The sequence below is a fragment of the Bacillus sp. FSL R7-0672 genome (assembly GCF_038601465.1).
Lineage (GTDB): Bacteria > Bacillota > Bacilli > Bacillales > Bacillaceae > Bacillus > Bacillus pumilus.
In genome coordinates this window covers 1-57,671 of sequence record NZ_CP152010.1, presented here as the reverse complement: position 1 = coordinate 57,671, position 57,671 = coordinate 1, and the positions used below count along the sequence as shown (strand labels likewise).

Sequence of the window (57,671 nt, the reverse complement as noted above, 5' to 3'; positions counted from 1 at the left end):
TTGATGAGTTTGTTCTTTAATATCTCCATTTACAAAGTCTCCAGCTGCTGTTAATGGAATCTGCCCGGAGCTGCAAAACATGTTATTGACAATAATCCCTTGAGAGTAAGGTCCAATGGCTGCTGGTGCATGTTTGGTTTGAACAACTTTTGTCATATCAATCTCTCCCATTCAACTACATGTTTATCAACGCTTAAGCTTTCGAATGAAAAAACTCGTGGAAATTGCCTTCATTGATCTCAATGATCTTCTGCTTCATATCAATGGTTGAAAGCTTTAAAAGCGATACATATTCATCAACGAGACGTTCATCTACGCCTTCATCTTCTAAAAGAACACCGATCCCTGCAACATTTGCATTAAATTCCTCAAGCAAATTCACCATGCCGTTAATGGTTCCGCCCGCTTTCATAAAGTCATCAATGATCAGGACATTGGATCCTTTATCTAAGCTTCGCTTTGCAAGTGACATGGTTTGAATTCGATTAGACGAACCTGACGCGTAGTTAATACTTACAGTTGATCCCTCAGTTACTTTATTATCTTTTCTAACGATCACAACCGGCACATTTAAATAACCAGCAACAGAATAGGCAATAGGGATACCCTTTGTCGCAACAGTCATGACGACATCAATCGCACGGTCTGCAAAGATGGTCGCAAATAGCTTACCGATTTTCGCAAGGATTGATGGATTCCCTAAAACATCGGTTAAATATAAATAACCGCCAGGAAGTACACGTTCAGGAGTCGATAGAGCTTCTCCGATATCGTTTACCACGTCGTCTGCTTCTTTTAGGTGAATCTTCGGAATATATTTCACTCCGCCAGCAGCACCAGGTACAGTAAGCAATGTGCCTATTCCCTGCTGTTCGAAGGTCTGTTTGATAATCGTTAAGTCTTCACTAATGGAGGACTTCGCAGATTGATATCTTTCTGCAAAAAAAGTTAACGGTACTAGTGCGTGCGGGTGGGCTAACAAATAATTTGTTAAGTCCACCAATCTGCCGCTTCGACGAAACTTCATGAACTTACCCCCAGAACCCGAATAATTTATGATAAATATAACTTAATATACGGATTTAATCAAGGGCATTTTGTTCGCCGATCATGCGGACAGCGTATACTTGATCACAAAATCCTCTCAGTCCGTTATATATTCTTTGTACCTTCGATTCATATTGAATCAAACCAAATACTGTAGGGCCGCTTCCACTCATTAAAACAGCGTCAGCACCGAAACGCTTCATCTGCCTTTTGATCATATCTACTTCTGGATACATCTTTAATGTCACAGACTCTAGAACGTTTCCGAGTGAGCCGCACATCTCTTTATAATCTTTCGCTTCAATCGCTTCAATCATACGCTTTACATTCGGGTGTTCTACTTTGCTTGCGTCATATTGTCTATAGACTTCTGCTGTAGATACCCCAATCACCGGCTTCGCTAAAATCACCCAGCAATGCGGCGGTGCCGCAATATGCTTCAGCTTTTCTCCACGTCCTGTCGCTAGTGCTGTGCCTCCGTGTACACAAAAGGACACATCTGAGCCGATCTCCGCTCCAAGCTCAGCTAGTTCATCTAACGTGAGGTTTAACTTCCACAAACGATTTAAGCCGCGAAGTGCTGCTGCTGCATCACTGCTGCCTCCAGCTAACCCTGCTGCGACTGGAATTGTTTTTGTGATGACAATGGATACACCTTTTTGAATACCGAACCTTGTTTTAAGTAATTTAGCCGCCTGATAAGCCAAATTACGCTGATCATCAGGCACGAATCGATTATGAGATGATACACGAATTTCATCCTTGTCCAGCTCCGTCAGCTCTAGTCGATCTGCAAGGTCTATTGTTGTCATCACCATCTCCACTTCGTGATATCCATCCGGTCTTTTTCCATGAACATCAAGTGAGAGATTAATTTTCGCCGGTGCTTTTTCTAAAATACGCAAACATTTCACCTACTTCTCCATCTAAACATAAGTATCAATATTGTATCACATTTGATGGATCTGATGAATATAGGCTTTTACGCCGAGCACACTGACTTTTTCATCAAAAAAAGCCAGAGACACCCGAGGTATCCCTGACCGTTTTTCTATCATTGATTCTCATCCTGAGCCATGTGCTGTTGAGCTAATTCAATGGCACGTTTGACCATATTACCTGCGTCACGCGCACGAATCTCTCCCCAGCCTCCATTTTTGACGGTATCATAAAATCCAAGATCCTTCGCCAGCTCGTATTTGAACTCATCTGACATAATGCCTCGGCGTCTACCCAAACGAAACAGCCCCTTTAGTCGAGAATTCGAATCAGTGCCACTGCTTGTGTGGCTTTCTTATTTTGTATCGAATCCTTTCTTTTACCCCTTTCAAAAAATGGACAGACTCCCATTCAGAAAAAAAGGCAAAACAAAAAGCAGTAAACAAAAAGTTCACTGCCCATTAATAGGCGACTGAGCTAGCGGTATCATCGAACGTTAATTCGACCGTCTCAGTCAGTATATCTGCATAACTATAAGAAACTCTTTCAAACGAATTCTCATCTTGATCTAATTGAATCACAAATACAGAAGGGTACGTTTCAGCTAAAATGCCCGAACGCTCAATTGTTTTACGGCGGCCCCCGTTAGCCTTTAACGTCAAACGTTTACCTAAGTTACCATCAAGCGATCTTTTGATGTCGGACAAAGTCTTCGCCATTGCATCCACCTCACTGAGATAATTATACAACAACGGCCCGTTTTTGTCAAATAAAAATTAAATTATATCAACGAACACGAGCCATTGTCAACAAAATAATTTTGACAAACTTCTACCTTTTCTTCTCCCTATTTTTCTCAATTTCCGGTGAATTATGTATCCTTTTGCAATTTCTTTTTGAACATAAAAAAAACCAGACTGAAATCAGTCGGGTTATGTCGATTCATGATCTCTTTTATAAGGCATACCTACCCTTAGAACACCCTTCGTCTCGATGCCTCCGAGCCCTTTTTCTCTTGTTAATGTATTTCGGAGCACATCCCACACGTTGATTCGATCGACAAATGGAGTGAAGCTGATCTTCGCAACGATATAGACGGGGTCGAGCGCATGAATATTCACACGTGAAGGCGAGCTCGCAAAATTGGCACCTGCTTGGATCAATGATTCAAAATGAGATTGACAGGCACCAGCAAAGATCACAAGCTGATCTAAATGAGGGATTTTCCGTCTGGCTTTTTGAACCGTTTCAACGAAATGCCGAGAATGACGATAGGCACTGATATCATGTACGCCGCCCTTTTGCTTGGAATACGCATCATGTCCTGTGATAACCAATATATCTGGTCGATATTGATCAATTAACGAGTCAATCATGCTTGGCATTTTCTTCTCATGGCAATGCACCCCATACACAGGTACACCAATTCGTTCATATACATCTAAGCATTTCTTTAAGTATGAAGCATCTCCATCTAAATGAAGGACCTTTCCAGGCATGTGAAAATACTGCTCCTGATGCTGATATTGTCCAGAAGTATAATACTCTTGTTTTTCCCGCAGCAGCTGATAATCCTGTCTTAGTAAGTCGAGCGATTCATTGATTTTTCGTTCGTCATTTTTCTCTCTAGTCAGCTGTTCCTCTTTTTGAACCTTGACGAGATCTGACAACTTGGCATCAGCAATCAGCCTCACTTCATTCCCATGCAATATGGCGGTGGCTTCGTGCTGATCGGTCTCATCAATTCGAATGATTCGAAACAAAATATCCATTTGATAGGATGCCCTTGTCACCATATCTCCTATTTGAAATTGCATGCTTTTCACTCCACAATCAGGCTCATATCCTGTTGGTATCGTCTTGCGCTAAATATGTTCGTCTTTCATGGTGCTGTTCTTTCTAACCTATGCCCGAACAAACGAAGTGGTGAAAAACAAAAGAAAAAAGCCCTTAAGACAGGGCTTTTTGTAAAACATTCGACAAACGGGCAAATTCCTCAATGGATAATGACTCGCCGCGGCGCTTTCCATCAATGTCTGCTATTTGAAGTGCTTCTTCAATGATCGCTTTATGTTGCTTTCCATCAGGTAAGTTGTTCATGAGATTATTCATCAATGTTTTTCGGCGCTGACCAAAGCTCGCACGGATCAATTGAAAGAAAAATTCATTATTTTCTACTGAGACAGCAGGCGTTTCACGAACAGTTAGCTTGATCACAGCCGAATCGACATTTGGCTGTGGAACGAAAACCGTTTTAGGCACAACCATCACCGTTTTCGCTTCCGTATAGTATTGAACTGCGATAGACAGCGAATTGTATTCCTTTGATGAAGGGACAGCGGCCATACGATCTGCTACTTCTTTTTGCAGCATAACCACAATCCCTTTCAATGGAAGGTTTTCTTCAAGCAGTTTCATAATAATCGGTGTCGTCACGTAATATGGAAGGTTGGCAACAACCATCACTTCTTTACAGTCAGCAAAATTTTCCTCGATGACCTTCCTCACATCCGCCTTTAATACGTCTTGATGAATGATCGTAACATTATCATATGGAGAAAGCGTATCGTTTAAAATGGGCAATAAACGCTGATCGATTTCAAAAGCGGTGACTTTCTTTGCACGCTTAGCGAGCTGCTCGGTCAATGCACCGATACCAGGCCCAATCTCAATCACGCCGGTCTCATCCGTCACCTCTGCGTGATCGACAATACGATCGAGTATATTTGTATCAATTAAAAAGTTCTGCCCTAAGCTCTTTTTAAAAGAGAAACCGTATTTCTTCAGTATTTCCTTCGTTCTGATGGGTGTCGCTATATCTTTATTCATCGGCTTCCTCCTGCATGACGGTCTTTAAGGCCGCAATAAAATCATGTTTGGTTATTTGGAACATGTGAAGGCGCTTATGCAGCTGCTTCGCATTGGTATATCCTATATTTAATAGCACACCTAGTCGTTCTCGGCGGCGTTTCGATGATTCGCCTCCAATTAGGCCTGCGTCAAATAAGTCATCTAATGTAATGTCACTTTCCGTTACTTCCATTTCCTCATGGACATGGGCAAGGCATTCCCGAATACTGTCCAAGGAAGCATGCTCGACACCAATTCCTTTGTCCCGTTTCGCCTTCGCAAGATGTTTTGGCAAAAATGCGTGCTTACAGCCAGGAACCGCTTCTGCGATGGTTTTCCGGATCTTCTCCCCAGGGAAATCAGGATCAGTTAAAATAATGACCCCTCTCGTCTCCTGAGCAAGACGCACTTGTTGAATAACTGTATCGCCAATGGCTGATCCGTTTGTTTCGATCGTATCTGCATCAACTGCCATCTTCACTCTCGCAGTGTCGTCACGACCTTCCACCACAATGATTTCTTTGATTTTCATGTATTCCTCCGCTTGCAAAAACAATAAACAATTTTTGGTTAAAAAACGAAACCTTTTATGCTGTTTTTGCGTCTAATTAATTAGAAAACAGTGCTTCTATTATAACCAAAAAAACAGAGGGTGCGCAAAGCCCTCTGTTCATATAAATGATTTGATGTGTTTATTTGAGTACTCTAATTTTCACTCGTTTATTTCCCCATTGATAAGCTGCCGACTTATTTGGGACGAACACATCAATTTTATTCCCTTTTATAGCAGATCCAGTGTCTGATGCAACGGCATATCCATAGCCTTCCACATACACTTTAGAGCCTAGCGGAATGACACTCGGATCAACTGCTATGACCTTTGCACCTGGATTTGATTTTAAATTATAGCCTGTTGACGTTCTGCCCGTACATCCAGCACAGCTCGCTGTATAGGCTGTCGACGCCACATAAAATTCTTTTCCTGACGATTCATTGCTTCTTGAAACGGCAGGTGTCGCTTTAGGCTCTTTTTGGGACTCTTGTGTACCAATGGCCACTAAACGATCCTTGCTATCTTTTTCAGTCACTTCTTTAATCAATTCTTTAGACACCACTTTGCCGTTTTCTTTCACAATGGCATAGTGCTTCTTCAATTTACCTTCTTCACCTTTTTTAAGCACCTTCTCTTTTCCTTTTTCAAGAGAACGATCCTTTTTATGTTTGGTATCAAAAGCAATTTTCTCTTCCACTACATCGGTGACTTTTTCCACCCGAGTGATCTGGATATCTGCGCTTTTTTTAGAAATATGACTATGTAACGCAGGTTTGATCTTATCGTGCTTCTTGAGCTTCAGCTCTTGTTGCTTTAAAAAGTCAGCGACCGTAGTCGAAGTGGTCCACACTTTTTTCTCTTTTCCTCCATCATTTACGCTGACCTGAAAGGCCTGCTCAACCACAAGATCCATATCCTTTTTAATCTTGTCATTCTTTCCTGGAGTTACTTGATCGTGCTTCCCAATATCTATCTTCTCATTCTTCAATAATGCTCCTACCGTCTGATCTGTTGTCCATATCGTTTTCTCTTTCCCATCTAGGGTCAGATGAACCGGTATAGCCGCATCATACACAATGTTCATGTTGTCTTCAATCTTTGTATTTAGACTTGGAGAGATATGATCCTCCACCTTGGTCTTTATTCCAAGGTCTGAAAGCAGCTGTGCTACTGTCTCTTCATGTGTACGAATTGTCTTCTCTTTACCATTGATTGAAATGGTAATAGACTGCTTAGTGAGCTCATGCGCACCGTAAGCCGTCCCAGTTCCAGCTAAAAGCAAGCAAACAACTAGTAATAAAACCTTGCCTTTTCCTAGCTTAACAGAAAACAGATTTTTCATTTTTTGTACGATGAAAAACGCCTCCTTCTCCTCGGAGAGATTATATAGAGTATCTCAAAACCTGTCAACCCTTCCACCCACTGTACAAAAATGCTCGATTGTACCCCTATTATGGGAGTTTAATGGAAGGAAGGGAAGAAAGACTTATCGACAACTTATCCTATGAAGAGGCGTAAACGTGTAGAACATTTTCGTTATGTTTCACAAATGGACAAGCTTAAACAAGGATTGACATCATATACTGTCAGTTTATACCGAAAACTTTTTTCGCATTTTTTGTGGTCACTTCAGCAAGCTCTTCAAAGCTTATATCTCGTAACTCTGCAATCTGTTCTGCGATATATTTCACATAACTCGGCTCGTTGCGTTTTCCTCTAAATGGCGCTGGCGTTAAGTATGGGCAGTCTGTTTCAATTAAAAGCCGGTCACTTGGTATGTCCTTGACAACTTCCTTCGGTTTTTTGGCATTTTTAAATGTCACGGGTCCACCGAATGAAATATAAAAGTTCATATCCATACACGCTTTTGCGATTTCTAGGCTGCCAGTAAAGCAATGCATAATCCCTCCAACTTCAGCCGCTCCCTCTTCCTTTAAGATCGTCACGACATCTTCCGTTGCGTCACGATTATGAATAATAATTGGAAGATTCACTTCTTTCGCAAGAGCAATTTGACGTTTAAAGACTTCTTTTTGCACATCTTTTGGCGACTTGTCCCAATAGTAATCCAGACCCATTTCTCCAATCGCAACGACTTTTTCATGTTGAGATAATTCTTTGATCCACAGCAAATCCTCATCTGTCATATCGATGGCGTCAACTGGGTGCCAGCCAATGGCTGCATAGATGAAATCATACTCTTCAATTAATTCCATTGCTCTCGTAATTGTCGAGCGGTCAAACCCTACCACCACGATTTTTTCGACTTTTTCACTCTTCGCTCTTTCGATCACCTGCTCTAAGTCTTCATTATATTGTTCCGCATTTAAGTGGGCATGTGTATCAAATAACATCGTTGATTGCTCCTTTCGACAATTCTGCTAAAAAACAAAAGGTGTTCGACGAAATGTTACACGTGGAACACCTTTGTTGATTTATAAAATTTTTGTTCCATTCGCTAGAGATTGATCCACTTCAAGAACCTGCAATTTCCCGCTAGTTTCTCCAGTTAAAATCATTCCCTGGGAAATTTCCCCTCTGAGTTTAACTGGTGTGAGATTCGCTACACAGACGAGCTTTTTCCCTACTAATTCCTCAGGTTGATAATGCTTGGCTATCCCTGAAACAATTTGTCTCTTTTCAAATCCAAAATCAAGCTGCAGCTTTAAGAGACGATCTGCTTTTTTCACTGGGGCTGCTTCCAGTACCTGTGCGACTCGAAGATCAACTTTTGAGAAATCATCAAAAGCAATTTCTGTTCCTAGCTCAGGTAATTCTGTTTCTTCTATTTCTACTTTCTCTTCTTCTACCTTTGGTGCACTTCCCTGCATTTTCTCTTTAATATATGCTACTTCTTCTTCAACCTCTAAACGCGGGAACAAAGGCTCGCCTTTTTGTACCGTCGCTTGTTGAATCGCACCGAAAGATAGAATGCTATCCCAGCTTTTAAGTTTCTCTTCTTCAATGCCAAGCTGGAAGAAAATTTTCTCAGGTGTTTTCGTTAGGAATGGCGTTAAGAGCACTGCTGTGATGCGCAATGATTCTGCTAAATGATACATGACAGAATGCAGCTCTTTTCGTTTTGTTTCATCCTTTGCCAGCACCCAAGGAGCTGTCTGGTCAATATATTTATTGGTTCTGCTGATTAATGTCCAAACATTTGAAAGAGCCACCGAGAATTCAAGATTTTCCATCGCTTCTTCATAGGCTTTGACTGTTTGCTCAGCTACTGCTTTAAGTTCCTCATCAAACTCATTAACTGGACCCTTATAGCTGCTTAATGTCCCGTCAAAATATTTTTGCACCATCGCAACTGTACGGTTAAGCAAGTTACCTAAATCATTGGCAAGATCATAGTTTACACGTTCCACGAATCCTTCTGGTGTAAACACACCATCCGCACCAAATGGTACTTCACGAAGGAGGTAATAACGAAGGGCATCAAGACCGTAGCGATCAATTAATGTGACCGGATCTACTACGTTCCCTTTTGATTTAGACATCTTACCATCTTTCATCAGCAGCCAGCCGTGTGCGAAAATTTGTTTCGGCAGCGGCAGATCGAGTGCCATCAGCATAATTGGCCAATAAATCGTATGGAAACGAACAATTTCTTTCCCTACGAGATGCACGTTGGCAGGCCAATATTTTTTATATTTTTCATCCTGATCAGTTCCGTAACCAATCGCAGTTAAATAGTTGAACAACGCATCAATCCATACATAGATGACGTGCTTTGGATTGTTTGGAACTTTAATTCCCCAGTCAAAGGTTGTTCTTGATACAGCTAGATCCTCTAAACCTGGTTTGATGAAGTTATTGATCATTTCATTCTTTCTTGATTCAGGCTGAATGAACGTTGGATTCTTTTCGTAATAGTCTAGTAAACGATCCGCATACTTACTCATACGGAAGAAATATGATTCCTCTTTAATTAATTCGACAGGATGTCCGCTGTCAGGGCTTTTCCCGCCAGTGACTTCTCCTTTTTCATTCCGCTCAACATCCACAAGCTGTGTTTCCGTATAGAATGTCTCATCAGGAATACTGTACCAGCCTTCATATTGATCTAAATAAATATCACCTTGATCAAGTAGCTTTTGAAACACTTGCTCAATGATTTTCGTGTGTCTTTTTTCTGTTGTACGGATGAAATCATCATTGGAAATGTCGAGTTTCTTCCATAGTGATTGAATGTCTGCTACGACCGGATCTAAATACTCGATCGGTGTGATGTTTTGTTCTTCAGCTTTTTGCTGAATTTTTTGTCCGTGCTCATCTGTACCCGTTAAATACATCACATCATAGCCTTGAAGACGTTTATAACGAGCCATAGCATCCCCTGCTACTGTCGTATAAGCATGTCCAATATGTAATTTTCCGCTCGGATAGTAAATAGGTGTTGTCAGATAGAACGTTTTTTTCTTTTCCGGCATGTTGGAACCTCCTGCGTGTGTGTAAAAGTCAAAAACTCCCGCCCAATGGACGAGAGCGGTTATCATCATTACATGAAAATGTGTTAGATCCATTTATTAAATTTTGCACTTGTGCTTTCTCTATGATACCATCTTAGCCTTTAAGATCAAGCATATATACATAGAACAAGATGAAATGATCGAAAAAGATGAGTTTTTCAAAAAAACGACAAACCCGTCGACATTTTGTCGAATATTGTCGTATGAAATCTATCTCCAGATTTACAATTGTCTAATTTAGGGCAAAAGTCTTGTTAATCTGAACTCGTTATTTCTCATATTTTCATAGAAAAAACCCGCAAAATCCTTATAAATCAGTAGTTTCAAGGTCTTTTGACTTTAAGAGTCATATTTTACAAACAATAGTAAACAAAATGATTGACGATTTATGGAAACCTTGTTATGCTATGAATGTAAGGAATTTGTCGAATAATGACGAAGATAATATTATATTAAGAATAAGAACTCTTTGGGAGGAGAATGAAGATGAAATCTACAGGTATTGTACGTAAAGTTGACGAATTAGGGCGCGTGGTGATTCCAATCGAACTTCGCCGTACTCTAGGAATCGCTGAAAAAGACGCTTTGGAAATTTATGTTGATGATGAAAAAATTATCCTAAAAAAATATAAACCAAACATGACTTGCCAAGTTACAGGTGAAGTATCAGACGATAACCTTAAACTTGCTAATGGTAAATTAGTTCTTAGTCGTGAAGGTGCAGAGCAAATCATTAACGAAATCCAAAACCAACTTCAATCACAAAAATAAGTTTGATATAAAAAAGGTTCTTGCACCGTTTGCAAGAACCTTTCTTTATTGTTCAATATGATAGGCATCATATATGTTGCGCTTTGGTACACCACGTTCGACGGCTGTACGTTTAATGGCTTCCTTCGACGTTAATCCTTCTTCTATGTAATGGATCACGTGTTCTTTTTCTGATAAGGACTTCCACCAGGCTTCTTCATTTAGCTCTTCTTCATCTTGATCGTTACCTTGTACGACAAGACAGAATTCACCTCGGATTTGATTCTCTACCGCCCATGTCAGCACAGACTCTAAATCTCCACGAATAAACTCTTCAAATTTTTTCGTTAGTTCTCTCGTAATGGCGATATTCCGGTTGCCCCACACTTCCTTCATCAAAGTCAGCGTTTCTTTTAACCGATGAGGCGCTTCATAGAAAATGATTGTTTCTTGACGCTTCTTCAAAGCTTCGAGCTGTTTTTTCTTTTCCTTTTTTTGTCGGTCAAGAAATCCATAAAAGAAAAATGGCTGCGGCGTGATCCCTGAGGCAATGAGTGCTGTAAGTGCAGCATTTGCTCCAGGTAACGGAACGACATAACCGCCGATATTAGTAAAGTCACTGACCACTTCAGCACCTGGATCAGAGATCGTCGGTAAACCAGCATCACTCACGAGTGCGATGTTTTTTCCTTCTTTTAACCATTCGATCAACTTGTGGCCGCTGCTGTCTTTGTTATGCTCATGATAACTCGTTAATGGCGTATCAATTTCATAGACATGACAAAGTTTTTTCGTTTGTCTTGTATCCTCTGCGGCAATATAGTCTACATCTTTTAATGTTTGGATGGCTCGAAACGTCATATCTTCTAAATTGCCAATTGGGGTTGGGACGAGATATAGAATGCCCATATCTGATTGACCATCAAAGCTTTTCTGTGTTTTCATGTGCCGCCTCCTTTTCAATACGCATTTCTTCTATATAAAGATCTTTCTTTTTCCGTGTCCACGTTTTAAAACGATATTCTTGCTGCATGGCTTCTCTTTTGGTTGCAAAACATTCATGATAATACAGCTCAACCGGCCGTCTTGCTCTTGTATACTTTGCTCCCTTTCCACTATTGTGGGTCGTCAGTCTTTTTTGTAAATCATTTGTATAACCTGCATATAGGCTGCCGTCTGCACATTTCAATACATAGAAAAAATGATTATGCTTCTCCATACAGTATCGTCCTGATTTCCTCTGTATACTCTTGATCATCTCCATAAACAAAAAGAGGCGGGAGAATTTTCAGATCTGGTTTTCCATCTTTTATTCCCTCTACTAAGATGGTATTGGCTTCCTTACCCTGTTTGGGATAAACAAATTGAATTCGTTTCGGCTCAATTCGGTACTTCTTCATCAATTCCACAATCTCAAGTAGCCGGCCAGGCCGATGAACCATCGCCAGTTTCCCTCCTTGCTTCAGCAGCGTGGAAGAAACGCGAATGACATCTTCTAATGTACAATGGATTTCATGCCGAGCAATGGCCAAGTATTCATTCTCATTGATTTCTTCCTTAGAAGGTGTCTTAAAATATGGCGGATTACATGTGATGACATCTACTTTGTGATTGCCGTAGCGTGCTGGCATATCATTCAGATCTCCATAAATCAGTTCTATCTGCTTTTCAAGTTGATTATACGCCACACTTCTTTTTGCCATATCAAACAGCCGTTCTTGAATTTCGACCCCAGTAATGGAAGCCTTAGATCGAGTCGAAAGCAGCAATGGCACAATGCCATTTCCTGTACAAAGATCAATGATCTCTCCTTTTTGAATGGGCACATACGCAAATTTTGCTAATAAGACTGCGTCCAATGAAAAGGCGAAAACCGTTTTACTTTGAATAATCTTCATATCTTCGGCGAGCAAATAATCTAATCGTTCATCTTCTCTTAACGAAACCATGATGTATCCTTTCTTTTCCTGTGAAAAAGGCTTCCGATTCAGCGGAAGCCTTTTCTCATTTTTTATTTAAAAATGACAGACAGAACAAACAGTCTCCCTCTTTACGTATGCTCCCATAATGTACATTGCAAATATGGAAGCCCTCCTGATATAACCGAGCCAGGTTATCATGACCTTCTCCTATATCAGAATGACCTGGTTTCTGAGCAGAATCATTCTCTGTCTCAGACGATTTGTCCCGATCGGACTGATCCAGACGTTCACGCAAGTGCTGATTCTCCATCTGCAGCTGATGATTTTCTTCAATCACTTCACCGATATGATTTTTCAAATCACCTAACTGGCGATAAAGAGAACCGATTTGTTCTTCTAAATTGATTACCGTATCAAATAGTTCCTTTTTATCCAAGGTGGCACACCTCGTTACTCAGTTGTTTGTGCAGATACAACGCCTTCTTGTAATAATTCTTCCCAAGTATATTCTACCACTTTTTCTTGCCCGGTTAATTCAACTTGCAAAATTCGTTCTAAAATGTTGAGCCCTACTACCTTTGCAGAGCCACTAGATGTTTGAATCGTTTCACCGATATCCGGCAATTGTTCTTTCGCTGTTTCATACTCATCATTCTCATATTTCAAGCAGCACATCAAACGACCGCAAAGCCCTGAAATTTTTGTGGGATTTAGCGACAAGTTTTGATCTTTTGCCATCTTAATGGATACTGGTTCAAAGTCTCCTAAGAATGTCGAACAGCAAAGCATTCGCCCGCAAGGTCCTATGCCACCCAGCATTTTTGCCTCATCTCTTACACCAATCTGGCGAAGTTCAATTCTCGTTTTGAAGATCGATGCAAGATCCTTCACTAGCTCGCGGAAATCTACTCTGCCATCCGCTGTGAAGTAGAAGATGACCTTGTTTCGGTCAAATGTAAATTCAACATCAACCAGCTTCATTTCAAGCCCATGTTCACTTACCTTCTGAAGACATGTATCAAAGGCTGTCATCGCTGCCTCTTTGTTTTCCTCAACGATGAGCCGGTCTCGTTCATCTGCTACACGAATCACCTTACGCAGAGGAAGAACGACATCGTGTTCATCTACTTTTTTATTAGCGATGACCACTTGTCCGTACTCAACACCTCTGACCGTCTCTACAATGACACAACTATCATTTTCTATATGAAATCCATTAGGATCGAAATAATAGATTTTGCCCGCTTTTTTAAAGCGAACACCAATTACGTTGTACAAGCTTATCCCTCCTGCAACATCAACACCAATTGCTCCATCAGCCCTTGGGCATTCACGTTGGATTGAAGTCTCTTTTTCGCTTCTAATACAGCAAGGATCTGGTTCGTCACCATCTGCTGTGTGGAATGCAGCGCGTGCTGCTTCATTGTCTGGAATAAGTCTTGATAAATGACTTTATCTTCATTTCCTATTTGAATCGACAATACATCACGATATATAAATAAAAGCATATCCAGACCTGTTTCTTGAAGGTCTTTCTCTTTGAAAAAAGGCATCCATTGATCTTGTATATAAAAAAATGCATGTTCTTTTCGCTGGTGTAAGACTTCATACAATTTTATCACTTTCGCTCTAGACTCTGCAAACTGATCATTTCGACTTAATTCGAGTGCTTCTGCTAAATTGTTGGTTAAATTCGACAAAAGCCTTGCAAGATGCTGAGATACGCCTTCTTGTAATAGCTGCTGCTCCAAGGATTGTGGCTGCAGCGGCTGAAAGCTGAGCATCTGACATCTTGAAATAATCGTATCCAACATTTTATGCGATTGCTCAGTGATTAAAATTGCCATCGTTTCCCGGTTAGGCTCCTCTAGGAACTTTAATAAACTGTTCGCGGCATTGACCGTCATTTTGTCCGCATGAAGAATGATATACATTTTTCGGTGAGATTCCACACCTGCTTTTGTAAATTCCTCTTGCAATGCCTGTACTTGCGCTTTCTTAATTGATTGACCATCAGGCTGCACGAGATGTAAATCGGGATGGTTTCCTGACTCAATCCTTTTGCAGTTTTGACAGGATTCACACGGTTCCACTCCTGATTCCAAGCAAAAAAAGCTCTTAGCCAAAAGCATCGCAGCATCCCGCTTACCAGTACCTTTTTTTCCTTCAAATAAGTAGGCATGCGCAAGTCGGTCTTTATCAATACTATTAAAAATCAGCCGCATGACGCGCGGCTGCAAATCATTCATGTCATCCCAGCTAATTGCCATGTTATCACTCTCTATGTGTAAAGGTTAATCAATAAACCTTTTATTTCTCCAATACGTTCAAGCAAATCAATAGATGGCTTCTCTTGGTCCATCATATCCTCTGTTAATTCAATCAGCTTTTCATCTAATGCTTTGACTAAAGCGAGTGTACGCGTGTTGCCATAAATGTCAAAACTTCTTGATGTTTCTATATTTAACCCATTATCGACTGTCTCTTTCACAAAGCGCTTCACAAGACCTTTAAACCTAGCCAAGTCCTTTAAGTTTCGTGACTTTGTCAGCTTTTTACCGAACACTTCGATATCACTCAGCATAACCGTCAGCTGCTCTAAGCGCATTTTGCCGCTTTGCGTCTCCATCGATGCTTTAAAGGAGGCAGATGTCTGGCTTCCTTTCATGCCTTGGAGTTCACGCTTTTCTAAAAGCAGCCGCATATCTTGATTAATTTTCACAGCAACCCATCCTTAGAATTGATGAAATTGTTCAACTGGCAGAATAAAGACAGTAGCTCCACCAACTTCAACCTCAACAGGGTATGGTACATAAGAATCTGCGTTACCACCCATTGGAGATACAGGTGCAATCATTTGATCACGTTTGCGGCAATTTTCTTTTATAAGCTGCAATGCTTTATCCACTCGGACATCATCACAACCAATGATAAAAGTCGTATTCCCAGACTTTAAAAACCCACCAGTTGAAGCTAATTTTGTCACGCCGAATTGATGTTCAGTCAATATTTTCAACAACTTGCTGCTATCTTGGTCCTGTACAACGGCAACAATTAATTTCATTTGATTGGCCTCCTTTGTTTTAGGCACAGGTGACATGCCGATGTCTTCCTCTATATTATAACAACGATTGGGAATGAGGTCATATTTGATTTTTCTTTAATGTGTCCTGAATCACTCGAAGTACTTCTTCATAAACATTTTGCATCGGCTGAGAAGCATCCACTACATGGAATCGTTCTGGTGATTGCGCAATAAGTAGTTCATAGCCTTCTCTGACCAACTGGTGGAAATTCAGCGTCTCCATGTCTAATCGATTCTTTTCTCTTCCTTGATTGGCGTGAATTCGCTTTAGCCCTTCCTCAGGTGTAATGGAAAAGTAAATGGTCATTTGCGGCATCGTGCCATCAATAGCAAAGTCGTTAATTGATCTGACTTGGTCAATTCCAAGCCCTCTCGCATAGCCTTGATAAGCAAGAGAGCTATCAACAAAACGATCACACAAGACTGTCTCTCCGCGCTGCAATGCCGGTTCTACCTTTTCAGCCAAATGCTGCCTTCTTGCTGCTGCATACAGCAATGCCTCTGTTTTCGCGTCCATTTTTGTATTTTTTTCATTTAAAATGACTTCACGGATCTGCTCAGCAATGTCAATGCCACCCGGCTCGCGTGTCGCCATCACTGCATATCCTTGACGTTCCATTTCTTCGTACACTTTTCGTATCACTGTCGTTTTTCCGGCACCCTCTGGCCCTTCAAACGTAATAAACATACCGCTCATAGTGTCTCCTCTTCTATATAAACATATAATTTTCTCTGATGAATGACCTGACTTGCTTGAATATGAACCTCGTGACCAAGCAAACGGCTTAACGCTTCAATTTGTTCTTTTTCAATACGCTCTCCCTTAATCATCAAAGGAATTCCAGGTGGATAGGGAATAATGGATTCTGCACTCATCCGGCCTGCTGCATGTTCAAATGGGACAGCCTCTATATCTTGATTTTGTTCATCAGTCTCAATAGATACCGTCTCATTTTGGGTATATTTTTTTCCTTTGAGCAATGAATCACTTTGCTTAAGAGCCTGCTCGATCCGCTTGAAAGGGACGTCCTTCCTCTGTTCTAAGCTAAGTACAAGTAAAACCTGATGTTCGTCCGCAAGCTCTGGATGAACATCCACTGATTCAAGCACCTGCTTTAGTTCGTAACCAGTCAGTCCTTTTGTTGATCGAATGACGCATTTTAAAGGATCGGAATGTAGCGAGTCAGGTTCAACCACTTCAAGATGGGTCAGACGGTTGAACTGATCTTTCAGCTCTGTCAGTTCTTTCATGATTACATCCAATGTCCCTTTTCCTTTGATCTCCTCGACATAAGCTCTTGCTACATCTAATGAGGCCATAATTGGATAAGAGGGCGAACTACTTTGAAGCATCGTGAGCAAGGTTTTCAAACGCTTCGCATCGATTCGGTCCCCTTGAAGATGAAGATAGGAACCCATCGTCATTGCCGGAAGGGTTTTATGTGCTGATTGTACCACCACGTCCGCTCCATAGGAAAGAGCAGATAGAGGAAAGGCACCGCCTAATACAAAATGCGCACCATGTGCCTCATCAACCAAAACAACCATTCCTGCTTCATGACACATGTGAATCAGCTTTGATAAATCAGCTGCATGTCCGTAGTAGTTCGGATAAGTCAAAACGATTGCCCGGCAATGAGGATGTCTTGCTATGGCTTTTCTCACTATATCTTCCGTCACATGTGTTGGAACGTGCAAGTGTGCGTCTATCTCAGCGTCTATCAGAATAGGCGTTGCCCCTGCAAGCTCGATCGCATGAAAGACAGACTTATGGCAATTACGCTGAACAAAAATCTCGTCTCCCGTGCGGCATGCTGTCATCACCATCGCCAAATTTCCGACTGTTGTACCATTCACAAGGAAGAAGCTTTGATCTGAACCATATAGCTTAGTCAATAAATGTTCTGCCTCTTGGATGACCCCAGTCGGGTGATGAAGATCATCTAGGCCTTCAAGCTCCGTCACATCCAATTGAAGGATTGAAGCATAGTGAGACCGTGCCTCATCAAAAAAGACATCTCCATTGTGATGTCCTGGAACGTGAAAAGAATAAGGCTTCTTTTCCGCATGCTGTGCTAATGCTGTATATAAAGGTGTTCTCAAACAAATCGACCCTTTTCACTTTAACGATATCTTAAGTCTATTATAACGTCCAAACAAGTGAACCGAAAGATGGTTTCTCATTCCTTTATTGGATTCGCCAACTGTTGCTCTGCCTCATACATACTGCTTTTCAATTGAGCTCGCTCTTGGCTTCCATGCTCTTTCACCTGTAACGTTTCCTGTAATGTTTCAGCTAATTGACGTTGAACCTTTTTCAAGGTATCTATAGGGGCTAAAGATGCCTCTTCAAGAATCTGCCCCTGCTGTTTCGATACATTTTCATATGTTTTTTGGATTCGGTCCTCAAGAACTGAATTGGCCCGCTGCTGAATATGCGTTAATGCAATCGACATTTGGTTGATCCATAGAGGAATAGATGCTGAAACAGTTGATTGAATGTGATTGGCCAATGTATGATTCGTATGCTGGATCATCCGAATTTGAGCATTACATTGCAATGCAATTTGCCGGCTTAACAGCAAATCATACTTTCGTTCCTTTAGTCTCTCCACATACTCTTCTTCATTGACTTCTTGACTCATCAATTGCTCCTCTAACGTCCGTTCAACAGAAAGTTGCGTTTCTGAAAGAGGCTGCTGCTCTAACGTTGTCATTTTCGCTTCAACTGCGGCAACCTGCATCGTCATCTCTTGAAAATATGTTTGATTTTCTTCAAATAAACGCTCTAATAACATATGGTCCGAGATTAATACGCCTCTTGCATATCGAAGCCTTGCTGACAATCTCTCGATCTGTGATTTTGCATGTTGAAAACGTGATATGATCTCCTGAGTAGATCGCTTATCCCGTTGAAACCATTTCAAAAAAAAGCCCTGTTTCTTTGGCACTAAATCCTCAGGCTCCACTACATGTAGCTGCTGCAAAAAGGCCTCCAGCACGTCTCCTATTTGATCAATATCTTTTTTCTCAACATATTTCATCATCTGTTGTGATTGTTCCAATAGTCGTTCCTGCACACGTGTACCATAGAAAAGGAGCTTTTGCGGATTTTCAGGGATCTGCTGAGCTCGCTGCACAGCTTCGTTTTTCTCTTCATCAGATAAGGTATCAAACACCCGAAACTGAAGATCTGTATTGGGGATAGGCGGTGTTGTGGCGTGATCTTCCGGTTTCATCGAGTTTGACTCCTTTCATCTATTTCTTCATCATTTTATCAGCTACTTCAAGCTCAATATGAAGAGCTTCTATATCTCTTCCTAACACTTGCTGCAAATCATTCGTCAATTGCTGTTGCAGCTCTGTCAATGTCACTCGGGTTTGGCTCAATGTCATTTCCAGCTCATGACTACGATTGGGCTGATTATACAATAGTGCATATTTCTCAGTTAGTTCAACGACAGAATCCAAGCTTTCAAAATAAAAACGCTGTGCATCATAAAAGCGATTAGGCTCTTTTTTTGTTATTGTATAGATTCGTCGTGCAAGCCGAAAAACTTCATAATTATGTTTGATCGTTTGTACGTTTTTCACAGCAAATAAAGCTTTTTTTAAACGCACAAGCTTTTGTCCTGCTTCTTTTAAATGCTGTTTGATATATACATAATCACTTCGAGACAGTCCGTGTTTCTTTAAAAACAATTGGAAAGCAGTCCATCTGCTCCCTACAAACATCACGCCCCACCCAATCATCGCATACAGTATCGATAATCCAGCATGATGATGGAAAACCCCTATACTGACGGTTAAAATCACAAGCGAAAAAAAAGTAGAGAGGATGGCCCATATAAATGTATAAAAGATTGATTTCATGTTCATCGACTCCTATGAATAATCAGGCTCTCTGTTTATCTTATTATGAATTACGGATGATGTCCAAACTAAGTTCCAAAAAACAAGCCCAATCCTTCATAGCTCATAAAAAAAGACCATCTAGTGGTCTATGAATACAAAGGCGGCGTATGAAGATTTTTAAGCTTTCTCACATAATCGGAATAGCTAGGATCCGAGGTCGATGTAGAAATTAACTTTCGCTCACAGTCGCGGCACAAAAACTGATGATATAAATAAATTCCCTTTGTCTTTTTCTCTTCACAAATCAAACAAATCGCTTCTCGCTCTTTTATGCTCATTGTGACACCTCCACTTATAGCTTCAGTATGCCCTAGCGCTTTCAATTGTATACAAAATTAAGAATGTTTTAGATGGTAGTTTAGTATATGTATCCATGTCAGATCGGGTGTTTGTTCCTTTTCTTAAAAAACAAAAAAGACCAGTTCCTTATGGAACTGATCCTTAGAAAAGCTTGGCGGCGTCCTACTCTCACAGGGGGAGACCCCCAACTACCATCGGCGCTGAAGAGCTTAACTTCCGTGTTCGGTATGGGAACGGGTGTGACCTCTTCGCTATCGCCACCAAACCTGATGGAGAGAATGTTCTCTCAAAACTAGATAACAATGTTCAAGCTTCACATTAGAATATAGGTTAAGTCCTCGATCTATTAGTATCTGTCAGCTCCACGTGTCACCACGCTTCCACCTCAGACCTATCAACCTGATCATCTTTCAGGGATCTTACTTCCTTGCGGAATGGGAAATCTCATCTTGAGGGGGGCTTCATGCTTAGATGCTTTCAGCACTTATCCCGTCCGCACATAGCTACCCAGCGATGCCCTTGGCAGAACAACTGGTACACCAGCGGTGCGTCCATCCCGGTCCTCTCGTACTAAGGACAGCTCCTCTCAAATTTCCTGCGCCCGCGACGGATAGGGACCGAACTGTCTCACGACGTTCTGAACCCAGCTCGCGTACCGCTTTAATGGGCGAACAGCCCAACCCTTGGGACCGACTACAGCCCCAGGATGCGATGAGCCGACATCGAGGTGCCAAACCTCCCCGTCGATGTGGACTCTTGGGGGAGATAAGCCTGTTATCCCCGGGGTAGCTTTTATCCGTTGAGCGATGGCCCTTCCATGCGGAACCACCGGATCACTAAGCCCGACTTTCGTCCCTGCTCGACTTGTAGGTCTCGCAGTCAAGCTCCCTTGTGCCTTTACACTCTGCGAATGATTTCCAACCATTCTGAGGGAACCTTTGGGCGCCTCCGTTACATTTTAGGAGGCGACCGCCCCAGTCAAACTGCCCACCTGACACTGTCTCCCTGCCCGATAAGGGCAGCGGGTTAGAAGGTCAATACAGCCAGGGTAGTATCCCACCGATGCCTCCACCGAAGCTAGCGCTCCGGTTTCCAAGGCTCCTACCTATCCTGTACAAGCTGTACCAACATTCAATATCAGGCTGCAGTAAAGCTCCACGGGGTCTTTCCGTCCTGTCGCGGGTAACCTGCATCTTCACAGGTACTATAATTTCACCGAGTCTCTCGTTGAGACAGTGCCCAGATCGTTGCGCCTTTCGTGCGGGTCGGAACTTACCCGACAAGGAATTTCGCTACCTTAGGACCGTTATAGTTACGGCCGCCGTTTACTGGGGCTTCAATTCGCACCTTCGCTTACGCTAAGCGCTCCTCTTAACCTTCCAGCACCGGGCAGGCGTCAGCCCCTATACTTCGCCTTACGGCTTCGCAGAGACCTGTGTTTTTGCTAAACAGTCGCCTGGGCCTATTCACTGCGGCTTCTCGGGGCTTTAACACCCTAAGAAGCACCCCTTCTCCCGAAGTTACGGGGTCATTTTGCCGAGTTCCTTAACGAGAGTTCTCTCGATCACCTTAGGATTCTCTCCTCGCCTACCTGTGTCGGTTTGCGGTACGGGCACCTCTCACCTCGCTAGAGGCTTTTCTTGGCAGTGTGGAATCAGGAACTTCGCTACTAAATTTCGCTCGCCATCACAGCTCAGCCTTCACGGGAAACGGATTTGCCTATTTCCCAGCCTAACTGCTTGGACGCGGATATCCAATACCGCGCTTACCCTATCCTCCTGCGTCCCCCCATTGCTCAAATGGTGAGGAGGTGGTACAGGAATATCAACCTGTTGTCCATCGCCTACGCCTTTCGGCCTCGGCTTAGGTCCCGACTAACCCTGAGCGGACGAGCCTTCCTCAGGAAACCTTAGGCATTCGGTGGACGGGATTCTCACCCGTCTTTCGCTACTCATACCGGCATTCTCACTTCTAAGCGCTCCACCAGTCCTTCCGGTCTGACTTCACAGCACTTAGAACGCTCTCCTACCACTGTTCGTAAGAACAGTCCGCAGCTTCGGTGATACGTTTAGCCCCGGTACATTTTCGGCGCAGAGTCACTCGACCAGTGAGCTATTACGCACTCTTTAAATGGTGGCTGCTTCTAAGCCAACATCCTGGTTGTCTAAGCAACTCCACATCCTTTTCCACTTAACGTATACTTTGGGACCTTAGCTGGCGGTCTGGGCTGTTTCCCTTTCGACTACGGATCTTATCACTCGCAGTCTGACTCCCAAGGATAAGTCATCGGCATTCGGAGTTTGACTGAATTCGGTAACCCGGTAGGGGCCCCTAGTCCAATCAGTGCTCTACCTCCGAGACTCTTACCTTGAGGCTAGCCCTAAAGCTATTTCGGAGAGAACCAGCTATCTCCAGGTTCGATTGGCATTTCACCCCTACCCACACCTCATCCCCGCACTTTTCAACGTGCGTGGGTTCGGGCCTCCATTCAGTGTTACCTGAACTTCACCCTGGACATGGGTAGATCACCTGGTTTCGGGTCTACGACCACGTACTCATGCGCCCTATTCAGACTCGCTTTCGCTGCGGCTCCGCATCTTCTGCTTAACCTTGCACGGGATCGTAACTCGCCGGTTCATTCTACAAAAGGCACGCCATCACCCTTTAACGGGCTCTGACTACTTGTAGGCACACGGTTTCAGGATCTATTTCACTCCCCTTCCGGGGTGCTTTTCACCTTTCCCTCACGGTACTGGTTCACTATCGGTCACTAGGGAGTATTTAGCCTTGGGAGATGGTCCTCCCGGATTCCGACGGAATTTCACGTGTTCCGCCGTACTCAGGATCCACTCTGGAGAGAACAACATTTCAGTTACAGGGCTGTTACCTTCTTTGGCGGGCCTTTCCAGACCTCTTCGCTTATATCGTTCCTTTGTAACTCCGTATAGAGTGTCCTACAACCCCAAGAGGCAAGCCTCTTGGTTTGGGCTGTTCCCGTTTCGCTCGCCGCTACTCAGGGAATCGCATTTGCTTTCTCTTCCTCCGGGTACTTAGATGTTTCAGTTCCCCGGGTATGCCTTCTCATACTCTATGTATTCAAGTATGGATACTACTCCATTACGAGCAGTGGGTTTCCCCATTCGGAAATCTCCGGATCAAAGCTTGCTTACAGCTCCCCGAAGCATATCGGTGTTCGTCCCGTCCTTCATCGGCTCCTAGTGCCAAGGCATCCACCGTGCGCCCTTTCTAACTTAACCATTTCTTACTTTAGAAAGAATCACTATGTGTGATGAACTTTGCATTGCATTCAATGTGAATGTATTACTTATTGTTATCTAGTTTTCAAAGAACACGTTGGTGGAGCCTAGCGGGATCGAACCGCTGACCTCCTGCGTGCAAGGCAGGCGCTCTCCCAGCTGAGCTAAGGCCCCGATTTAATAGAAGATGGTGGGCCTGAGTGGACTCGAACCACCGACCTCACGCTTATCAGGCGTGCGCTCTAACCAGCTGAGCTACAGGCCCATCTTTCATATCGAAGATATGATGTTGTAGGATCTTTTGCAAGTTCCTTCAAAACTAAACAAGACGAAAACGCACGCTGCTCCATATATCCTTAGAAAGGAGGTGATCCAGCCGCACCTTCCGATACGGCTACCTTGTTACGACTTCACCCCAATCATCTGCCCCACCTTCGGCGGCTGGCTCCATAAAGGTTACCTCACCGACTTCGGGTGTTGCAAACTCTCGTGGTGTGACGGGCGGTGTGTACAAGGCCCGGGAACGTATTCACCGCGGCATGCTGATCCGCGATTACTAGCGATTCCAGCTTCACGCAGTCGAGTTGCAGACTGCGATCCGAACTGAGAACAGATTTATGGGATTGGCTAAACCTTGCGGTCTCGCAGCCCTTTGTTCTGTCCATTGTAGCACGTGTGTAGCCCAGGTCATAAGGGGCATGATGATTTGACGTCATCCCCACCTTCCTCCGGTTTGTCACCGGCAGTCACCTTAGAGTGCCCAACTAAATGCTGGCAACTAAGATCAAGGGTTGCGCTCGTTGCGGGACTTAACCCAACATCTCACGACACGAGCTGACGACAACCATGCACCACCTGTCACTCTGTCCCCGAAGGGAAAGCCCTATCTCTAGGGTTGTCAGAGGATGTCAAGACCTGGTAAGGTTCTTCGCGTTGCTTCGAATTAAACCACATGCTCCACCGCTTGTGCGGGCCCCCGTCAATTCCTTTGAGTTTCAGTCTTGCGACCGTACTCCCCAGGCGGAGTGCTTAATGCGTTAGCTGCAGCACTAAGGGGCGGAAACCCCCTAACACTTAGCACTCATCGTTTACGGCGTGGACTACCAGGGTATCTAATCCTGTTCGCTCCCCACGCTTTCGCTCCTCAGCGTCAGTTACAGACCAGAGAGTCGCCTTCGCCACTGGTGTTCCTCCACATCTCTACGCATTTCACCGCTACACGTGGAATTCCACTCTCCTCTTCTGCACTCAAGTTTCCCAGTTTCCAATGACCCTCCCCGGTTGAGCCGGGGGCTTTCACATCAGACTTAAGAAACCGCCTGCGAGCCCTTTACGCCCAATAATTCCGGACAACGCTTGCCACCTACGTATTACCGCGGCTGCTGGCACGTAGTTAGCCGTGGCTTTCTGGTTAGGTACCGTCAAGGTGCGAGCAGTTACTCTCGCACTTGTTCTTCCCTAACAACAGAGCTTTACGATCCGAAAACCTTCATCACTCACGCGGCGTTGCTCCGTCAGACTTTCGTCCATTGCGGAAGATTCCCTACTGCTGCCTCCCGTAGGAGTCTGGGCCGTGTCTCAGTCCCAGTGTGGCCGATCACCCTCTCAGGTCGGCTACGCATCGTCGCCTTGGTGAGCCATTACCCCACCAACTAGCTAATGCGCCGCGGGTCCATCTGTAAGTGACAGCCGAAACCGTCTTTCATCCTTGAACCATGCGGTTCAAGGAACTATCCGGTATTAGCTCCGGTTTCCCGGAGTTATCCCAGTCTTACAGGCAGGTTACCCACGTGTTACTCACCCGTCCGCCGCTAACATCCGGGAGCAAGCTCCCTTCTGTTCGCTCGACTTGCATGTATTAGGCACGCCGCCAGCGTTCGTCCTGAGCCAGGATCAAACTCTCCGAAAAAGTACAAAACCGAAGTTTTGTTTTTCGTCAGCGTTTGACTGACTACCTATGATGTTTCATAGGATTTTTTTATAAAAACTCGAATTAACAGGTACGTTTTGTCTTGTTTAGTTTTCAAAGAACTTGTTTACCGCTTCAGAAGCGACTAGAACATCATACCACATTTAAATTGTTAATGTCAACAACTTTTTTGTTATCATGTTTTTTCGTTTCTTCGTCATCAGCGACGTATATTAATTTACCACCATACAGAATCAAAGTCAACAATATTTTTCATTAAATAATAAATTTTTCAATTACGACTAAAGCTGCTACGCCTGGGATGCCCAATAAACCACTGATTCCACTTGTTACAGGGTTAATAGAGACATGTAATCCTAGACTCTCACCAAATAGATTGAGGCAAAATAAAAAAAGAGCACCTGCCACAAACTTTATTCCGATCAGCCCTAACCATTTGATGGGGTTCGCTTGAACACCTGACATAAACAACAATAGTACAGCAAGCAAAATTGACCCGATCACAATAACAGGTTCCATAATCCTCTCATCTCCTCTTCATATGAATAGTACAAGCATATGAGAGGACTATGTAAAATAGACCTGCTATCTCCAGTTGTTTAAACGTAAATTCCTCTTTTTCGCTTCTCTTAGATAGAAAAAGTACTTCGCTTGAGCAAGCTTTAATTCGAATAGAATGTCCGGTGAAGGCTCAACGCTATTTGCGACAAGCTTTTTTTGTCTGTTCCATTCTTCCTTTTGCTTAAAAAGCTGTTGAATTAATTTCTCATCGAATTCTTTTCGAATTGATTTTCTGCGAAGAAAACCCATGTACTGTACTTCTCCTTCCTACATCTCACGTCTGCCCTCTAGAGCTTTAGACAGTGTGACTTCATCCGCATACTCTAAGTCTCCACCTACTGGTAGTCCGTGAGCAATACGAGAGAGTTTAATTCCTGATGGTTTCAACAATCTAGAGATATACATGGCTGTAGCCTCTCCTTCAATGTTTGGATTCGTTGCAAGGATTACCTCTGTCACTTGATCGTCTTGCAATCTTTTTAACAGATCAGGAATTTTAATATCCTCTGGACCAATGCCATCCATTGGCGAAATAGCACCATGAAGTACATGATATAAGCCGTTGTATTCTTTCATCTTTTCCATCGCGATCACATCTTTTGGATCTTGTACTACACAGATAACAGATTGATCTCTTCTTGTATCTTCACAAATATAGCAAGGATCTTGATCTGTGATATGGCCGCATACCGAGCAATAAGTTAAATTACGCTTTGCGTTAACAAGCGCCTTCGCGAAATCTAGTACGACATCTTCCTGCATACTAAGAACAAAAAAAGCCAGACGGACCGCAGTTTTCGGTCCGATTCCTGGCAATTTCATAAAGCTGTCAATCAGCTTTGATATTGGTTCAGGATATTGCATCTTCAGTTATTCCTCCTAGAATAAACCTGGCATGTTCATTCCTTTTGTGAATTGACCCATTGTTTCATTTGTTAACTCATCAACTTTTTTCAATGCATCGTTTGTCGCTGCAAGTACAAGATCTTGAAGCATATCGATATCTTCTGGATCAACAACTTCTTCATTGATTGCTACATCGACAACTTCTTTTTGTCCATTTACTTTTACAGTGACCATACCGCCACCAGCTGTACCTTCAAGGACTTTTTCTGCAAGCTCTTCTTGAGCCTTAGCCATATCCTTTTGCATTTTTTGCATTTGTTTCATCATTTTTTGCATATTTCCCATTCCACCACGCATATGAACACCACTCTCTTTCATTTTTATTAATCTTTAATTTCAATTAAATCGGTTCCTACTAACTTCTTTGCTTCTGCAATCAATGGATCCTCTTCAGCAGGAGTCCCCTGACCATCTGCCTGTTCATCTGGCTGATGATCTCTTAAAAATTCTTCTCTTATTTTACCCCATTGAGCGTCAGGAACGCCAACTAATTCCACTCTTTTCCCTAACATAGACTCTAGTAGCTGCTCAAGGTTGGTTCGAACACCACTTTTATCTTCAGCAACCATTTTACAATGTATTTCAAACTTGAATTTTAAAACAAAGGCATGAGTAGCAGCAGCAACTGGTTCACTATCCGTTAATAGTGCAGCGTGAGACACCTTATTCTGCTGTTTCAAGTGGGCAAGGAGTTCTCCCCATTTACCTTTAATTTTTTCTAGCTCTGGACGTTTTGCCTCTTTTAGAATCTCGTGAATTCGACCGACAGGTGCACGGTATCCATTTTTGTTACTCGTTTGTGGTCGAGGTGCTTCCTTTTTTTCTTGAGGATGATGAGAATGAGACATTGGCACACCCTCAGCTTTTATCCTAGATAGCTCCTGTTCCAACCTGTCTATTTTATCCGTTAGCGCCGTTAAATCAGCGTTAGCATGAGCTTGTGGTATTCCAGCCGTTGACTGACATAGCTTGACAACAGCTACCTCAAAGAAAATCCTTGGATGATTCGTCCATTTCATTTCTTGGTGACTTTTATTCAGCACTTCAATTGTTTCATATAGAAATTGAGGTGTCACACGATCCGAAAGCGTCACGAAATTTTCATCGACCTTTACCTTTTCAAGGACCCCTTCCAGATCTGGTGCAGTTTTATAAAGCAGCATATCTCTAAAGTAAAAAATCATGTCCTCTATTAATTTAGCAGCATCTTTCCCCTGCTGAAGTAATTCATTTAAGGTATCTAACGCCACAGCAATATTTTGATCAAAAATTGCTTCGGCTAGCTGACTAATGAATTGCTGAGAAACAGCTCCTGTAATGAGCAGCGCATCATCAATTGTCAGTTGCTCACCACTAAATGAAATTGCTTGATCTAAGAGGCTTAGTGCATCACGCATACCGCCATCAGCTGCACTAGCGATAATCTCGAGCGAGCCCTCTTGTACATTTAGGCTTTCTGCATCTACAATTTTCTGCATTCTTCCAACAATATCTTTTGTTGTGATTCGTTTAAAATCAAATCTCTGGCAACGAGATATGATGGTAAGAGGAATCTTATGAGGCTCTGTGGTAGCCAAAATAAAGATACAATGAGCGGGCGGCTCCTCTAACGTTTTAAGGAGGGCATTAAACGCCCCGATAGAGAGCATATGTACTTCATCTATAATATAAACCTTATATGTAACCGCCGAAGGAGCAAATTTCACTTTATCACGTATATCACGGATTTCATCTACCCCGTTGTTTGAGGCAGCATCTATTTCGATCACATCTGAAATCGAGCCGTTAGTAATCCCTTTACAGGCATCACATTCATTACAAGGTTCACTCACAGGTGACTTTTCACAGTTCACTGCCTTCGCAAAGATTTTAGCAGCACTTGTTTTACCTGTTCCTCTAGGACCTGAAAATAAGTAAGCATGAGAAAACTTCTTCTGCAAAAGGGCATTTTGCAACGTTTTTGTGATGTGTTCTTGTCCAACAACATCCTCAAAAACTTGAGGTCTGAACACTCGATACAAAGCTTGATAACTCACAAATACGCCCTCCTCCATTTTTCATCTTTTTTATTATACATGATGCACCGATCAATTCAAAAGCACACCTTTATTTTCTAATAAACGAAAATGATGATTTCAACTATAGATTTTCTACTTTCTATGAATCAAAAACCTTTTTTCTAGATTTTCGAATTGATCTGCCACACCGTAAAGAACACTAGTTCTCATCATGATTAATGAAAAAACAAAAGACTCTAAAAAGATTTTTTGGCTATTTGTATAAACAAAGTAGCTGAGCTATTCTTTAAACAGCAACAAAAAACTCACCTAGATTAACTAGATGAGTTACATTTAATATTGATTTACCGTGCACCCTCTGTCGATTCGCTACCCCAAGCGTTACTTAAACAGTTAGCTCGGCCCAGGCAACCCTGCGGCACATGAGAGGTTTCACTTAATGCTGCTTCCTTCCGGACCTGACATGGTTCATGAATTCCCATTGCGCAGGACCCAGACGTCAACACCACTTATTTAAGGCAGACCTTGAAGTAAACGAACCTTGAGAAGGGATTCGGCCTCGCTAGAGCGGATTGCGAGTACAGGGCACCGCTACCTCCCCGCTTAGCACGGCAAAATGAATATTAAATTGTTAGTGACGCAGACATAAGTATACCTTCTTATAGCCGAAATTGCAAACGACATCCATTCATTTACTTTTGGCTTGTTTCTTTCGCTGACGGAGATTTCGGAAGAACTGACTTAACAGCTCACCACACTCATTTTCAAGTACACCACCAATGACTTCAGACTGATGATTGAACCGTTCATCATCCAGTAAATTCATTAAAGTACCTGCACATCCACCTTTTGGATCGTATGCACCGAAAACGACCTTTTTCACTCTAGAAAGGACAATCGCTCCCGCACACATAGGACATGGTTCAAGTGTCACATAAAGTACAGCATCCTCTAAACGCCAGCTTCCAGCCGTTTTACACGCTTCATCAATGGCAAGTAATTCTGCATGTGCAATTGAACGCTGCTCTGTTTCCCTTAAATTATGAGCTCGGCTCACAATTTGGTCATCAACAACGATGATGGCACCGATTGGTACTTCTCCTATTTGTTCTGCTTTTAAGGCTTCAGAAATAGCTTCTTGCATAAACTGTTCATCTCTCGTCATAGCACGGCTCTCTTTTCATGTTTTTTAAAAGGATATTGAGGTTAACATATTAGCACAATCTTTTAAAGGGGGTCTTACTTTGTCAAAGCACCAAAAGGCACTGCTTATTATCGACATGATTAATAATTTTGATTTTGAAATGGGACATGTGCTCGCTGATAAAACAGAGCAAATGACCAATAAGATTTTAGCTCTTAAAGATCATGCTTTCAAGGAAAATTGGCCGATTATCTATATCAACGACCACTATGGTCTCTGGAAGGCTGATATTCAAGCTGTGATGGAAACATGTAAAAATGAAAGAAGCGCCCCTATTTTAGAGAAAATGGCACCATCTAAAGATGATTACTTCTTAATTAAACCGAAGCATTCTGCCTTCTATGGAACTGCATTAGAGACACTCTTAAATGAATTAGGTGTGCAAGACATCATTTTGACCGGAATTGCAGGAAACATTTGCGTTCTGTTCACTGCAAATGACGCATACATGCGAGAATACAACTTAATTGTACCTAAAGATTGTATCGCATCAAATGACGACAGAGACAACGAATACGCTTTAACGATGATGGAGAACGTTCTACTAGCAAAAATCACCACTGCTAAAGAGATCACGAATGAAAATCAAACATGATTTATCCATAACCCTCATAAATTGTTAGCAATAACAAAGGGGGCGTTGACTATTCAAATTTATGTTGTCAAAAGAGGAGATACTTTAAACGAAATTGCCATGCGTTTTAAAACAACAGTCAATGAAATCATCCGTACCAACGATATTGAAACACCAAATCAACTCGTCATTGGACAAACAATTGTCATTCCAATTAGAGGACAATTTTATGAGGTCAAACAAAATGACACACTTTATCAAATTGGAAGACGATTTCGAATTTCAGTGGAAGAGTTGGCACGTGTGAATAGAATACGGCCTGAAGCGATACTTCCTATTCGCTTCTTGCTCTATATTCCTCAAAGACCTAAGAGGAACATTAATTCGAATGCTTACATTGAACCACGGGGAAATCAAGTCAGTGAAAACTTAAAACAAGCAGCTAGAGAGGCCTCTCCATATTTAACGCATTTAGGCGCCTTTAGTTTTCAAGCGCAAAGAGATGGAACACTGAAAGAACCACCGTTAGATCAGCTACCTCAAATAGCCGCTCAGAGCAGAACCGTTTTATCCATGGTGGTGACTAACCTAGAGAATGATAAATTCAGTGATGAACTTGGGCGAATTCTTTTGAATAACCAATCTGTCAAAGCCACATTTTTAAATGAAATCGTTCGTGTTGCAAAAAAGTATCAATTAAAAGAAATCCATTTTGATTTTGAATATTTACGTCCCGCTGATAAAGATGCTTACATTCAATTTTTAAGAGAGGCAACAACCCGCTTCCATCAAGAAGGATGGACAATATCTGTTGCGCTTGCCCCTAAAACAAGTAGTCAGCAAAAGGGAAAATGGTATGAAGCTCATGACTATGAAGCCATTGGGAAGATCGTCGATCATGTTGTATTAATGACCTACGAATGGGGATACAGCGGCGGCCCTGCGCAAGCAGTCTCTCCCATTGGACCTGTCCGCCAAGTCATTGAATATGCACTGACCGTTATGCCAGCCAATAAAATTGTTATGGGCCAGAACTTATACGGCTATGATTGGACGCTACCTTACGTTCAAGGCGGCCCTATTGCTAAAGCTGTCAGTCCCCAACAAGCGATTGCAATTGCTAGAAGTAATAATGCCTCCATTCTATATGACAAAACAGCACAAGCACCTTATTTTCGTTATACAGATGCCAATAATAAAGAGCACGAGGTATGGTTCGAAGATGCTAGATCAATTCAAGCAAAGTTCAACCTCATCAAAGAGTTAAACTTGAACGGAATTGCTTATTGGAAATTAGGTCTATCCTTCCCTCAAAATTGGCTCTTATTATCCGATCAATTTAATATTGAAAAAAGAACGACATCGTAATCCGTTCGCTCTATCTCTCGGAAGGGGTATGGTACAATATACATTGGTTTGACAACTTTATAGATAGAGGAGAACGCCTATGTATCCTGCCCCTTTTATTGCAGTGGAAGGCCCAATTGGAGCCGGAAAAACAACTTTGGCTACAATGCTTGCGAAGGAATTTCAATTTCCTTTAGTAAAAGAGATTGTAGAAGAAAATCCATTCTTAGATAAATTTTATGAAGATATGGAACAATGGAGCTTTCAGCTTGAGATGTTCTTTTTATGCAATCGGTTCAAACAATTAGAATCTATTCAAGAAAACTATGTGAATCAACAGCAGCCGATTGTCACTGATTATCATGTCTATAAAAATATGATATTTGCAGAAAGAACATTATCAAAAAAGCACATGGACAAATACAGAAAGATCTATCACCTGCTAACAGATGATCTTCCTAAACCAAATGCCATCATCTATATAAAAGCCAGCCTTCCTACCTTACTTGAAAGAATACAGATGAGAGGACGCTCTTTTGAAGAAGACATTGACCCGGCTTATTTAAAAACACTCATTGAAGATTATGAGCTGGCCATTGAGCATTTAAAACAGACTGACCCAGGGCTTCCTATCATTACAATTGAAGGAGATCATACAGACTTCGTTTCCTCACAGCAAGATTACCAGCAAATTGTACAGAACATAAAGGAGCAAGTGCTATGAACAATATCGAAATACCAAAGGATGCAGTGATCACAATCGCCGGGACTGTTGGTGTCGGAAAATCAACTATGACTAAAACAATAGCGGACAAGCTTGGCTTTCAAACCTCTCTTGAAAAAGTAGATGATAACCCATACTTAGAGCCCTTTTATTCAGATTTCCAAAGATGGAGCTTCCATTTACAGGTCTATTTCCTAGCTGAGCGTTTTAAGGAGCAAAAACGGATTTTTGAATCTGGTGGAGGATATGTGCAAGATCGTTCAATTTATGAGGACACAGGCATTTTCGCAAAAATGCATGCGGACAAAGGTACGATGTCTGAAGTAGATTATGAAACGTATACGAGTCTATTCGAGGCGATGGTGATGACACCTTACTTCCCTCACCCTGATGTTCTCATCTACTTACACGGGGATTTAGATCATATTTTACATCGTATTGAGGAACGCGGCAGAGAGATGGAAACTCAAACGGATCGAGCCTATTGGGAAGAAATGTACACGCGATACACGGAATGGATCGAACAATTCGATTTATGTCCAGTGATTAAAATTAACATTGAAGATTATGACTTACTTCATGATGAAAGCTCACTTGATCCCATTCTTCATGAAATAGCTTCTGTTATTCAAAAAAATCGCTCTAAAACAAAATAAAAAAACCGCTGCATTTCGCGAATGCAGCGGTTTGACAATTCCAATTTTTATGCTTGCGTTTCAATTCAACTAAGGTAAAAAATCAATATGGCGGAGGAAGAGGGATTCGAACCCCCGCGGGCTTTGACACCCCTGTCGGTTTTCAAGACCGATCCCTTCAGCCGGACTTGGGTATTCCTCCGTATCGACAAGAATTAATATACCATATCGTTTTATTTCAAGTCAACATCTTTTCGAAAAAAATTTCAATAAGTTATTTTGGTATGAGAATCTGCCCATAAAAAAGCAGCCATCGACGGCTGCTCTTGATCTATTTTGTATCCTGTCTAATCTCTTCAATAAAATGATTCATCTCTTCTTTAAACTCATTTAATGATTCAATAATTTTCGTAAAGTCTGTCACTTGTTTTGCTTGTTCATTTGTTGAACTGCTGATTTGTGAGATGTTTTCAGACAAAGTGCCAATGCTGTCTTGGATCTCTTTTAAGAAGGTATTAATGGTTTCAGCCGCTTCCTTTGATCCATCTGATAATTTACGAACTTCATCAGCCACGACAGCAAACCCTTTTCCATTCTCTCCTGCTCTTGCTGCTTCAATTGCAGCATTTAGCCCTAGCAAGTTGGTTTGTCTAGCAATCCCGCCAATGGTTTTGACGACTTCTTCAATATTTGCAGATTTCTCTTCCGCTCTTCCTGCCTGTTCGCTTATTTCTAAACTTGTGGCAGCCAGCTCTTGTGAATGCGCAGCAATTTGCTCAATTCCACTTTGAAGTTCTTTCGCTACATCATTGATATGCTCCATATAACCGCTTAATTTCTTTTCACGATGATGTGAAAAAGCCACTAAAAAAGAGCCAATTACTTTTCTATTTTCATCAAAAATCGGGTAACCTTTTACTGCAATTTCATAACCATATAAAGACTCTGGTAAATGACCGTCATATTCTTGTCCTCTTAATGTCGTCGCCACGTTTTGGTCTTCTGGGTTCAATGGGTCCCCAACCTTCATGCCAAAATCTATTGTTTTAGACGGATAGTAACAAAGCACCTTCTCTGTATCAGTGATGCCGAAAAGGATACTTTCATCTAGAACTTTTCTAATTAATTGAGCCATTTCAACATAATAGTCAAGCCTATTCAAGGTTATTCCTTCTTTCCTAGAAGCTTTTAGTATTTCTATCGGCTAAATTTAGGAAAACTGTAGGACTTTTGGTAAAAAGAAATAAGATGCCATAGCGGCATCTTATTTCATTACTTCTTTATTTCCCATATAAGGACGCAGTACTTCAGGAATGATCACAGTGCCGTCCTCTTGTTGATAGTTTTCTAAAATGGCCGCCACGGTTCTTCCTACTGCTAAACCAGATCCATTTAATGTGTGCACATGCTCTGGCTTGGCTTTAGGCTCTGGACGGAATCGAATGTTTGCACGTCTTGCTTGGAATGCTTCAAAGTTACTGCAAGAAGAAATTTCACGATACGTATCTTGGCTCGGAATCCATACTTCGATATCGTATTTTTTCGCAGCCGTGAATCCTAAATCTCCCGTACACATGCTCATGACACGGTATGGCAGGTTTAATAGCTGTAGGACTTTTTCTGCTTGATTTGTTAGTTTCTCTAATTCTTCATAAGAATCTTCAGGTCTAACAAATTTCACAAGCTCTACCTTATTAAATTGATGCTGACGGATGAGTCCGCGTGTATCTCTGCCGGCAGATCCAGCCTCTGATCTAAAGCAAGCACTGAATGCTGCATAATTGATTGGCAGCTGTTCCCCTTCAATTATTTCGTCACGGTGCATGTTAGTAATAGGTACTTCAGCTGTTGGAATGAGGAAATAATCTTCTTCACGGATTTTAAAAGCATCCTCTTCGAATTTTGGAAGTTGCCCAGTCCCTGTCATGCTTGCTCTATTGACCATGTAAGGTGGAAGCACTTCAGTAAAACCAAACTCATCTACGTGCAAATCGAGCATAAAGTTATATAGTGCGCGCTCTAAGCGTGCGCCAAGCCCTTTATAAAAAACGAAACGGCTTCCTGTCACTTTTCCTGCACGTTCAAAATCTAGAATATCTAACTCATCCGCTACGTCCCAATGTGGCTTTGGCTCAAATGAGAATGCCGGCTGTTCGCCCCATTTTCTCACTTCCACGTTGTCATCTTCTGTTTCCCCAACGGGTACAGTGTCATGAGGGATATTCGGAATAGAGAATAGGATATGCTGCAAGCTTTCTTCTACTGTTCTTAGCTCATCATCCAGCTTCTTAATCTCATCTCCTACCTCACGCATTTCTTGAATAATGTGATCGGCGTCTTTCTTTTCTCTTTTTAGAACAGCCACTTGCTGTGATACTTCATTTCTTCGGCTCTTTAATTCTTCTGTTTTTCCGATTAATTCTCTTCTTTTTTGATCCAGCTCACCAAACTTATCAAAATCTGCTAAATCTTCGCCTCGGTGTGCTAATTTTTCTTTGATTTGATCAAAGTCCGTGCGCAGTTGTTTAATATCCAGCATGTGTAACACTCCTTTTTTTATCGAAAAATAAAAAGAGCCCTCATCCCATGAAAGGGACGAGAGCTCTCGCGTTGCCACCCTGATTGAAAACATGCAGAAGCATGCTTTCCTCTTTCCTCTGTAACGGTATCACCGTAAATGCTTACTTCTCGTGTTTCAGCATTTCGCTCAAGGATGGATTCAGACTGCATCTTTCACCGATTCGCACCAACCATCGGCTCTCTGAGAAAGAGGGGCTTCTTACTATTTCCCGTCAACGCTTTTTCGATCTTTGATTGTGATTTTAATGTACTATAAGTTTTATCTCTTTTCAACCGTTTTATACAGCGAGCTTCGTTTTATAGGACTTCACCATTTCAACAAACAGTTGTGTTAACCGGTGGTCGTCTGTCAGCTCTGGATGAAAAGAACAGCCTAAGATATTGTTTTCCTTCGCCATCACAATCCTGCCATCATATTCAGCCATGATGTCTACGCTCTCATCTGCGCTGATGATATGAGGCGCACGGATGAACACTCCTGTAAACGGCGCATCCAGTCCTTTTACTTCTAAATCTGCTTCAAAGCTGTCTACCTGTCTGCCAAATGAATTCCGTGCAACAGATACATTTAACAGTCCAAGATGAGCATCGTCTCGATCTTCTATATGCTTTGCCAGCATAATCAAACCGGCACAAGTCCCGAAAATCGGTTTCCCTTCTGCAGCGAACGCTTTGATCGGTTCAATAAATTGGTACGTATCCATGAGTCTTCTCATCGTCGTGCTTTCTCCACCAGGGATAATAAGACCGTCAACAGATGCTAGCTCTTCTGCTCGTTTGATGATCTTCCCTTCTGCAGCGCAAGCTTCAATCGATTGAATATGCTCTCTCACGGCTCCTTGAAGCCCTAGTACACCAATTGTTAGCATGTTCGTTTGCGCTCCCTTAATTACCAGCCACGCTCTTGCATACGCTCTTCTGGCAGTAGATTTGAGATTTCAATTCCTTTCATGGCTGTTCCAAGCTCTTTTGAAAGCTCTGCAATGAGACGGTAATCTGTGAAGTGAGTCGTTGCTTCAACAATTGCTTTTGCAAATTTCGCTGGATTGTCTGATTTAAAAATACCAGATCCAACAAATACACCGTCTGCTCCAAGCTGCATCATTAACGCAGCATCTGCTGGTGTCGCAACGCCTCCCGCTGCAAAGTTAACAACTGGGAGCTTGCCGTCTTTTTTGATTTGAAGCAATAAATCATACGGTGCTCCCAGGTTCTTCGCTTCTGTCATCAGTTCATCTTCACTCATTGCTGCTACTTTACGAATCTGAGCATTGACCTTTCTCATATGACGGACAGCTTCTACAATGTTGCCTGTCCCAGGCTCTCCTTTTGTGCGAAGCATAGAAGCGCCTTCTGCGATACGGCGGGTTGCTTCACCTAAATCACGGCAACCACAGACAAAAGGTACTGTGTATTCATTTTTATTTAAATGGAATTCCTCATCTGCGGGCGTCAGCACTTCACTCTCATCGATATAATCAACACCAAGTGCTTCAAGAACACGAGCCTCGACGATATGGCCGATACGTGCTTTTGCCATGACTGGAATCGTTACTGCATTTTGTACTTCCTCTACGATTCTTGGGTCTGCCATACGGGCAACACCGCCGGCTGCACGGATATCAGCTGGTACGCGTTCTAGTGCCATAACTGCCACCGCACCTGCTTCTTCTGCGATCTTTGCCTGTTCAGCATTGACGACATCCATAATGACGCCACCCTTTTGCATTTCTGCCATTCCACGTTTCACTCGTTCAGTTCCCTTATTGCTCACAATAGTTTCCTCCCATTTGTCAATTCGATTGATTTACCCCTTTATCATACAAGTGAGGTAGTATAACAATAAAGAGAATAGTATAACAATTCAATCCGCCGACAAATAAGCTTATACCCTTTTATCCCTGCTGAAAATATGTCATTTTTCCTTTGAGGTGTCATTACATGCTATAATGCAACTATAACAATTCAAATTCATGTATAACAATTTTGCACTCAATGGAGGTATCTCATGCATATTGATATCCATCGACATTCTGATACATCGCTTTCAAATCAGATTTACTTTTCAATCATTGATCATATCCAATCAGGTTTGCTTCAGCAGGGAGATAAGCTGCCAACTGTACGTGATTTAGCAAAGCAGCTGAATGTGAGTCTTGTCACGGCAGCAAAGGCATACACTCGGCTGAAGGACGACGGATATTTAACGACTGTGCAAGGAAAAGGAACGTTTGTGGATGAGTTGCAAAAGCAGTCAGAGATTCCGGTTCCATCATCTACCTCTTTTGATTGGCAGTTATCCATTCCGGATTATTTACCACGGTCTCAATTTGCTCAGTATCACTATGTCGAAGAAGCGATCAACCTTTCTTCCTCTATGATCGATCCAGGGCTTTTGCCAAACCGTTATTTAGAAAAAGAAATGCAGCATGTCCTAGCGAGACATCCTCAAATCATGTCAAAGTATGGGGAAATTCAAGGGGATCTTCAGCTTCGGCAGGTCATTCAGTCTTTTTTAGAAAAGCTAGATGTGCCTTCTACTCCTGAGAATATCCTTGTAACTAGTGGTTCTCAGCAAGGGCTTGATCTGGTCGCACGTGCGTTTATCGGTCCTGATGATGTAGTTGTCATGGAAGCACCGACCTATCCAGGCGCCATTGATGTCTTTATGGGGAGAGGGGCAAGAATTATTACAGTCCCGGTTGATCATGAAGGAATGAACATGAAGCAGCTTCAAAGCATTTGTGATAAATATAAACCAAAGCTCATCTACACGATTCCTACTTTTCACAGTCCAACAGGTGCCAGTATGTCAATGAAACGCAGAAAACAACTTCTCTTACTGGCTCAAAGTATTGATTGTCTTATTGTAGAGGATGATCCGTATCGTGAGCTTTATTTCGAAAAGAAGCCGCCAGCACCTATCAAAAGTCTGGATCATGATGGACACGTCATTTATTTACGAGGTTTAAGTAAAACACTTGCTCCAGGATGCAGAATTGGGATTATTACTGCTTCAGGCTCGATATTTAATCGTTTATTAGCTGCAAAGGCCAATAATGATTTAGGCAGCCCTCTTCTCACACAAAAAGCCATTCTGCCATTTCTGACTTCAAAGAAAATGATTGATCATACGAAAAAGTTGAGAACCGCCTTGATGGTGAGACGTGATTTAATGATAAATGTATTAACGAAGCATGCACCAAAAGATGTGACGTGGCAAATTCCTCAGGGTGGGCTCAATTTGTGGCTTAGCTTTCCTTCCTGGGTCGATACACGTGCACTTCTGCATGAGGCACGTAAGCAGCAAATCACCTTTCTGCCTGGCTCTGTGTGCTATCCTGGAGAGCCGAAGCAAAACTATATCCGCCTCAGCTTTTCTTATGTGAATGAAAAGGCACTGACCGAGGGAGTGGAAAAGTTATGTGATATTTTTCAGCAAGCCTTGTCCACTCCTCAAAATCACAAACAATCGCTTTTCTTTTAATAAAAAAACTGCTCTCATGCATAGAGAGCAGTTTTTTATTAGAACCAACCTTTAACTGTGTCAACGATTCCGCCCCAAATGCCAGCGAAGAATCCACCTACACTACGCATTGCAAGGATGAACCAGTTTGCTTTTTCATCGCCTGTTTTCGTTATAAGCTCAACACCTGATTGATCTTTATTCAAATAGCCGTAGTCCTTCTCATCACCTGAATAAGAAGTCGTCAGCATGCCAACCTTCGTTCCTTTTTTTATAGGAGCTTCTAGTTTCGTTTTCTCGATATTTACTTTTGCTTTAAAGCTCTTTTCGTCGCCATTTTTTACCGGCACAGAGAAAGCTTCTTTCGTAACGACAGGTACTTCTTTGTCTTTGCCTTTGTCGACTTCGATGTTTTCATGTCCTTTGATCTGTTGACCTTTTTTGTACATTTCTTTCATCGTGAAGTTTTTAAACGCATAATCGAACAGTTTTTTCGCCACGTCAAAACGTGCTGTATGAAGATTACCTTTTGCATTCAAGATCACTGCGATGACACGCATGTCACCTTGTTTAGCGGTACCTGTGAAGCTAGAACCAGCTGAATCTGTAGAACCTGTTTTCAGACCGTCTACACCTTTATATTCCTTCACAAGTCCTTTAAGCATGAAGTTCCAGTTAGGCATGTCCATTTCATCATCTGTGCCTTCTCTGAACTTTGTTTTCGCAATACTTGATGTTTCAAGAATTTCTGGGTGGTCTTTGATAAGATGCTGTGCAAGCAATGCCATATCTTTCGCAGATACTTCACTTTCTTCATCAGGACCTGTACCTTTTGGCTGTTTGCCATGTAAGTCTTTATTTTCTAGTCCAGTTGCATTCACGAATTTGTAGTTTGTTAAACCTAATTCTTTCGCTTTTGCGTTCATTTTTTCAACGAACTTCGATTCTGATCCAGCAATCACTTCTGCTAAGCCAATTGCTGCTGCATTTGCGGAATAAATAGCCGTTGCTTGATAAAGTTCTTTCACTGTATACGAGCCATCTTTTCTCAAAGGAACGTTTGATAAACTGCGGTCCTGAGAAATTTCGTATACATAATCATCTGGCGTATACGTTTGATCCCATTTCACTTTGCCTTCAGCAATCGCCTCTAGTAATAGATACTCTGTCATCATCTTTGCCATACTTGCAATAGGCAGTCTTTGCTCTGCGTTTTTACTATAAAGAATCTTACCTGTAGAAGCTTCAATTAGGATCGCTGCTTTCGCATTCACATTGAATGGATCTTCAGCTGCTTTTGCTTTGGACATTGGTGTAAATGCTGTCACAATCAATGCCAGTGCAAGGATAGAGACCATAAGCTGTTTCAATATCTTGCTGTTCAATCGTCATACCTCCGTTATCATCTTTTTTCGACATATTTCATATATATTTAATCCACAAGGGCTTATTTCAACACAACAGTATAAATTTTATCACAATAAAGACAAAAAAAATAGACAGAGTCATAGACCCTGTCAAATGTAATTTGATTGTCACAATTTATCAAGAAATTGTGTAGTTTGGTGATTCTTTTGTAATTTGTACATCATGTGGATGACTCTCACGAAGTCCTGCACCAGTCATGCGAATGAACTGTGCATCTTCTCTAAGTGAGCGTAAGTCATGCGTTCCACAATAGCCCATACCAGAACGGATACCGCCAACGAGTTGATACACTGTATCAACGACTGGTCCTTTGTATGGTGTACGGCCTTCAATACCTTCTGGAACGAATTTTTTATTATCTTCTTGGAAGTAACGATCTTTACTTCCTTTTTCCATTGCAGCGACTGAACCCATACCGCGATAAACTTTGAAGCGTCTACCTTGGAAAATTTCTGTGTCCCCTGGGCTTTCAGATGTACCAGCTAGAAGGCTTCCAAGCATTACAGCATGTCCACCAGATGCTAGAGCTTTTACGATATCACCTGAATATTTAATTCCACCATCTGCAATAATAGCTTTACCATGTTTTCTTGCTTCTGTTGCACAGTCATAGATCGCTGTGATTTGTGGTACACCAACACCTGCAACAACACGTGTTGTACAAATAGATCCTGGTCCGATACCGACTTTCACAATATCTGCTCCTGCTTCAAACAATGCTTTTGTTGCATCGGCTGTTGCAACATTACCAGCAATGATATTAAGAGAAGGATACGTTTCACGGATTTTCGATACAGTGTTTAGAACACCTTGTGAATGTCCATGAGCAGTATCAATGACAACGACATCCACATTGGCTTCGACTAATTTTCTCACACGAGTCATTGTATCGCCAGTGACACCAACAGCGGCACCAACAATTAAACGGCCATGTGCATCTTTAGAGGAGTTAGGGAATTCGATCACTTTTTCAATATCTTTGATGGTGATGAGACCTTTTAACGTTCCTTCGTCATCTAAAAGAGGTAATTTTTCAATTTTATATTGCTGTAGAATTTTTTCAGCTTCTTCTAACGTCGTACCTACTGAAGCTGTCACAAGTTCCTCTTTTGTCATCACATCGCTAATCTTCATTGAATAATCCGAAATAAAACGAAGGTCACGGTTCGTAATAATACCAACAAGCTTTTGATCTTCTATGTTATTTACAATCGGTACACCTGAAATACGGTACTTACCCATTAGGTGCTCTGCATCAAATACTTGATGCTCAGGTGTTAAGAAGAATGGATTTGTAATAACGCCGCGCTCTGAACGTTTTACTTTATCCACTTGTTCTGCTTGTTGCTCTATAGACATGTTCTTATGAATGATACCAAGACCACCTTGACGTGCCATTGCAATCGCCATTTGTGATTCAGTCACCGTGTCCATTCCTGCACTGATAATTGGAATGTTTAGTTTTAATGTGCTTGTTAACTCAACTGATAAATCGACATCTCGCGGAAGTACTTCAGACTTAGCTGGAACAAGCAAAACATCGTCAAACGTCAAACCTTCTTTTGAAAATTTACTTTCCCACATTAGTAAATCCCCCTCTTTTCGGCAAAATATTATATGTAGATTATCAACTAGCAAACAGCATGTCAAGGAAGCAACAAACAGTTGCAATTTTTAGAAAATATAAAGAGAGTTGAGGAAGAAGATGAAAAGTTCAGGATGGAAGGATTTAAAACGTTTTTACTCACTTGAAACTTCCCAAAAATTTCTATATCAACAATATGAGAAACGGAACATTCAAGATGCAAACCAGCAAGCCTATAAAAACTGTGAACGGTTTATTTATTTTTTAAAGCATGGCCATACGTTCTACGAACAGGCAGCTATCGCCCCACTAGAACTGAAGCCCATTTTATTATTTTATGGAATGGCTCAGTTGCTAAAGGCATGTTTACTGACAGTTGATCCTCACTATCCTTCTCAAACCTCTGTTTTGGCCCATGGCGTAACATCGAGAAAGAGAAAGAAGCAGCACTACCGTTTTAGTGAAGATGAAGTAAAAATTCAGCGAAATGGACTATGCATGCATGTGTTAAAGCATTTATTTCATTTAAATGGCCTTGAAGATGAGCGATTTACGATGATTCATCTCCTTTCAAAGATACCTGAAATGAGTCATATTCTGGAGTTTCAAAAGCAGCCCTCGACATTAGTTAAAGTGGAAAAGGCCAATGGGATGATGATTCAAGATCATATTCCATTGCTTTATAACATGTCTGCTGAACGTTTTATTGAATACTTTGAGTTTCATACAAGTTGGAAACTCAAACTGAGAGAAGCCAAAAAGCTGACGTTTGATGTATCTCTAGAAGAAAACCCAGCGCTCGCTACTCATCTTCATTATGATTTAGAAATGGATCAATGGTATATTCCGTCAACGCGTGATTCATTTTTAGGGATTCCTGAGATTATCAGCCATTACTTATTAATGTATAATCTCAGTATGATTGCCCGCTACGAAACTGAATGGTGGTACGAGCTGCTGTCTCAATACATTAGTGATGATTATGTCATGATTGAGCGCTACATGGAGATTGCCGAAGAGAAGTTCCCAGCTTATATCATGATGCTGTTAGAAGAATAAACAAAAAAGACCAGTTCCAAATGGAACTGATCCTTAGAAAAGCTTGGCGGCGTCCTACTCTCACAGGGGGAGACCCCCAACTACCATCGGCGCTGAAGAGCTTAACTTCCGTGTTCGGTATGGGAACGGGTGTGACCTCTTCGCTATCGCCACCAAACCTGATGGAGAGAATGTTCTCTCAAAACTAGATAACAATGTTCAAGCTTCACATTAGAATATAGGTTAAGTCCTCGATCTATTAGTATCTGTCAGCTCCACGTGTCACCACGCTTCCACCTCAGACCTATCAACCTGATCATCTTTCAGGGATCTTACTTCCTTGCGGAATGGGAAATCTCATCTTGAGGGGGGCTTCATGCTTAGATGCTTTCAGCACTTATCCCGTCCGCACATAGCTACCCAGCGATGCCCTTGGCAGAACAACTGGTACACCAGCGGTGCGTCCATCCCGGTCCTCTCGTACTAAGGACAGCTCCTCTCAAATTTCCTGCGCCCGCGACGGATAGGGACCGAACTGTCTCACGACGTTCTGAACCCAGCTCGCGTACCGCTTTAATGGGCGAACAGCCCAACCCTTGGGACCGACTACAGCCCCAGGATGCGATGAGCCGACATCGAGGTGCCAAACCTCCCCGTCGATGTGGACTCTTGGGGGAGATAAGCCTGTTATCCCCGGGGTAGCTTTTATCCGTTGAGCGATGGCCCTTCCATGCGGAACCACCGGATCACTAAGCCCGACTTTCGTCCCTGCTCGACTTGTAGGTCTCGCAGTCAAGCTCCCTTGTGCCTTTACACTCTGCGAATGATTTCCAACCATTCTGAGGGAACCTTTGGGCGCCTCCGTTACATTTTAGGAGGCGACCGCCCCAGTCAAACTGCCCACCTGACACTGTCTCCCTGCCCGATAAGGGCAGCGGGTTAGAAGGTCAATACAGCCAGGGTAGTATCCCACCGATGCCTCCACCGAAGCTAGCGCTCCGGTTTCCAAGGCTCCTACCTATCCTGTACAAGCTGTACCAACATTCAATATCAGGCTGCAGTAAAGCTCCACGGGGTCTTTCCGTCCTGTCGCGGGTAACCTGCATCTTCACAGGTACTATAATTTCACCGAGTCTCTCGTTGAGACAGTGCCCAGATCGTTGCGCCTTTCGTGCGGGTCGGAACTTACCCGACAAGGAATTTCGCTACCTTAGGACCGTTATAGTTACGGCCGCCGTTTACTGGGGCTTCAATTCGCACCTTCGCTTACGCTAAGCGCTCCTCTTAACCTTCCAGCACCGGGCAGGCGTCAGCCCCTATACTTCGCCTTACGGCTTCGCAGAGACCTGTGTTTTTGCTAAACAGTCGCCTGGGCCTATTCACTGCGGCTTCTCGGGGCTTTAACACCCTAAGAAGCACCCCTTCTCCCGAAGTTACGGGGTCATTTTGCCGAGTTCCTTAACGAGAGTTCTCTCGATCACCTTAGGATTCTCTCCTCGCCTACCTGTGTCGGTTTGCGGTACGGGCACCTCTCACCTCGCTAGAGGCTTTTCTTGGCAGTGTGGAATCAGGAACTTCGCTACTAAATTTCGCTCGCCATCACAGCTCAGCCTTCACGGGAAACGGATTTGCCTATTTCCCAGCCTAACTGCTTGGACGCGGATATCCAATACCGCGCTTACCCTATCCTCCTGCGTCCCCCCATTGCTCAAATGGTGAGGAGGTGGTACAGGAATATCAACCTGTTGTCCATCGCCTACGCCTTTCGGCCTCGGCTTAGGTCCCGACTAACCCTGAGCGGACGAGCCTTCCTCAGGAAACCTTAGGCATTCGGTGGACGGGATTCTCACCCGTCTTTCGCTACTCATACCGGCATTCTCACTTCTAAGCGCTCCACCAGTCCTTCCGGTCTGACTTCACAGCACTTAGAACGCTCTCCTACCACTGTTCGTAAGAACAGTCCGCAGCTTCGGTGATACGTTTAGCCCCGGTACATTTTCGGCGCAGAGTCACTCGACCAGTGAGCTATTACGCACTCTTTAAATGGTGGCTGCTTCTAAGCCAACATCCTGGTTGTCTAAGCAACTCCACATCCTTTTCCACTTAACGTATACTTTGGGACCTTAGCTGGCGGTCTGGGCTGTTTCCCTTTCGACTACGGATCTTATCACTCGCAGTCTGACTCCCAAGGATAAGTCATCGGCATTCGGAGTTTGACTGAATTCGGTAACCCGGTAGGGGCCCCTAGTCCAATCAGTGCTCTACCTCCGAGACTCTTACCTTGAGGCTAGCCCTAAAGCTATTTCGGAGAGAACCAGCTATCTCCAGGTTCGATTGGCATTTCACCCCTACCCACACCTCATCCCCGCACTTTTCAACGTGCGTGGGTTCGGGCCTCCATTCAGTGTTACCTGAACTTCACCCTGGACATGGGTAGATCACCTGGTTTCGGGTCTACGACCACGTACTCATGCGCCCTATTCAGACTCGCTTTCGCTGCGGCTCCGCATCTTCTGCTTAACCTTGCACGGGATCGTAACTCGCCGGTTCATTCTACAAAAGGCACGCCATCACCCTTTAACGGGCTCTGACTACTTGTAGGCACACGGTTTCAGGATCTATTTCACTCCCCTTCCGGGGTGCTTTTCACCTTTCCCTCACGGTACTGGTTCACTATCGGTCACTAGGGAGTATTTAGCCTTGGGAGATGGTCCTCCCGGATTCCGACGGAATTTCACGTGTTCCGCCGTACTCAGGATCCACTCTGGAGAGAACAACATTTCAGTTACAGGGCTGTTACCTTCTTTGGCGGGCCTTTCCAGACCTCTTCGCTTATATCGTTCCTTTGTAACTCCGTATAGAGTGTCCTACAACCCCAAGAGGCAAGCCTCTTGGTTTGGGCTGTTCCCGTTTCGCTCGCCGCTACTCAGGGAATCGCATTTGCTTTCTCTTCCTCCGGGTACTTAGATGTTTCAGTTCCCCGGGTATGCCTTCTCATACTCTATGTATTCAAGTATGGATACTACTCCATTACGAGCAGTGGGTTTCCCCATTCGGAAATCTCCGGATCAAAGCTTGCTTACAGCTCCCCGAAGCATATCGGTGTTCGTCCCGTCCTTCATCGGCTCCTAGTGCCAAGGCATCCACCGTGCGCCCTTTCTAACTTAACCATTTCTTACTTTAGAAAGAATCACTATGTGTGATGAACTTTGCATTGCATTCAATGTGAATGTATTACTTATTGTTATCTAGTTTTCAAAGAACACGTTGGTGGAGCCTAGCGGGATCGAACCGCTGACCTCCTGCGTGCAAGGCAGGCGCTCTCCCAGCTGAGCTAAGGCCCCGATTTAATAGAAGATGGTGGGCCTGAGTGGACTCGAACCACCGACCTCACGCTTATCAGGCGTGCGCTCTAACCAGCTGAGCTACAGGCCCATCTTTCATATCGAAGATATGATGTTGTAGGATCTTTTGCAAGTTCCTTCAAAACTAAACAAGACGAAAACGCACACTGCTCCATATATCCTTAGAAAGGAGGTGATCCAGCCGCACCTTCCGATACGGCTACCTTGTTACGACTTCACCCCAATCATCTGTCCCACCTTCGGCGGCTGGCTCCATAAAGGTTACCTCACCGACTTCGGGTGTTACAAACTCTCGTGGTGTGACGGGCGGTGTGTACAAGGCCCGGGAACGTATTCACCGCGGCATGCTGATCCGCGATTACTAGCGATTCCAGCTTCACGCAGTCGAGTTGCAGACTGCGATCCGAACTGAGAACAGATTTATGGGATTGGCTAAACCTTGCGGTCTCGCAGCCCTTTGTTCTGTCCATTGTAGCACGTGTGTAGCCCAGGTCATAAGGGGCATGATGATTTGACGTCATCCCCACCTTCCTCCGGTTTGTCACCGGCAGTCACCTTAGAGTGCCCAACTAAATGCTGGCAACTAAGATCAAGGGTTGCGCTCGTTGCGGGACTTAACCCAACATCTCACGACACGAGCTGACGACAACCATGCACCACCTGTCACTCTGTCCCCGAAGGGAAAGCCCTATCTCTAGGGTTGTCAGAGGATGTCAAGACCTGGTAAGGTTCTTCGCGTTGCTTCGAATTAAACCACATGCTCCACCGCTTGTGCGGGCCCCCGTCAATTCCTTTGAGTTTCAGTCTTGCGACCGTACTCCCCAGGCGGAGTGCTTAATGCGTTAGCTGCAGCACTAAGGGGCGGAAACCCCCTAACACTTAGCACTCATCGTTTACGGCGTGGACTACCAGGGTATCTAATCCTGTTCGCTCCCCACGCTTTCGCTCCTCAGCGTCAGTTACAGACCAGAGAGTCGCCTTCGCCACTGGTGTTCCTCCACATCTCTACGCATTTCACCGCTACACGTGGAATTCCACTCTCCTCTTCTGCACTCAAGTTTCCCAGTTTCCAATGACCCTCCCCGGTTGAGCCGGGGGCTTTCACATCAGACTTAAGAAACCGCCTGCGAGCCCTTTACGCCCAATAATTCCGGACAACGCTTGCCACCTACGTATTACCGCGGCTGCTGGCACGTAGTTAGCCGTGGCTTTCTGGTTAGGTACCGTCAAGGTGCGAGCAGTTACTCTCGCACTTGTTCTTCCCTAACAACAGAGCTTTACGATCCGAAAACCTTCATCACTCACGCGGCGTTGCTCCGTCAGACTTTCGTCCATTGCGGAAGATTCCCTACTGCTGCCTCCCGTAGGAGTCTGGGCCGTGTCTCAGTCCCAGTGTGGCCGATCACCCTCTCAGGTCGGCTACGCATCGTCGCCTTGGTGAGCCATTACCCCACCAACTAGCTAATGCGCCGCGGGTCCATCTGTAAGTGACAGCCGAAACCGTCTTTCATCCTTGAACCATGCGGTTCAAGGAACTATCCGGTATTAGCTCCGGTTTCCCGGAGTTATCCCAGTCTTACAGGCAGGTTACCCACGTGTTACTCACCCGTCCGCCGCTAACATCCGGGAGCAAGCTCCCTTCTGTTCGCTCGACTTGCATGTATTAGGCACGCCGCCAGCGTTCGTCCTGAGCCAGGATCAAACTCTCCGAAAAAGTACAAAACCGAAGTTTTGTTTTTCGTCAGCGTTTGACTGACTACCTATGATGTTTCATAGGATTTTTTTATAAAAACTCGAATTAACAGGTACGTTTTGTCTTGTTTAGTTTTCAAAGAACTTGTGTGTCACTCTCTTAAATCGACCACTTAAATATATCATATATCTCTATCAACAGTCAACATTTTTCTTAAAAAACATTTTGTTTTTCTAAGAAGTTTTTACTGGGGAATGAGATAAAAAATAGAGCCTCTTTTTGCTCCTTTGAAAGATTAACACATATCTATGAAAAAAGCATTATAAATTTCAAAAAAAGTGATGTTTTTTCAAAAAAAATAAAGCCGGTGAAGAACCGGCTTTATTTTACTCAGATTGCTCTTGATCTGACTCTATATTTTCTACGTTCTCTTCATTATCTTCATCGTCTTCTTGTGATTGTTCAACTAATGCCACTGTTGCGACATGTTCCTCATCACCAAGACGGATTAGGCGGACACCTTGAGTGACACGGCCTGTTGTCGAAATGTCTGAAACGGCCATACGAATGATGACACCGCTCCCTGTAATAATCATCAAGTCTTCTTCAGCTTCAGCATTGGTCGCCTTCACTGTGATAAGCGGACCATTGTTGTCAGTGATCTTGCATGTTTTAAGACCTTTACCGCCTCGAGTTTGAACACGATATTCTTTTTCAGGCGTTAATTTACCATAACCTCTTTCAGTTACGATCAATACGTTTGCATCTGGCTCAAGGATTTCCATTCCAACGACGATGTCATCCTCAGAAAGTGTGATCCCTTTGACCCCAGCTGCCGTACGTCCCATTTCACGAACATCTGTCTCGGCGAAACGAATCAGCATCCCCTTTTTCGTCCCAATGATGATTTGTTTTTCTCCATTGGTTAAACGAACGGCCATCAGTTCATCTTCGTCACGCAGGCTCAGAGCAATAAGACCATTGTTTCGAATGTTTGCAAACTGAGACAATGTAGTTCGTTTCGATACACCGTGTCTTGTTGTAAAGAAGAGGTACGAATCTTCATCAAATTCGCTTACTGGGATAATGGCGTTAATCCACTCTCCTTTTTCTACTTCAAGAAGGTTAATAATCGGAATCCCTTTCGCTGTCCGTCCGAATTCAGGAATCTCATACCCTTTCGCACGATAGACCTTCCCTTTATTGGAGAAGAAGAGGATTGTATCGTGGGTCGATGTTGAGATCAGTTGTTCAACGAAATCATCCTCGTTGGTCCCCATTCCTTGGACACCTTTACCGCCTCTTTTTTGACTGCGGTATGTTGATGCAGGGAGACGCTTGATATAACCATTATGCGTCAGCGTAATCACGATGTTCTCAACAGGAATCAAATCTTCGTCTTCAATTGTTTCAATACCCGCTGTCACAATTTCAGTACGGCGAGTATCATTGAAGCGATCTTTGATTTCTATTAATTCTTCTCTAATGATTTCAAGTACTTTCTCATTGTCTGCTAAGATGGCTTTTAATTCAGCAATCAAATCAACAAGTCCTTTATATTCATCTTCTATCTTTTCTCGTTCTAGACCAGTCAAACGCTGAAGTCGCATATCAAGAATGGCCTGTGCCTGTTTTTCAGACAAGCTATAGTTTTCCATCAAACCATTTCTCGCAATTTCTGCAGTTTGAGAGCCTCTAATTAAAGCAATGACTTCATCTAAGTGATCAAGTGCAATTCTCAGACCTTCTAAAATGTGTGCTCTTGCTTCTGCTTTACGCAGCTCATACGCTGTTCTTCTGCGAATGATCACTTTTTGATGCTCTAGATAATACTCAAGACATTGTTTGAGGGACAAGACTTTCGGCTGTCCATCAACAAGTGCTAATAAGTTGATACCAAAAGACGTTTGAAGTGTCGTTTGTTTATAAAGATTGTTTAATAGAACATGAACGTTTGCATCTCTACGCAGTTCAATGACAATACGCATACCATTACGATCTGATTCATCGCGCAAATCTGTAATGCCATCAATCTTTTTATCACGCACAAGATCAGCAATTTTTTCAATTAAACGGGCTTTGTTGACTTGGTAAGGGATCTCATTGATAACAATGCGCTGTTTACCACTAGATGTTTCCTCAATATCCGATTTTGCTCTTAATGTGATAGAGCCGCGCCCTGTCTCATACGCCTTCCGAATACCACTTCGGCCAATGATTTGACCTGCTGTTGGGAAATCTGGGCCTGGGATGATATCCATAAGTTCCTGTGTGGTCATTTCAGGGTTTTGACTGATAGCCAATACCCCATCAATCACTTCACCTAATTGGTGTGGCGGAATATTGGTCGCCATTCCTACAGCAATTCCTGTCGCTCCGTTGACCAATAAGTTCGGGAATCTTGCAGGCATCACCATTGGCTCTCTTTCACTGCCGTCATAGTTATCTTGATAATCAATGGTATCCTTAGTGATATCACGGAGGATTTCCATAGAAATCTTCGATAGACGCGCCTCGGTATAACGCATCGCCGCTGCTCCGTCTCCATCGACTGAACCAAAGTTTCCATGACCATCTACTAACATATAACGATAGTTGAAGTCTTGCGCCATACGAACCATCGCTTCGTATACAGCGCTGTCACCGTGAGGGTGATACTTACCGATAACTTCCCCGACGATACGTGCAGATTTCTTAAATGGTTTATCACTTGTCATACCTAGGTCATTCATCGCATACAAAATTCTTCGATGCACGGGCTTTAATCCGTCACGCACATCCGGTAATGCACGCGACACAATCACACTCATTGCATAATCTAAAAAGGACGTACGCATTTCTTGGCTGATATTCACTTCGCGTACATTTGGTGTATGTTGTTCACTCACTATAAGAACCTCCCTTTACGTATCACATGAAATAAATTATGTGGGAGTAAAATATGTATTTATCTTCACAAGACTATTCTTCATTATATCAATAATCTCTGCTTTATACACATTAATTTACTAGAAAATCAACGAAACATAGAAAACCAGGACATTCGTTTCACAGGCCTAAATCTTGAAAAACAACCTTATTCCAAACAAGAAATAAGGTTGTTCTCAAGGGGACCTATCTAAATATCAAGATTTTTCACGTATTGTGCATTTTCTTCGATAAAGTTTCGTCTCGGTTCTACTTTATCTCCCATCAACATTTCAAATGTCTCATCAGCATCAATCGCATCCTCAAGCGTCACTTGAAGAAGTGTTCTCGCATCAGGATCCATTGTTGTTTCCCAAAGCTGAGTTGCGTTCATTTCTCCAAGACCTTTATAGCGCTGAAGTCCAGGTTTTGGTGTTTGAGGCAATGTCTTTAGCAGCTCATCTAGCTGTTTATCGTTATACACATACTCAACACGTTTACCTTGCTGCACTTTAAATAAAGGTGGCTGCGCAATATACACATAACCGTTTTCAATGATTTCACGCATGTAGCGATAGAAGAACGTTAAGAGCAGCGTGCGAATATGGGCACCATCGACATCCGCATCCGTCATGATCACAACTTTGTGATAGCGAGCTTTCTCTAAAGTGAAGTCTTCACCGATTCCAGTTCCTAACGCTGTAATCATAGAACGAACTTCGTTGTTCGATAGAATTTTATCTAGTCGCGCTTTTTCAACGTTTAAGATCTTCCCTCTTAACGGTAAGATCGCTTGGAAGTGACGATCACGGCCTTGCTTAGCAGATCCGCCCGCAGAATCTCCCTCTACGATATAAAGTTCAGAGATGGAAGGGTCTTTAGAAGAACAGTCCGCCAGTTTCCCTGGTAAGCTGGAGACTTCCAGTGCACTTTTACGTCTTGTCAGCTCACGTGCCTTTTTGGCAGCCATTCTTGCACGAGCTGCCATCACGCCTTTCTCCACAATTTTCTTTGCAGCATCAGGGTTCTCTAAGAGGAATTTCTCAAGTGCTTCAGAGAAAAGGGAGTCGGTAATGGTTCTTGCTTCTGAGTTCCCAAGCTTTGTCTTCGTTTGTCCTTCGAATTGAGGATTTGGATGTTTGATGGAGATAATGGCTGTTAAGCCTTCTCGCACATCTTCACCGCTCAAATTCGAGTCTCCATCTTTGAATACGCCATTTTTACGAGCATAATCATTGATGACACGCGTCAGCCCTGTTTTAAAGCCTGCTTCGTGTGTTCCGCCTTCATACGTGTTGATATTGTTGGCGAAGGAATAGATGTTGCTTGTATAGGAATCGTTATATTGTAATGCCACTTCAACCGTGATTCCATCTTTTTCACCTTCAATGTAAACGGGTTCTTCATGAACGACTTCTTTTGAGCGATTTAAATGTTCTACATAGCTCTTAATACCGCCTTCATAGCAGTATTCATTTCGTCGTTCTTTCCCCTCACGTAAATCTTCAATAACGATGTTGACACCTTTTGTTAAGAAAGCTAACTCACGTACACGGTTGGCAAGTGTGTCGTAATCAAATTCAATGGTTTCAGTAAAAATTTCTGTATCTGGCACAAAATGAGTGGTTGTCCCTGTAACATCTGTTTCACCAATGATCTCTAAATCTCCAACTGGAACACCGCGTTTGAATTGTTGATAATGAATTTTCCCATCACGATATACGGTCACGTCTAAGGTCGTAGATAACGCATTAACAACAGATGCCCCTACGCCATGCAGACCGCCAGATACTTTATAACCGCTGCCGTCAAATTTACCGCCAGCGTGAAGAACAGTCATAATAACCTCTACAGCAGGACGTCCCATTTTCTCATGAATCCCAACAGGAATTCCGCGGCCATTATCTTTCACTGTAATGCTATTATCCTTTTCAATTTGCACCGTAATATCTGTGCAATATCCAGCTAAAGCCTCATCAATACTGTTGTCGACAATTTCCCATACAAGATGGTGAAGTCCTTTTGCACTGGTTGACCCAATGTACATTCCTGGACGTTTTCTAACAGCTTCTAGTCCTTCAAGCACCTGTATCTGATTTTCATCATAACTATTATGTTGCTGTTCCATTGCCACGTACATTCACCTACACTTTTCTTAAACGATATATTTATATGAATTGAGCTTTTAGACTTCAATTTCAATCACAAATGAAGCACGTTTTTTGAGCGTGCTTGAGGAAAGAGGAGAGTAATAAACAGATTTAGTTGTGACGACGATGGATTTGGGTGTCCCTTGTGATAACGAAATGATTTGTCCTTCTTGTTTTTGGAGAAACTCTTCTACAACAGAAGACGACCTCATTTTGTAATCAACAATTGCGACAATCTCTCGTGTAGAAACAACACAATCATCACCTAAATGAATATACAAGACCCACACCTCATTTATCAGTCAATTACTTTTCCACTGGCTACTCTGAAAATTTCCGCTTCTTTCAAGGTGGCGTGATCGATGCCTTCAACACTTGTTGTGGTGACGAAGGTCTGTACACGTCCCTGAATGGTATGGAGCAAATGAGACTGTCTGTAATCATCAAGTTCAGATAAAACATCATCGAGTAGAAGAATGGGATATTCTCCAATCTCTTCGTGTATCAAGTCGATTTCTGCCAGCTTTAGTGAAAGAGCTGTTGTTCTTTGCTGCCCTTGAGAGCCATATGTCTGAACATCCCGACCATTCACAAAGAAAAGAAGGTCATCTCTGTGAGGTCCCCACAGCGTCACTCCTCGGTCTATTTCTCTGTCTCTTAGTTTCTGAAACGATTCTTCATAGCTATTCTTTATTTTCGACAAGTCTGACGCTTCTGATACCTCTATCGCCGTGTGGTATTGGAGCGTGAGTGTTTCTAGCTCTCTAGAAATGCCAAAATGCAACGGCTGCGCCCATTTTTCAAGCTGTTTCGTAAAAGTCAGTCGTCTTTTGACAACTTTCGCTGCCGCATCAATCAACTGCTCTGTTAAAACCTCCAGCATCGCTTGATCCTTTTGCTTTCTTGTCTGCAATTGTTTCAAGTAATGATTCCGCTGAGAGAGAATTTTTTGATAGAGCGATAAATCATGCAAGTAGACAGCAGAAACTTGTCCAATCTCCATATCGAGAAATCTTCTGCGGATTTGCGGGCTGCCCTTTACAAGACTTAAGTCCTCTGGTGCAAACATGATGGTATTTAACGCACCAACATAATGACTGAGCTTCTGTTGTTCAATGTGATTGACCTTGCCCCTTTTCCCTTTTTTTGAGATCACGAGCTGCATTGGGAGTGGACCATTTTTTTTGATGACTCTACCTTCTATTTTAGCATAGTCTTGGTCCCATCGGATAAGTTCTTTATCATTTGACGTACGATGCGACTTTGCCATCGACAATACATAGATCGCTTCCATCAAGTTCGTTTTACCTTGGGCATTCTCACCGATCATGACATTCACCTTGTTGTCGAATTGAAGCTCGGTGTGTTCATAGTTTCGGTATGAAGTTAACGCCAGACTTTGAATGTACATGTATTGTCACCCGTTTCTAATTCACAACTTGAAATGTGCCATAACCTTCTATCTCGACAACATCTCCTGGGTATAGTTTGCGTCCCCGTCTATTATCTGGCTCTTGATTAATGAACACCTCATGTTCACTTAAAAACCATTTCGCCATTCCGCCAGATTGGATAACTTCGGCTAATTTCAAAAATTGCCCTAATGTAATCATTTCTTTCTCAATGGTTATAAGATTAGGCATTGTATCGACCTCTTTCAATATCACTAATATCTAATTGTACTAAAAAACAAGACAAGAAGGAAAGGGGGAAAGCGAACTGGGATGAAAGAAAGTATGGTAAACGAGAAGAAAAGCTGCTGTGCACTCTCACAGCAGCTATTTTAGATTGAATTAATATGTTCTGACTGGAAGAATCAACTGCAAGATTGAATCATCATTTGGCGTGCGCAATAGGAACGGTCTCATGGCTCCAGTGAAGCTTACATGAATTTCAGTTCCCTCTAATACTTTTAACGCATCTAGCATATATTTTGGACTGAAGGAGATTTTGAGGTCCTCCCCTTTAATGTCATCTGCTTGAACCGTTTCGACTACTTTACCAATTTCAGGTGAATTAGAAGAAATCTCAAGGCTTTGTTCAGGATCAGCTGACAGCTTTACGACGTTATTGCGCCCTTCTCTTGCCAAAAGTGATGCACGATCAATGGCTTGAAGGAATTCCTTCGTGTTGACCACGACATCCGTTTTACTTTCCTGCGGGATCAGGCGAGCTGTATCTGGATAATTACCATCCAGCAATCTTGAGAAGAACAACACGTTTTGTGCTTTAAAGAGAACTTGCGTTTCTGTAATTACGATGCTCACAAGATCTTGTCCGTCATCAAGGATTCTACTTAACTCTGTTAAACTTTTCCCTGGAATCACGACATTGTATGAGCTTTCCTCGTCAATATCCAACTTTGCTTTTCTTAAAGCAAGACGGTGGCTATCCGTCGCTGTGCATATTAATTCACCTTTTTCCACCCTCCAGTTTACACCTGTCAAGATAGGTCGTGTTTCTGAGGTGGACACTGCAAAAACGGTTTGACGAATTAAGTTTTTAAGCAAGTCTGTCGGAATTTGAAATGCATGATGCTCTTCAATTTGCGGAAGATGCGGATATTCCTCAGCATCTAAGCCGTTTAAGTTAAATTCCGCTGAACCAGAACGGATGATGGTGAGGTGATTTTGTTCTACTTCAATTTCGACAGTAGCCATTGGCAGTTTCTTCACAATTTCACTAAAGAAGCGGGCCTGAAGCACAATACTCCCTGGACGATCAATCGTGATCACTTCTAAATCTCCATCTCTTAGAGAAATAAAGGATTCAATTGAGATATCGGAGTCACTTCCTGTGAGAGAAACCCCCTCATCAGATGCAACAATTTTTATCCCTGTCAAAATAGGTATCGTTGTTCTAGAGGATACGGCCTTTAATACATCTTGGACACTTTCGACAAGACGATCTTTTTGAATCGTGAATTTCATAGTGGTCCTCCTAAATTTTCTTAATGACATGTATATATATTTTATTAATAAAAATCGTAGAAGTAATAGTAGGGCTTGTGAATATGTGGATAAGTCGGTAAAAAGAAAGGAAAGACAGCCTATCCACATGTGGACAGACTGTGTATGACTATGCTCTAGTTATTCACATTTTCCCGTACTTATTATATCAGCTAGGTTATTTCAATTGTTCTTTTATTTCTTTCACATGCTGCTGAAGCTGTTCATCTTCAACGATTAATTTCGAAATCTTCTCATGAGCATGAATGACAGTCGTATGATCACGACCTCCAAATTCTTCTCCTATTTTAGGCAGAGAGGAATCGGTCATTTCTCTAGAGAGATACATGGCAATTTGTCTTGGATAAGCAACTGACTTCGTACGTTTCTTCGCTTTGAAATCCTCTAAACGAATATTAAATTGCTGCCCTACAATTCTTTGAATATCTTTAATTGTAATGATCCTTGGCTTCGACGAAGGAATGATGTCCTTTAGCGCCTCAGCTGCTAGATCCGCATTGATGTCTTTATTAATTAAAGAAGAGTAAGCAACGACACGAATCAAAGCACCCTCCAGTTCACGAATATTGCTGTCGATTTGATTGGCAATATAAAGCATGACTTCATTTGGAATGTCTAAGCCTTCTGCTTTTGCTTTTTTTCGTAAAATTGCAATACGTGTTTCTAAATCTGGCGGGGTAATGTCTGTGATTAAGCCCCATTCGAATCGAGAGCGTAATCTGTCTTCAAGTGTCGGAATTTCTTTCGGCGGCCGATCACTAGAAATGACGATTTGCTTACTTTCTTCGTGAAGTGTGTTGAATGTATGGAAAAACTCTTCTTGTGTTTGTTCTTTTCCTGCTAAAAATTGAATATCATCTATCAAAAGCACATCGACATTCCGATAGCGATTACGGAAATCGACAGCTTTGTTGTCTCGGATTGAGTTGATAAATTCATTTGTAAATTTTTCAGATGATAGATAGACCACTTTGGCTGATGGATTATGGTCGATGACATAATGACCAATCGCATGCATCAAGTGAGTCTTTCCTAAACCAACGCCCCCATAAATAAAGAGCGGATTATATGCTTTTGCTGGTGCTTCCGCAACTGCAAGTGAAGCGGCATGCGCAAATCGGTTGCCTGAACCAATAACAAAAGTATCAAATGTATATTTTGGATTCAGCATATTTTGTGGAATATCGACGGGATCTTCTTTAGACATTTTTTTAATTGGAGACTTTGGCATAGCTTCCACTTCATCTTGATTTTGAGGAATGATAAATTTAATGCTGAGCTCTTCACCTGTCAGTTCGTAGATGGTATCAGCAATTAAGTGAAGATATCTTGATTCCAGCCAGTCTCTAGCAAATTCATTAGGTGCCGTAATTGTGAGCGTATCACCTTGAAGAGAATGGGCTTTTGTCGATTTCATCCATGTCTCAAAACTGGGTTTGCTCAACTTTGTCTCTATTTTTTGAAGTGCTTTATTCCAGAGATCCAAAATATTTTCCAT

At 42.6% G+C, this 57,671-nt stretch carries 50 protein-coding genes, 5 tRNA genes, 6 rRNA genes, 1 other RNA gene and 1 other annotated feature (1 of these 63 running past the window's edge); of the genes, 7 read left to right on the top strand and 55 right to left on the bottom strand.

Annotation, left to right across the window (positions count from 1 at the left end; all coding sequences use genetic code 11):
- From ridA to metG, 11 genes are all read right to left on the bottom strand, one after another.
- Positions 1–156 carry the 5' end (the start) of a 2-iminobutanoate/2-iminopropanoate deaminase gene (gene ridA / locus MKY18_RS00310; protein WP_342497659.1) on the bottom strand. Its footprint begins 222 nt before the window's first position, so the window shows 156 of its 378 coding nt (coding positions 1–156); its start codon is at positions 154–156; the stop codon falls past the left edge of the window.
- 37 nt (positions 157–193) lie between these two features.
- The gene (gene purR / locus MKY18_RS00305) at positions 194–1,027 is read right to left on the bottom strand and encodes a pur operon repressor (RefSeq protein WP_113768769.1); all 834 of its coding nucleotides are present in this window, start codon (positions 1,025–1,027) and stop codon (positions 194–196) included.
- Positions 1,028–1,082: 55 nt separating this feature from the next.
- On the bottom strand, positions 1,083–1,952 hold the full coding sequence (gene ispE / locus MKY18_RS00300) for a 4-(cytidine 5'-diphospho)-2-C-methyl-D-erythritol kinase (protein ID WP_044140396.1): 870 nt from the start codon (positions 1,950–1,952) through the stop codon (positions 1,083–1,085).
- Positions 1,953–2,101: 149 nt separating this feature from the next.
- The gene (locus MKY18_RS00295; protein ID WP_065097662.1) at positions 2,102–2,284 is read right to left on the bottom strand and encodes a small, acid-soluble spore protein, alpha/beta type; all 183 of its coding nucleotides are present in this window, start codon (positions 2,282–2,284) and stop codon (positions 2,102–2,104) included.
- Between the two features lie 163 nt (positions 2,285–2,447).
- Positions 2,448–2,705, bottom strand: a complete 258-nt coding sequence (locus MKY18_RS00290) for a Veg family protein (protein ID WP_003217979.1) — start codon at positions 2,703–2,705, stop codon at positions 2,448–2,450.
- A gap of 213 nt (positions 2,706–2,918) precedes the next feature.
- Positions 2,919–3,803: a sporulation peptidase YabG gene (gene yabG, locus MKY18_RS00285; RefSeq protein WP_034620903.1), complete on the bottom strand. Its 885-nt coding sequence runs from the start codon at positions 3,801–3,803 to the stop codon at positions 2,919–2,921.
- 133 nt (positions 3,804–3,936) lie between these two features.
- Positions 3,937–4,815 (bottom strand): 16S rRNA (adenine(1518)-N(6)/adenine(1519)-N(6))-dimethyltransferase RsmA, encoded by an 879-nt coding sequence (gene rsmA / locus MKY18_RS00280; RefSeq protein WP_044140395.1) that lies wholly within the window; start codon positions 4,813–4,815, stop codon positions 3,937–3,939.
- Positions 4,808–5,368: a ribonuclease M5 gene (rnmV, locus tag MKY18_RS00275; RefSeq protein WP_012008650.1), complete on the bottom strand. Its 561-nt coding sequence runs from the start codon at positions 5,366–5,368 to the stop codon at positions 4,808–4,810. Before rnmV ends, rsmA begins: the two co-directional genes overlap by 8 nt.
- Before the next feature lie 160 nt (positions 5,369–5,528).
- Positions 5,529–6,731 (bottom strand): G5 and 3D domain-containing protein, encoded by a 1,203-nt coding sequence (locus MKY18_RS00270; protein ID WP_106066824.1) that lies wholly within the window; start codon positions 6,729–6,731, stop codon positions 5,529–5,531.
- A gap of 244 nt (positions 6,732–6,975) precedes the next feature.
- Complete coding sequence (locus MKY18_RS00265) at positions 6,976–7,743, bottom strand: TatD family hydrolase (protein WP_003217927.1); 768 nt, start codon at positions 7,741–7,743, stop codon at positions 6,976–6,978.
- Between the two features lie 81 nt (positions 7,744–7,824).
- Entirely contained in the window at positions 7,825–9,825 is a 2,001-nt protein-coding gene (metG, locus tag MKY18_RS00260; protein WP_003217934.1) for a methionine--tRNA ligase, read from the bottom strand.
- A 519-nt stretch (positions 9,826–10,344) separates the two neighbouring features.
- On the opposite strand from metG, the gene MKY18_RS00255 reads away from it, so the two are divergent.
- Positions 10,345–10,635: an AbrB/MazE/SpoVT family DNA-binding domain-containing protein gene (locus tag MKY18_RS00255; protein WP_087975202.1), complete on the top strand. Its 291-nt coding sequence runs from the start codon at positions 10,345–10,347 to the stop codon at positions 10,633–10,635.
- Positions 10,636–10,680: 45 nt separating this feature from the next.
- Here the strand turns inward: MKY18_RS00255 and rsmI are convergent, their stop codons facing one another.
- From rsmI to tadA, 25 genes are all read right to left on the bottom strand, one after another.
- Positions 10,681–11,559: a 16S rRNA (cytidine(1402)-2'-O)-methyltransferase gene (rsmI, locus tag MKY18_RS00250; RefSeq protein ID WP_065097667.1), complete on the bottom strand. Its 879-nt coding sequence runs from the start codon at positions 11,557–11,559 to the stop codon at positions 10,681–10,683.
- Positions 11,537–11,833, bottom strand: a complete 297-nt coding sequence (locus MKY18_RS00245; RefSeq protein WP_106067701.1) for a GIY-YIG nuclease family protein — start codon at positions 11,831–11,833, stop codon at positions 11,537–11,539. Before MKY18_RS00245 ends, rsmI begins: the two co-directional genes overlap by 23 nt.
- Positions 11,820–12,563: a tRNA1(Val) (adenine(37)-N6)-methyltransferase gene (locus MKY18_RS00240; protein ID WP_113768773.1), complete on the bottom strand. Its 744-nt coding sequence runs from the start codon at positions 12,561–12,563 to the stop codon at positions 11,820–11,822. The genes MKY18_RS00245 and MKY18_RS00240 overlap by 14 nt, the downstream gene beginning before the upstream one ends.
- Positions 12,564–12,618: 55 nt before the next feature.
- Positions 12,619–12,972: a DNA replication initiation control protein YabA gene (yabA, locus tag MKY18_RS00235; RefSeq protein WP_003217957.1), complete on the bottom strand. Its 354-nt coding sequence runs from the start codon at positions 12,970–12,972 to the stop codon at positions 12,619–12,621.
- Positions 12,973–12,986: 14 nt separating this feature from the next.
- Positions 12,987–13,814: a stage 0 sporulation family protein gene (locus MKY18_RS00230; RefSeq protein ID WP_003217932.1), complete on the bottom strand. Its 828-nt coding sequence runs from the start codon at positions 13,812–13,814 to the stop codon at positions 12,987–12,989.
- A 2-nt stretch (positions 13,815–13,816) separates the two neighbouring features.
- On the bottom strand, positions 13,817–14,806 hold the full coding sequence (gene holB, locus MKY18_RS00225; RefSeq protein WP_065097669.1) for a DNA polymerase III subunit delta': 990 nt from the start codon (positions 14,804–14,806) through the stop codon (positions 13,817–13,819).
- Between the two features lie 11 nt (positions 14,807–14,817).
- Positions 14,818–15,258 carry a DUF327 family protein gene (locus MKY18_RS00220; RefSeq protein ID WP_044140388.1) on the bottom strand — a complete coding sequence of 147 codons (441 nt, stop codon included), beginning with the start codon at positions 15,256–15,258 and terminating at the stop codon, positions 14,818–14,820.
- Positions 15,259–15,270: 12 nt separating this feature from the next.
- Positions 15,271–15,600 (bottom strand): cyclic-di-AMP receptor, encoded by a 330-nt coding sequence (locus tag MKY18_RS00215; protein ID WP_012008640.1) that lies wholly within the window; start codon positions 15,598–15,600, stop codon positions 15,271–15,273.
- A 79-nt stretch (positions 15,601–15,679) separates the two neighbouring features.
- Entirely contained in the window at positions 15,680–16,318 is a 639-nt protein-coding gene (tmk, locus tag MKY18_RS00210) for a dTMP kinase (protein ID WP_065097670.1), read from the bottom strand.
- On the bottom strand, positions 16,315–17,724 hold the full coding sequence (locus MKY18_RS00205) for an aminotransferase class I/II-fold pyridoxal phosphate-dependent enzyme (RefSeq protein WP_106067704.1): 1,410 nt from the start codon (positions 17,722–17,724) through the stop codon (positions 16,315–16,317). The genes tmk and MKY18_RS00205 overlap by 4 nt, the downstream gene beginning before the upstream one ends.
- Positions 17,725–17,801: 77 nt before the next feature.
- On the bottom strand, positions 17,802–18,860 hold the full coding sequence (locus MKY18_RS00200; protein ID WP_126741751.1) for a toxic anion resistance protein: 1,059 nt from the start codon (positions 18,858–18,860) through the stop codon (positions 17,802–17,804).
- A gap of 19 nt (positions 18,861–18,879) precedes the next feature.
- A complete protein-coding gene (locus MKY18_RS00195; protein WP_126741752.1) occupies positions 18,880–19,494 on the bottom strand; it encodes a 5-bromo-4-chloroindolyl phosphate hydrolysis family protein in 615 nt (204 codons plus the stop codon).
- A 128-nt stretch (positions 19,495–19,622) separates the two neighbouring features.
- Complete coding sequence (locus MKY18_RS00190) at positions 19,623–19,814, bottom strand: sigma factor G inhibitor Gin (RefSeq protein ID WP_044140383.1); 192 nt, start codon at positions 19,812–19,814, stop codon at positions 19,623–19,625.
- A gap of 171 nt (positions 19,815–19,985) precedes the next feature.
- Positions 19,986–20,101: ribosomal RNA gene (rrf, locus tag MKY18_RS00185) — 5S ribosomal RNA — on the bottom strand.
- Positions 20,102–20,162: 61 nt separating this feature from the next.
- Positions 20,163–23,093: ribosomal RNA gene (locus tag MKY18_RS00180) — 23S ribosomal RNA — on the bottom strand.
- A 98-nt stretch (positions 23,094–23,191) separates the two neighbouring features.
- Positions 23,192–23,267, bottom strand: a tRNA-Ala gene (locus MKY18_RS00175).
- A gap of 14 nt (positions 23,268–23,281) precedes the next feature.
- Positions 23,282–23,358 (bottom strand) — tRNA-Ile (locus MKY18_RS00170).
- A 95-nt stretch (positions 23,359–23,453) separates the two neighbouring features.
- Positions 23,454–25,002: ribosomal RNA gene (locus tag MKY18_RS00165) — 16S ribosomal RNA — on the bottom strand.
- The 16S, 23S and 5S rRNA genes sit together here with 2 tRNA genes alongside, the layout of an rRNA operon.
- Before the next feature lie 276 nt (positions 25,003–25,278).
- Positions 25,279–25,542, bottom strand: a complete 264-nt coding sequence (locus MKY18_RS00160; protein WP_003218084.1) for a pro-sigmaK processing inhibitor BofA family protein — start codon at positions 25,540–25,542, stop codon at positions 25,279–25,281.
- Between the two features lie 66 nt (positions 25,543–25,608).
- On the bottom strand, positions 25,609–25,833 hold the full coding sequence (locus tag MKY18_RS00155; protein ID WP_003218088.1) for a YaaL family protein: 225 nt from the start codon (positions 25,831–25,833) through the stop codon (positions 25,609–25,611).
- An 18-nt stretch (positions 25,834–25,851) separates the two neighbouring features.
- A complete protein-coding gene (recR, locus tag MKY18_RS00150; protein WP_003218094.1) occupies positions 25,852–26,448 on the bottom strand; it encodes a recombination protein RecR in 597 nt (198 codons plus the stop codon).
- A 15-nt stretch (positions 26,449–26,463) separates the two neighbouring features.
- Entirely contained in the window at positions 26,464–26,787 is a 324-nt protein-coding gene (locus tag MKY18_RS00145) for a YbaB/EbfC family nucleoid-associated protein (protein WP_008342011.1), read from the bottom strand.
- 26 nt (positions 26,788–26,813) lie between these two features.
- On the bottom strand, positions 26,814–28,526 hold the full coding sequence (gene dnaX, locus MKY18_RS00140; RefSeq protein WP_126741999.1) for a DNA polymerase III subunit gamma/tau: 1,713 nt from the start codon (positions 28,524–28,526) through the stop codon (positions 26,814–26,816).
- A gap of 329 nt (positions 28,527–28,855) precedes the next feature.
- Positions 28,856–29,120: signal recognition particle sRNA large type (ffs, locus tag MKY18_RS00135), an RNA gene on the bottom strand.
- A 76-nt stretch (positions 29,121–29,196) separates the two neighbouring features.
- Entirely contained in the window at positions 29,197–29,673 is a 477-nt protein-coding gene (gene tadA, locus MKY18_RS00130; RefSeq protein WP_044140444.1) for a tRNA adenosine(34) deaminase TadA, read from the bottom strand.
- A 79-nt stretch (positions 29,674–29,752) separates the two neighbouring features.
- Between tadA and MKY18_RS00125 the strand changes: the two genes are divergently transcribed.
- The 4 genes from MKY18_RS00125 to MKY18_RS00110 all read left to right on the top strand — a co-directional run bounded on the left by MKY18_RS00125 (position 29,753) and on the right by MKY18_RS00110 (position 33,013).
- Positions 29,753–30,307 carry an isochorismatase family cysteine hydrolase gene (locus MKY18_RS00125; RefSeq protein ID WP_065097772.1) on the top strand — a complete coding sequence of 185 codons (555 nt, stop codon included), beginning with the start codon at positions 29,753–29,755 and terminating at the stop codon, positions 30,305–30,307.
- Positions 30,308–30,352: 45 nt separating this feature from the next.
- A complete protein-coding gene (locus MKY18_RS00120; RefSeq protein ID WP_342497658.1) occupies positions 30,353–31,654 on the top strand; it encodes a glycoside hydrolase family 18 protein in 1,302 nt (433 codons plus the stop codon).
- Positions 31,655–31,733: 79 nt separating this feature from the next.
- Positions 31,734–32,357, top strand: a complete 624-nt coding sequence (locus MKY18_RS00115; protein WP_044140447.1) for a deoxynucleoside kinase — start codon at positions 31,734–31,736, stop codon at positions 32,355–32,357.
- On the top strand, positions 32,354–33,013 hold the full coding sequence (locus MKY18_RS00110; RefSeq protein WP_003218104.1) for a deoxynucleoside kinase: 660 nt from the start codon (positions 32,354–32,356) through the stop codon (positions 33,011–33,013). Before MKY18_RS00115 ends, MKY18_RS00110 begins: the two co-directional genes overlap by 4 nt.
- Before the next feature lie 88 nt (positions 33,014–33,101).
- Here the strand turns inward: MKY18_RS00110 and MKY18_RS00105 are convergent.
- The 5 genes from MKY18_RS00105 to pdxS form a co-directional block, all read right to left on the bottom strand.
- A tRNA-Ser gene (locus tag MKY18_RS00105) sits at positions 33,102–33,194 on the bottom strand.
- Between the two features lie 129 nt (positions 33,195–33,323).
- Positions 33,324–34,154, bottom strand: a complete 831-nt coding sequence (locus tag MKY18_RS00100; RefSeq protein ID WP_003218096.1) for a methyl-accepting chemotaxis protein — start codon at positions 34,152–34,154, stop codon at positions 33,324–33,326.
- Positions 34,155–34,256: 102 nt separating this feature from the next.
- On the bottom strand, positions 34,257–35,531 hold the full coding sequence (gene serS / locus MKY18_RS00095; protein ID WP_342497657.1) for a serine--tRNA ligase: 1,275 nt from the start codon (positions 35,529–35,531) through the stop codon (positions 34,257–34,259).
- A 49-nt stretch (positions 35,532–35,580) separates the two neighbouring features.
- Positions 35,581–35,797: a binding site (T-box leader), on the bottom strand.
- A gap of 53 nt (positions 35,798–35,850) precedes the next feature.
- Complete coding sequence (gene pdxT, locus MKY18_RS00090) at positions 35,851–36,441, bottom strand: pyridoxal 5'-phosphate synthase glutaminase subunit PdxT (RefSeq protein ID WP_050945825.1); 591 nt, start codon at positions 36,439–36,441, stop codon at positions 35,851–35,853.
- Positions 36,442–36,461: 20 nt separating this feature from the next.
- Positions 36,462–37,346 (bottom strand): pyridoxal 5'-phosphate synthase lyase subunit PdxS, encoded by an 885-nt coding sequence (pdxS, locus tag MKY18_RS00085; protein ID WP_044140451.1) that lies wholly within the window; start codon positions 37,344–37,346, stop codon positions 36,462–36,464.
- A 234-nt stretch (positions 37,347–37,580) separates the two neighbouring features.
- Here pdxS and MKY18_RS00080 point away from each other — a divergent pair, with 234 nt between their 5' ends.
- On the top strand, positions 37,581–39,059 hold the full coding sequence (locus tag MKY18_RS00080) for a PLP-dependent aminotransferase family protein (protein ID WP_342497656.1): 1,479 nt from the start codon (positions 37,581–37,583) through the stop codon (positions 39,057–39,059).
- Between the two features lie 38 nt (positions 39,060–39,097).
- Here MKY18_RS00080 and MKY18_RS00075 read toward each other — a convergent pair whose 3' ends face one another.
- Both MKY18_RS00075 and guaB read right to left on the bottom strand, forming a co-directional pair.
- A complete protein-coding gene (locus MKY18_RS00075) occupies positions 39,098–40,423 on the bottom strand; it encodes a D-alanyl-D-alanine carboxypeptidase family protein (RefSeq protein ID WP_044140453.1) in 1,326 nt (441 codons plus the stop codon).
- A 160-nt stretch (positions 40,424–40,583) separates the two neighbouring features.
- Positions 40,584–42,050 (bottom strand): IMP dehydrogenase, encoded by a 1,467-nt coding sequence (gene guaB, locus MKY18_RS00070; RefSeq protein WP_342497655.1) that lies wholly within the window; start codon positions 42,048–42,050, stop codon positions 40,584–40,586.
- Between the two features lie 121 nt (positions 42,051–42,171).
- Here guaB and MKY18_RS00065 point away from each other — a divergent pair, with 121 nt between their 5' ends.
- Complete coding sequence (locus MKY18_RS00065) at positions 42,172–43,110, top strand: YaaC family protein (RefSeq protein WP_065097778.1); 939 nt, start codon at positions 42,172–42,174, stop codon at positions 43,108–43,110.
- Between the two features lie 41 nt (positions 43,111–43,151).
- On the opposite strand, the gene rrf (MKY18_RS00060) is transcribed toward MKY18_RS00065, so the two are convergent.
- The 12 genes from rrf (MKY18_RS00060) to dnaA form a co-directional block, all read right to left on the bottom strand.
- Positions 43,152–43,267: ribosomal RNA gene (rrf, locus tag MKY18_RS00060) — 5S ribosomal RNA — on the bottom strand.
- 61 nt (positions 43,268–43,328) lie between these two features.
- Positions 43,329–46,259 (bottom strand): 23S ribosomal RNA (locus MKY18_RS00055).
- Positions 46,260–46,357: 98 nt separating this feature from the next.
- Positions 46,358–46,433 (bottom strand) — tRNA-Ala (locus tag MKY18_RS00050).
- Positions 46,434–46,447: 14 nt separating this feature from the next.
- A tRNA-Ile gene (locus MKY18_RS00045) sits at positions 46,448–46,524 on the bottom strand.
- Positions 46,525–46,619: 95 nt separating this feature from the next.
- Positions 46,620–48,168, bottom strand: a 16S ribosomal RNA gene (locus tag MKY18_RS00040).
- A gap of 365 nt (positions 48,169–48,533) precedes the next feature.
- Positions 48,534–51,035, bottom strand: a complete 2,502-nt coding sequence (gyrA, locus tag MKY18_RS00035) for a DNA gyrase subunit A (protein ID WP_065097564.1) — start codon at positions 51,033–51,035, stop codon at positions 48,534–48,536.
- 230 nt (positions 51,036–51,265) lie between these two features.
- Positions 51,266–53,182 (bottom strand): DNA topoisomerase (ATP-hydrolyzing) subunit B, encoded by a 1,917-nt coding sequence (gene gyrB / locus MKY18_RS00030; RefSeq protein WP_044139139.1) that lies wholly within the window; start codon positions 53,180–53,182, stop codon positions 51,266–51,268.
- 57 nt (positions 53,183–53,239) lie between these two features.
- A complete protein-coding gene (locus MKY18_RS00025; protein WP_041815080.1) occupies positions 53,240–53,485 on the bottom strand; it encodes an extracellular matrix/biofilm biosynthesis regulator RemA family protein in 246 nt (81 codons plus the stop codon).
- 17 nt (positions 53,486–53,502) lie between these two features.
- Entirely contained in the window at positions 53,503–54,615 is a 1,113-nt protein-coding gene (gene recF, locus MKY18_RS00020) for a DNA replication/repair protein RecF (protein ID WP_044139026.1), read from the bottom strand.
- Positions 54,616–54,631: 16 nt separating this feature from the next.
- A complete protein-coding gene (gene yaaA, locus MKY18_RS00015) occupies positions 54,632–54,847 on the bottom strand; it encodes a S4 domain-containing protein YaaA (protein WP_003215257.1) in 216 nt (71 codons plus the stop codon).
- A gap of 150 nt (positions 54,848–54,997) precedes the next feature.
- Positions 54,998–56,134, bottom strand: coding sequence for a DNA polymerase III subunit beta (gene dnaN / locus MKY18_RS00010; RefSeq protein ID WP_044139028.1), 1,137 nt, complete (start codon positions 56,132–56,134; stop codon positions 54,998–55,000).
- Between the two features lie 196 nt (positions 56,135–56,330).
- Positions 56,331–57,671, bottom strand: coding sequence for a chromosomal replication initiator protein DnaA (gene dnaA / locus MKY18_RS00005; RefSeq protein ID WP_003214781.1), 1,341 nt, complete (start codon positions 57,669–57,671; stop codon positions 56,331–56,333).

What these genes read in the sequence shown, in the direction of transcription:
- purR (WP_113768769.1), bottom strand. Translation starts at nt 1,027, where the DNA reads ATGAAGTTTCGTCGAAGCGGCAGATTGGTGGACTTAACAAATTATTTG.
- MKY18_RS00290 (WP_003217979.1), bottom strand. Translation starts at nt 2,705, where the DNA reads ATGGCGAAGACTTTGTCCGACATCAAAAGATCGCTTGATGGTAACTTA.
- yabG (WP_034620903.1), bottom strand. Translation starts at nt 3,803, where the DNA reads ATGCAATTTCAAATAGGAGATATGGTGACAAGGGCATCCTATCAAATG.
- rsmA (WP_044140395.1), bottom strand. Translation starts at nt 4,815, where the DNA reads ATGAATAAAGATATAGCGACACCCATCAGAACGAAGGAAATACTGAAG.
- rnmV (WP_012008650.1), bottom strand. Translation starts at nt 5,368, where the DNA reads ATGAAAATCAAAGAAATCATTGTGGTGGAAGGTCGTGACGACACTGCG.
- MKY18_RS00270 (WP_106066824.1), bottom strand. Translation starts at nt 6,731, where the DNA reads ATGAAAAATCTGTTTTCTGTTAAGCTAGGAAAAGGCAAGGTTTTATTA.
- MKY18_RS00265 (WP_003217927.1), bottom strand. Translation starts at nt 7,743, where the DNA reads ATGTTATTTGATACACATGCCCACTTAAATGCGGAACAATATAATGAA.
- metG (WP_003217934.1), bottom strand. Translation starts at nt 9,825, where the DNA reads ATGCCGGAAAAGAAAAAAACGTTCTATCTGACAACACCTATTTACTAT.
- MKY18_RS00255 (WP_087975202.1), top strand. Translation starts at nt 10,345, where the DNA reads ATGAAGATGAAATCTACAGGTATTGTACGTAAAGTTGACGAATTAGGG.
- rsmI (WP_065097667.1), bottom strand. Translation starts at nt 11,559, where the DNA reads ATGAAAACACAGAAAAGCTTTGATGGTCAATCAGATATGGGCATTCTA.
- MKY18_RS00245 (WP_106067701.1), bottom strand. Translation starts at nt 11,833, where the DNA reads ATGGAGAAGCATAATCATTTTTTCTATGTATTGAAATGTGCAGACGGC.
- MKY18_RS00240 (WP_113768773.1), bottom strand. Translation starts at nt 12,563, where the DNA reads ATGGTTTCGTTAAGAGAAGATGAACGATTAGATTATTTGCTCGCCGAA.
- holB (WP_065097669.1), bottom strand. Translation starts at nt 14,806, where the DNA reads ATGGCAATTAGCTGGGATGACATGAATGATTTGCAGCCGCGCGTCATG.
- MKY18_RS00215 (WP_012008640.1), bottom strand. Translation starts at nt 15,600, where the DNA reads ATGAAATTAATTGTTGCCGTTGTACAGGACCAAGATAGCAGCAAGTTG.
- tmk (WP_065097670.1), bottom strand. Translation starts at nt 16,318, where the DNA reads ATGAGCGGTATGTTTATTACGTTTGAAGGGCCAGAGGGTGCCGGAAAA.
- MKY18_RS00200 (WP_126741751.1), bottom strand. Translation starts at nt 18,860, where the DNA reads ATGAAACCGGAAGATCACGCCACAACACCGCCTATCCCCAATACAGAT.
- MKY18_RS00195 (WP_126741752.1), bottom strand. Translation starts at nt 19,494, where the DNA reads ATGAAATCAATCTTTTATACATTTATATGGGCCATCCTCTCTACTTTT.
- MKY18_RS00190 (WP_044140383.1), bottom strand. Translation starts at nt 19,814, where the DNA reads ATGAGCATAAAAGAGCGAGAAGCGATTTGTTTGATTTGTGAAGAGAAA.
- MKY18_RS00160 (WP_003218084.1), bottom strand. Translation starts at nt 25,542, where the DNA reads ATGGAACCTGTTATTGTGATCGGGTCAATTTTGCTTGCTGTACTATTG.
- MKY18_RS00155 (WP_003218088.1), bottom strand. Translation starts at nt 25,833, where the DNA reads ATGGGTTTTCTTCGCAGAAAATCAATTCGAAAAGAATTCGATGAGAAA.
- recR (WP_003218094.1), bottom strand. Translation starts at nt 26,448, where the DNA reads ATGCAATATCCTGAACCAATATCAAAGCTGATTGACAGCTTTATGAAA.
- MKY18_RS00145 (WP_008342011.1), bottom strand. Translation starts at nt 26,787, where the DNA reads ATGCGTGGTGGAATGGGAAATATGCAAAAAATGATGAAACAAATGCAA.
- tadA (WP_044140444.1), bottom strand. Translation starts at nt 29,673, where the DNA reads ATGACGAGAGATGAACAGTTTATGCAAGAAGCTATTTCTGAAGCCTTA.
- MKY18_RS00115 (WP_044140447.1), top strand. Translation starts at nt 31,734, where the DNA reads ATGTATCCTGCCCCTTTTATTGCAGTGGAAGGCCCAATTGGAGCCGGA.
- MKY18_RS00110 (WP_003218104.1), top strand. Translation starts at nt 32,354, where the DNA reads ATGAACAATATCGAAATACCAAAGGATGCAGTGATCACAATCGCCGGG.
- serS (WP_342497657.1), bottom strand. Translation starts at nt 35,531, where the DNA reads ATGCTGGATATTAAACAACTGCGCACGGACTTTGATCAAATCAAAGAA.
- pdxT (WP_050945825.1), bottom strand. Translation starts at nt 36,441, where the DNA reads ATGCTAACAATTGGTGTACTAGGGCTTCAAGGAGCCGTGAGAGAGCAT.
- MKY18_RS00080 (WP_342497656.1), top strand. Translation starts at nt 37,581, where the DNA reads ATGCATATTGATATCCATCGACATTCTGATACATCGCTTTCAAATCAG.
- guaB (WP_342497655.1), bottom strand. Translation starts at nt 42,050, where the DNA reads ATGTGGGAAAGTAAATTTTCAAAAGAAGGTTTGACGTTTGACGATGTT.
- MKY18_RS00065 (WP_065097778.1), top strand. Translation starts at nt 42,172, where the DNA reads ATGAAAAGTTCAGGATGGAAGGATTTAAAACGTTTTTACTCACTTGAA.
- gyrB (WP_044139139.1), bottom strand. Translation starts at nt 53,182, where the DNA reads ATGGAACAGCAACATAATAGTTATGATGAAAATCAGATACAGGTGCTT.
- recF (WP_044139026.1), bottom strand. Translation starts at nt 54,615, where the DNA reads ATGTACATTCAAAGTCTGGCGTTAACTTCATACCGAAACTATGAACAC.
- yaaA (WP_003215257.1), bottom strand. Translation starts at nt 54,847, where the DNA reads ATGCCTAATCTTATAACCATTGAGAAAGAAATGATTACATTAGGGCAA.
- dnaN (WP_044139028.1), bottom strand. Translation starts at nt 56,134, where the DNA reads ATGAAATTCACGATTCAAAAAGATCGTCTTGTCGAAAGTGTCCAAGAT.
- dnaA (WP_003214781.1), bottom strand. Translation starts at nt 57,671, where the DNA reads ATGGAAAATATTTTGGATCTCTGGAATAAAGCACTTCAAAAAATAGAG.